This window comes from Edaphosphingomonas fennica, assembly GCF_003034225.1.
Lineage (GTDB): Bacteria > Pseudomonadota > Alphaproteobacteria > Sphingomonadales > Sphingomonadaceae > Sphingomonas_E > Sphingomonas_E fennica.
In genome coordinates this window covers 1-57,290 of sequence record NZ_PHHF01000035.1, presented here as the reverse complement: position 1 = coordinate 57,290, position 57,290 = coordinate 1, and the positions used below count along the sequence as shown (strand labels likewise).

At 66.4% G+C, this 57,290-nt stretch carries 49 protein-coding genes, 1 tRNA gene and 1 pseudogene (1 of these 51 running past the window's edge); 30 read left to right on the top strand and 21 right to left on the bottom strand.

Annotated elements, in window-relative coordinates; all coding sequences use genetic code 11:
- Positions 1-1,906 carry the 5' portion of a helicase-related protein gene (locus CV103_RS08065; RefSeq protein WP_107394588.1) on the bottom strand. Its footprint begins 638 nt before the window's first position, so only the first 1,906 of its 2,544 coding nucleotides appear in the window; the start codon lies at positions 1,904-1,906; the stop codon falls past the left edge of the window.
- A 233-nt stretch (positions 1,907-2,139) separates the two neighbouring features.
- Between CV103_RS08065 and CV103_RS08060 the strand changes: the two genes are divergently transcribed.
- The 7 genes from CV103_RS08060 to CV103_RS22380 all read left to right on the top strand — a co-directional run bounded on the left by CV103_RS08060 (position 2,140) and on the right by CV103_RS22380 (position 7,334).
- Positions 2,140-3,684: a M23 family metallopeptidase gene (locus CV103_RS08060; protein ID WP_107394587.1), complete on the top strand. Its 1,545-nt coding sequence runs from the start codon at positions 2,140-2,142 to the stop codon at positions 3,682-3,684.
- 54 nt (positions 3,685-3,738) lie between these two features.
- Positions 3,739-4,113, top strand: a complete 375-nt coding sequence (locus CV103_RS08055) for a hypothetical protein (protein ID WP_051128750.1) — start codon at positions 3,739-3,741, stop codon at positions 4,111-4,113.
- Between the two features lie 201 nt (positions 4,114-4,314).
- Complete coding sequence (ftsE, locus tag CV103_RS08050; RefSeq protein ID WP_015459607.1) at positions 4,315-5,019, top strand: cell division ATP-binding protein FtsE; 705 nt, start codon at positions 4,315-4,317, stop codon at positions 5,017-5,019.
- Positions 5,020-5,029: 10 nt separating this feature from the next.
- Complete coding sequence (locus tag CV103_RS08045) at positions 5,030-5,914, top strand: cell division protein FtsX (RefSeq protein WP_107394586.1); 885 nt, start codon at positions 5,030-5,032, stop codon at positions 5,912-5,914.
- Between the two features lie 13 nt (positions 5,915-5,927).
- On the top strand, positions 5,928-6,458 hold the full coding sequence (locus CV103_RS08040; protein WP_015459609.1) for a YdcF family protein: 531 nt from the start codon (positions 5,928-5,930) through the stop codon (positions 6,456-6,458).
- A 5-nt stretch (positions 6,459-6,463) separates the two neighbouring features.
- Positions 6,464-7,165, top strand: coding sequence for a lysophospholipid acyltransferase family protein (locus CV103_RS08035; protein ID WP_107394648.1), 702 nt, complete (start codon positions 6,464-6,466; stop codon positions 7,163-7,165).
- Positions 7,166-7,169: 4 nt separating this feature from the next.
- Positions 7,170-7,334, top strand: a complete 165-nt coding sequence (locus CV103_RS22380) for a hypothetical protein (RefSeq protein WP_170112588.1) — start codon at positions 7,170-7,172, stop codon at positions 7,332-7,334.
- A gap of 68 nt (positions 7,335-7,402) precedes the next feature.
- On the opposite strand, the gene CV103_RS08025 is transcribed toward CV103_RS22380, so the two are convergent.
- From CV103_RS08025 to CV103_RS07995, 7 genes are all read right to left on the bottom strand, one after another.
- Positions 7,403-9,538, bottom strand: a complete 2,136-nt coding sequence (locus CV103_RS08025; protein WP_015459612.1) for a sodium-translocating pyrophosphatase — start codon at positions 9,536-9,538, stop codon at positions 7,403-7,405.
- Between the two features lie 262 nt (positions 9,539-9,800).
- Positions 9,801-11,819, bottom strand: coding sequence for a glycoside hydrolase family 97 protein (locus CV103_RS08020; RefSeq protein WP_107394584.1), 2,019 nt, complete (start codon positions 11,817-11,819; stop codon positions 9,801-9,803).
- 50 nt (positions 11,820-11,869) lie between these two features.
- The gene (locus CV103_RS08015; protein ID WP_245896728.1) at positions 11,870-12,910 is read right to left on the bottom strand and encodes a cupin-like domain-containing protein; all 1,041 of its coding nucleotides are present in this window, start codon (positions 12,908-12,910) and stop codon (positions 11,870-11,872) included.
- Positions 12,903-14,405, bottom strand: coding sequence for a tryptophan 7-halogenase (locus CV103_RS08010; protein WP_107394583.1), 1,503 nt, complete (start codon positions 14,403-14,405; stop codon positions 12,903-12,905). The genes CV103_RS08015 and CV103_RS08010 overlap by 8 nt, the downstream gene beginning before the upstream one ends.
- Entirely contained in the window at positions 14,402-15,967 is a 1,566-nt protein-coding gene (locus CV103_RS08005; protein ID WP_170112587.1) for a tryptophan halogenase family protein, read from the bottom strand. Before CV103_RS08005 ends, CV103_RS08010 begins: the two co-directional genes overlap by 4 nt.
- A gap of 71 nt (positions 15,968-16,038) precedes the next feature.
- The gene (locus tag CV103_RS08000; RefSeq protein ID WP_107394581.1) at positions 16,039-19,500 is read right to left on the bottom strand and encodes a TonB-dependent receptor; all 3,462 of its coding nucleotides are present in this window, start codon (positions 19,498-19,500) and stop codon (positions 16,039-16,041) included.
- Between the two features lie 559 nt (positions 19,501-20,059).
- Entirely contained in the window at positions 20,060-21,580 is a 1,521-nt protein-coding gene (locus CV103_RS07995; RefSeq protein ID WP_245896725.1) for an MFS transporter, read from the bottom strand.
- Between the two features lie 67 nt (positions 21,581-21,647).
- Here CV103_RS07995 and CV103_RS07990 point away from each other — a divergent pair, with 67 nt between their 5' ends.
- On the top strand, positions 21,648-22,661 hold the full coding sequence (locus CV103_RS07990) for a LacI family DNA-binding transcriptional regulator (protein WP_070932899.1): 1,014 nt from the start codon (positions 21,648-21,650) through the stop codon (positions 22,659-22,661).
- A 9-nt stretch (positions 22,662-22,670) separates the two neighbouring features.
- Here CV103_RS07990 and CV103_RS07985 read toward each other — a convergent pair whose 3' ends face one another.
- Positions 22,671-23,516, bottom strand: coding sequence for a shikimate 5-dehydrogenase (locus CV103_RS07985; RefSeq protein ID WP_107394580.1), 846 nt, complete (start codon positions 23,514-23,516; stop codon positions 22,671-22,673).
- 106 nt (positions 23,517-23,622) lie between these two features.
- Between CV103_RS07985 and bla the strand changes: the two genes are divergently transcribed.
- Complete coding sequence (bla, locus tag CV103_RS07980) at positions 23,623-24,528, top strand: subclass B3 metallo-beta-lactamase (protein ID WP_107394579.1); 906 nt, start codon at positions 23,623-23,625, stop codon at positions 24,526-24,528.
- A 1-nt stretch (position 24,529) separates the two neighbouring features.
- On the opposite strand, the gene CV103_RS07975 is transcribed toward bla, so the two are convergent.
- The 3 genes from CV103_RS07975 to CV103_RS07965 form a co-directional block, all read right to left on the bottom strand.
- Positions 24,530-24,952: a DUF1489 domain-containing protein gene (locus CV103_RS07975; RefSeq protein ID WP_084652946.1), complete on the bottom strand. Its 423-nt coding sequence runs from the start codon at positions 24,950-24,952 to the stop codon at positions 24,530-24,532.
- A 39-nt stretch (positions 24,953-24,991) separates the two neighbouring features.
- A complete protein-coding gene (gene mgtE, locus CV103_RS07970) occupies positions 24,992-26,401 on the bottom strand; it encodes a magnesium transporter (RefSeq protein ID WP_107394578.1) in 1,410 nt (469 codons plus the stop codon).
- Positions 26,402-26,496: 95 nt separating this feature from the next.
- Positions 26,497-28,068 carry a DHA2 family efflux MFS transporter permease subunit gene (locus CV103_RS07965; protein WP_107394577.1) on the bottom strand — a complete coding sequence of 524 codons (1,572 nt, stop codon included), beginning with the start codon at positions 28,066-28,068 and terminating at the stop codon, positions 26,497-26,499.
- A gap of 64 nt (positions 28,069-28,132) precedes the next feature.
- Here CV103_RS07965 and CV103_RS07960 point away from each other — a divergent pair, with 64 nt between their 5' ends.
- Both CV103_RS07960 and CV103_RS07955 read left to right on the top strand, forming a co-directional pair.
- A complete protein-coding gene (locus CV103_RS07960; protein ID WP_015459624.1) occupies positions 28,133-29,161 on the top strand; it encodes an LLM class flavin-dependent oxidoreductase in 1,029 nt (342 codons plus the stop codon).
- Positions 29,162-29,191: 30 nt separating this feature from the next.
- Positions 29,192-29,659: a peptidylprolyl isomerase gene (locus tag CV103_RS07955; protein WP_107394576.1), complete on the top strand. Its 468-nt coding sequence runs from the start codon at positions 29,192-29,194 to the stop codon at positions 29,657-29,659.
- A 72-nt stretch (positions 29,660-29,731) separates the two neighbouring features.
- Here CV103_RS07955 and CV103_RS07950 read toward each other — a convergent pair whose 3' ends face one another.
- A complete protein-coding gene (locus tag CV103_RS07950) occupies positions 29,732-30,619 on the bottom strand; it encodes a LysR substrate-binding domain-containing protein (protein ID WP_211314373.1) in 888 nt (295 codons plus the stop codon).
- Between the two features lie 354 nt (positions 30,620-30,973).
- On the opposite strand from CV103_RS07950, the gene CV103_RS07945 reads away from it, so the two are divergent.
- Positions 30,974-33,295, top strand: a complete 2,322-nt coding sequence (locus tag CV103_RS07945) for a CDC48 family AAA ATPase (protein WP_107394574.1) — start codon at positions 30,974-30,976, stop codon at positions 33,293-33,295.
- Positions 33,296-33,392: 97 nt separating this feature from the next.
- On the opposite strand, the gene CV103_RS07940 is transcribed toward CV103_RS07945, so the two are convergent.
- Positions 33,393-33,728, bottom strand: coding sequence for an antibiotic biosynthesis monooxygenase family protein (locus tag CV103_RS07940; protein WP_107394573.1), 336 nt, complete (start codon positions 33,726-33,728; stop codon positions 33,393-33,395).
- Positions 33,729-33,834: 106 nt separating this feature from the next.
- On the opposite strand from CV103_RS07940, the gene CV103_RS07935 reads away from it, so the two are divergent.
- Entirely contained in the window at positions 33,835-34,461 is a 627-nt protein-coding gene (locus tag CV103_RS07935) for a class I SAM-dependent methyltransferase (protein ID WP_211314372.1), read from the top strand.
- Positions 34,462-34,553: 92 nt separating this feature from the next.
- A complete protein-coding gene (locus tag CV103_RS07930; RefSeq protein WP_107394644.1) occupies positions 34,554-35,183 on the top strand; it encodes a hypothetical protein in 630 nt (209 codons plus the stop codon).
- Between the two features lie 21 nt (positions 35,184-35,204).
- Here CV103_RS07930 and CV103_RS07925 read toward each other — a convergent pair whose 3' ends face one another.
- Complete coding sequence (locus tag CV103_RS07925; protein WP_107394572.1) at positions 35,205-36,107, bottom strand: peptidylprolyl isomerase; 903 nt, start codon at positions 36,105-36,107, stop codon at positions 35,205-35,207.
- 113 nt (positions 36,108-36,220) lie between these two features.
- Between CV103_RS07925 and CV103_RS07920 the strand changes: the two genes are divergently transcribed.
- Positions 36,221-36,311, top strand: a tRNA-Ser gene (locus tag CV103_RS07920).
- Between the two features lie 167 nt (positions 36,312-36,478).
- Positions 36,479-37,819: a tyrosine-type recombinase/integrase gene (locus tag CV103_RS07915; protein WP_107394571.1), complete on the top strand. Its 1,341-nt coding sequence runs from the start codon at positions 36,479-36,481 to the stop codon at positions 37,817-37,819.
- Positions 37,820-38,165: 346 nt separating this feature from the next.
- Here the strand turns inward: CV103_RS07915 and CV103_RS07910 are convergent, their stop codons facing one another.
- From CV103_RS07910 to CV103_RS07890, 5 genes are all read right to left on the bottom strand, one after another.
- Positions 38,166-39,239, bottom strand: coding sequence for a copper resistance protein B (locus CV103_RS07910; protein ID WP_107394570.1), 1,074 nt, complete (start codon positions 39,237-39,239; stop codon positions 38,166-38,168).
- Positions 39,236-41,152, bottom strand: a complete 1,917-nt coding sequence (locus CV103_RS07905) for a copper resistance system multicopper oxidase (protein WP_107394569.1) — start codon at positions 41,150-41,152, stop codon at positions 39,236-39,238. Before CV103_RS07905 ends, CV103_RS07910 begins: the two co-directional genes overlap by 4 nt.
- A gap of 63 nt (positions 41,153-41,215) precedes the next feature.
- Entirely contained in the window at positions 41,216-41,782 is a 567-nt protein-coding gene (locus CV103_RS07900) for an RNA polymerase sigma factor (protein WP_107394568.1), read from the bottom strand.
- Positions 41,779-42,219 carry a periplasmic heavy metal sensor gene (locus tag CV103_RS07895; protein WP_107394643.1) on the bottom strand — a complete coding sequence of 147 codons (441 nt, stop codon included), beginning with the start codon at positions 42,217-42,219 and terminating at the stop codon, positions 41,779-41,781. Before CV103_RS07895 ends, CV103_RS07900 begins: the two co-directional genes overlap by 4 nt.
- Positions 42,219-42,497 carry a hypothetical protein gene (locus CV103_RS07890; protein WP_245896724.1) on the bottom strand — a complete coding sequence of 93 codons (279 nt, stop codon included), beginning with the start codon at positions 42,495-42,497 and terminating at the stop codon, positions 42,219-42,221. The genes CV103_RS07895 and CV103_RS07890 overlap by 1 nt, the downstream gene beginning before the upstream one ends.
- Before the next feature lie 128 nt (positions 42,498-42,625).
- Between CV103_RS07890 and copC the strand changes: the two genes are divergently transcribed.
- The 12 genes from copC (at position 42,626) to CV103_RS07830 (ending at position 55,476) form a co-directional block, all read left to right on the top strand.
- Positions 42,626-43,009 carry a copper homeostasis periplasmic binding protein CopC gene (copC, locus tag CV103_RS07885; protein WP_107394567.1) on the top strand — a complete coding sequence of 128 codons (384 nt, stop codon included), beginning with the start codon at positions 42,626-42,628 and terminating at the stop codon, positions 43,007-43,009.
- A gap of 4 nt (positions 43,010-43,013) precedes the next feature.
- Positions 43,014-43,943 (top strand): copper homeostasis membrane protein CopD, encoded by a 930-nt coding sequence (copD, locus tag CV103_RS07880; protein WP_107394566.1) that lies wholly within the window; start codon positions 43,014-43,016, stop codon positions 43,941-43,943.
- 68 nt (positions 43,944-44,011) lie between these two features.
- Positions 44,012-46,372, top strand: coding sequence for a heavy metal translocating P-type ATPase (locus CV103_RS07875; protein WP_107394565.1), 2,361 nt, complete (start codon positions 44,012-44,014; stop codon positions 46,370-46,372).
- Positions 46,369-46,779 (top strand): Cu(I)-responsive transcriptional regulator, encoded by a 411-nt coding sequence (gene cueR / locus CV103_RS07870; protein WP_107394564.1) that lies wholly within the window; start codon positions 46,369-46,371, stop codon positions 46,777-46,779. The genes CV103_RS07875 and cueR overlap by 4 nt, the downstream gene beginning before the upstream one ends.
- Before the next feature lie 157 nt (positions 46,780-46,936).
- Positions 46,937-47,383: a DUF411 domain-containing protein gene (locus CV103_RS07865; RefSeq protein WP_424538717.1), complete on the top strand. Its 447-nt coding sequence runs from the start codon at positions 46,937-46,939 to the stop codon at positions 47,381-47,383.
- Positions 47,384-47,394: 11 nt separating this feature from the next.
- Entirely contained in the window at positions 47,395-48,351 is a 957-nt protein-coding gene (dmeF, locus tag CV103_RS07860) for a CDF family Co(II)/Ni(II) efflux transporter DmeF (protein WP_107394562.1), read from the top strand.
- Positions 48,352-48,415: 64 nt separating this feature from the next.
- Complete coding sequence (locus CV103_RS07855) at positions 48,416-48,775, top strand: hypothetical protein (protein ID WP_107394561.1); 360 nt, start codon at positions 48,416-48,418, stop codon at positions 48,773-48,775.
- A 94-nt stretch (positions 48,776-48,869) separates the two neighbouring features.
- Positions 48,870-49,145, top strand: a complete 276-nt coding sequence (locus tag CV103_RS07850; protein WP_107394560.1) for a hypothetical protein — start codon at positions 48,870-48,872, stop codon at positions 49,143-49,145.
- Positions 49,146-49,519: 374 nt separating this feature from the next.
- On the top strand, positions 49,520-50,494 hold the full coding sequence (locus CV103_RS07845) for a TolC family protein (protein WP_483863828.1): 975 nt from the start codon (positions 49,520-49,522) through the stop codon (positions 50,492-50,494).
- On the top strand, positions 50,494-51,963 hold the full coding sequence (locus tag CV103_RS07840) for an efflux RND transporter periplasmic adaptor subunit (protein WP_107394641.1): 1,470 nt from the start codon (positions 50,494-50,496) through the stop codon (positions 51,961-51,963). Before CV103_RS07845 ends, CV103_RS07840 begins: the two co-directional genes overlap by 1 nt.
- Positions 51,960-55,097 (top strand): efflux RND transporter permease subunit, encoded by a 3,138-nt coding sequence (locus CV103_RS07835; protein ID WP_107394558.1) that lies wholly within the window; start codon positions 51,960-51,962, stop codon positions 55,095-55,097. The genes CV103_RS07840 and CV103_RS07835 overlap by 4 nt, the downstream gene beginning before the upstream one ends.
- Position 55,098: 1 nt before the next feature.
- Positions 55,099-55,476, top strand: a complete 378-nt coding sequence (locus tag CV103_RS07830) for a copper-binding protein (protein ID WP_107394557.1) — start codon at positions 55,099-55,101, stop codon at positions 55,474-55,476.
- A gap of 100 nt (positions 55,477-55,576) precedes the next feature.
- On the opposite strand, the gene CV103_RS07825 is transcribed toward CV103_RS07830, so the two are convergent.
- Positions 55,577-55,996: a MerR family transcriptional regulator gene (locus CV103_RS07825; protein ID WP_107394556.1), complete on the bottom strand. Its 420-nt coding sequence runs from the start codon at positions 55,994-55,996 to the stop codon at positions 55,577-55,579.
- A gap of 37 nt (positions 55,997-56,033) precedes the next feature.
- On the opposite strand from CV103_RS07825, the gene CV103_RS07820 reads away from it, so the two are divergent.
- Positions 56,034-56,744, top strand: a complete 711-nt coding sequence (locus tag CV103_RS07820) for a class I SAM-dependent methyltransferase (protein ID WP_211314371.1) — start codon at positions 56,034-56,036, stop codon at positions 56,742-56,744.
- A 40-nt stretch (positions 56,745-56,784) separates the two neighbouring features.
- Positions 56,785-57,228 (top strand): annotated as a pseudogene (locus CV103_RS07815) (cation diffusion facilitator family transporter); the annotation flags it as partial.
- Positions 57,229-57,290: the final 62 nt, after the last annotated feature.

Genomic DNA, 57,290 nt, shown 5'->3' with positions numbered 1-57,290 from the left:
CTCGCGCGGCCGCGCTGATCGTGGCCAGCGGCTTCAGCACGCGATCGACCTCGAACCCGATCCAGCGGGCGAGCCTGTCGCTCACGGCCTTGCGCTCGTCGGGGGCGAGCGCGTCGAGCGCCTTGTAGAGGGTGATGCGCGGGGTGAGGAGGTCGCGGCCGCGCTCCAGCCGGGCGACGATATCGCCGCGCCAGAAGATGGCGACCGGCCGGCCCGCATCGGTATCGAGGCTGAAGGCGGGATCGCCATCGGCGACCAGCGCGCGCGCGCGCCGCGAAAGCTCGCCCCCCAGCCGCCGCTCCGCCGCCGCCATCAGCCGCTTCATGTCGTGATGGCGGGCGAGGTGATCGGCCTTGAAGCGGAATCCCTCCAGCCGGCCGATGGTTTCGCCGTCCACCGCGACCTGTCCGTCCTCGGCGACGGTGACGGGCAGGGCGTCCACGCCCCGCGCGCCGAGATCGCGCATCAGCACCGCCGTGCGCCGATCGACGAAGCGCTGGGTGAGCCTCTGGTGAAGCGCGTCCGACAGCTTCTCCTCCAGCGCGCGGGTGCGCTCCGCCCATTTGGCGGGATCGTCCAGCCAATCGGCGCGGTGGGCGATATAGGCCCAGGTCCGCGCCGCCGCGATCCGGTCCGACAGCGTTTCGACGTCGCCCTGCACGCTGTCCAGCCGGGCGATCTCCTCGGCGAACCATTGCGAGGGGATATGGCCCATGCCTTCGCTCAGGTGGCGATAGATGCGGGCGACGAGGCGGCTGTGCGGCTCCACACCGGTCTTGCGGAAATCGGGCAGGCCGCAGGCGGCCCACAGCCGCTGCACCAGCCGGGTTCCGCGCGTGCGATCGCGCACCCAGTCCTCGTCCGCCAGCCGCTTGAGCACGGCAAGGTCGATCGCCTGGGGGGCCATCCGCAGCACGGCCGCCTGGGGGCGCCTTTCCAGCGAGGCGATGAGGGCATCGACGCTGGAGAAATCGGGCGCGCCCTCCCGCCAGTAGAGATGGTCGAGCGGCGGGAAATGATGCTGCTCGATCGCCTCGACTTCCTCTTCCTCGAAGCCGCCGCGCCCGCCTTCCACCGCCAGCGTGCCGAAGGTGCCGTCGCGCTGGTGGCGGCCCGCCCGCCCGGCGATCTGCGCCATTTCCGAAACGGTGAGCCGCCGGCTGCGCTTGCCGTCGAACTTGCGCAGCGATGCGAAGGCGACATGGGCGACATCCATGTTGAGGCCCATGCCGATCGCGTCGGTGGCGACGAGATAATCGACCTCGCCCGCCTGGAACATCGCCACCTGGGCGTTGCGGGTGCGCGGGCTGAGCGCCCCCATCACCACCGCCGCGCCGCCGCGCAGGCGCCGCAGCATCTCCGCCACGGCATAGACCTCCTCGGCGGAGAAGGCGACGATCGCCGATCGCGGCGGCAGGCGCGAAAGCTTGGCCGGGCCGGCATAAGTGAGGGTGGAGAAGCGGGGGCGGTTGATGATCTCCGCATCGGGGATGAGCTGGCGGAGCATCGGCCGCAGCGTTTCCGATCCCAGGATCATCGTCTCGTCCCGGCCCCGCGCGCGCAGCAGCCGATCGGTGAAGACGTGGCCGCGCTCCGGGTCCGCGCCCAGCTGCGCCTCGTCCAGCGCGACGAAGGCGAATTCGCGGTCCATCGGCATGGATTCGGCGGTGCAGCAGAACCAGCGGGCATGGGGCGGCAGGATCTTCTCCTCACCGGTGATCAGCGCCACCCGTTCCGCGCCCTTGATCGCGACGACGCGCTCATAGACCTCGCGCGCCAGCAGCCGCAGCGGGAAGCCGATCATGCCGGACGAGTGGCCGCACATCCGCTCGATCGCGAGATGCGTCTTCCCCGTATTGGTCGGGCCGAGCACGGCGGCGATCGGCGAAGCGGCGAAGCGCGACATGCGCCCAAGATTGTCCGTGGCTTCGACAAACACAAGAGGCGGCCGAACGGGACCGTTTCGTTCCGGCCGTGCGATTCGGCTTGTCGTGGCCGGCCCCCGGCTCGTCGCAAGAAAATCCCCGGATTCCGCCCTTTAATTTGACTTTAACCCCTTTTCGCAAGAGTCCTATGCACCGGCCGCGCGACCATTGTGAACGCGGGCGGGGGTTTCAACAGGATCGGGGGCAGCCAGCCTTGTATCAGCGGGACGAAGCCGGATTCGGCCAGGGCGGAGGCGCCGTGGCGCTGGCGCTGGATGGCGGTCCGCGATCGTCGCTGGGCATTGCCGCTCCCGTCCTTCCCGAACTTACCGGCTGGCGCGCCGCGATCCACGATCTCGATCTGGTCGTCGATCTGGGCGCGCGCATCGGCAGCCTGCACTGGTTCCGCGGGCTTGCCACGTGCCTTGCGCTCTGCGCCGCGCCGATCGCCTTCTTCCCGAAATTCGCCGCGCTGCCGGCGCCCTCGCTGGCGCCGATGGCGGAGCCGCAATGGCAGGAGGCGCGCGCCATCGCCATCGCGCCGCTGGGCCTGGGCGCGGACACCGGCCGCCGCATGGCGCCGACCGACGCCGCCCAGCCGCTGGCCGACACGCCCGAGCGCCCGTCGATCGATCTGGTCGCCACCATCGGCCAGGGCGACGGTTTCGCCCGCGTGCTGGAACGCGCCGGCGTCGCCAAGGCGGAGGCGCAGGCAGTCGCGAAGATGGTGTCCGGCGCGGCTTCGCTCGCCGATATCAAGGCGGGCACGCGGATCGACCTCACCCTCGGCCGCCGCGCCCGCAAATCCGATCCGCGCCCGCTGGATCACCTGCTGTTCCGCGCCCGCTTCGATCTCAAGCTCGGCGTCGAACGGGTCAACGGCGCGCTGGCGCTGAAGCGCATCCCGATCGCGGTCGATGATACGCCGCTGCGCATCCAGGGCTTCGCCGGCTCCAGCCTCTATCGCGCGGCCCGGGCGGCGGGCGCGCCGGCCAAGGCGGTCGAAGCCTATATCCGCGCGATCGGCAGCCGCATGTCGGTGGGACGCGACGTCCGCTCCACCGACCGCTTCGACATCATCGTCGAGCATCGCCGCGCCGAAACGGGCGAGGTGGAGGTCGGCAAGCTGCTTTTCGCCGGGCTGGACCAGGGCAAGCGCCAGACGCGGCTGATGCAATGGACGGCCGCCGGCAGCACCCAATGGTATGAAGCGTCCGGCATCGGCGAGCGCAAGGGGCTGATGCGGATGCCCGTGGTCGGGCGGATGACGTCGAGCTTCGGCATGCGCCGGCACCCGCTGCTGGGCTATGGCCGGCTGCACAAGGGCATGGATATCGGCGCGGCCTATGGATCGCCGATCCTCGCCGCGATCGACGGCACCGTCGCCTTCGCCGGCTGGCATGGCGGCCACGGCAATTATGTGAAGCTGAACCACGGCAGCGGCATGGCCACCGGCTATGCGCATATGAGCCGCATCGTCGCCCGGCCGGGCCAGCGCGTGGCCCAGGGACAGGTGATCGGCTATGTCGGATCGACCGGCCTGTCGACCGGCCCGCACCTCCATTACGAGGTCTATAAGAACAACGTCGCGGTCAACCCGGCGACGATGAGCTTCACGACCACCTCGCAGCTCGCCGGCGGCGATCTCGCCCGCTTCAAGGCGCAGCTCGGCCGGCTGCTGGCGGTGCGCCCGGCGGGCGCGGCCGCGCCGGAGCCGCAGAAGTCGGCGGAAGCCCGGAAACCCGCGACACGCGGCTGAGCGCCCCTCCTTCGTCGAGCCGGCGCCCGGATGGGATCATAAGGGGAGGGGAAAATGAACATGCCGAAGATCATGACGGGCGCCATGCTGATCGGCTGCGCGCTGGCGGTCGCCATGCCCGCGGCGGCGCGGGACGACGGCAAGGATGGCGCCGGCCATTCGTCCAGGAAGGGCAAGGCGCAGGCGGGGCCGGCCAAGGCCGAGGACGTCACCGCCGGCAGCACCGTGCGCGACAAGGATGGCGAGGTGATCGGCACGATCGAAAGCGTGGAGGCGGCGGGCGCGGTGCTGGCGACGAGCGCGGGCAAGACGCGGGTGCCGCTGGCCGCCTTCGGCAAGAATGAAGACGGGCTGCTGCTGAACCTCGCCAAGGCGGATCTCGAAGCGCGGATCGCCAAGGCCGTCGCCGAGGCCAATCCGGGGGATTGAAGCCCCGCGGACGGTGCCGTCCGCCGCCCGGCATATCGTTTTCACGCGCGGCCGGCCGGCCTCCGGATCGAATGGCCGCAAGCCTTTGCGATGCCGTCCCATCGCGAAACGTCGCCACCGCCTTTACCTTCTCGCCCCGCCCGTGCCATGGGACGGAAGCGGGGGCGTATCCGCGCATAGTGGGGAGCAGGCGGGGCAGACATGGGCGGAATCGTCCAGTTCGATAATGTCGGTCTGCGCTATGGCACGGGCGCGGAAACCCTGTCGGACATCAGCTTCACCCTGGCGGCGGGCGCCTTCTACGTGCTGACCGGCCCGTCGGGGGCGGGCAAGACATCGCTGCTCAAGCTGCTCTACCTCGCCCAGCGGCCGAGCCGGGGGCTGATCCAGCTTTTCGGCGAGGATATTGTCACCATGCCGCGCAGCCGCCTGCCGGGCTTCCGCCGCCGCATCGGCGTGGTGTTCCAGGATTTCCGGCTGGTCCCCTATCTTTCCGCTTATGACAATGTGGCGCTGCCGCTGCGCGTGGCCGGCGTCTCCGAACGCGAGCTGGACGAGCCGGTGCGCGAGATGCTGGCCTGGGTGGGCCTCGCCAACCGCGCCGCCGCCCGGCCGGCGACGCTTTCGGGCGGCGAGCAGCAGCGCGTCGCCATCGCCCGCGCGGTGATCGGCCGGCCGGAGCTGCTGGTGGCGGACGAGCCCACCGGCAATGTCGATCCCGAAATGGCGGGGCGGCTGATCCATCTTTTCGATGCGCTCAACAAGCTGGGCACCACGATCGTCGTCGCGACGCACGACGCGCATCTCATCAACCGCATCGGCCATGCGCGGATGATGCGGCTCGATCGCGGGCGGCTGGAAGATCCCACCGGCGCGCTGCGCCATCCGCCGACGCGCCCGGCATGAGGAGGCGGCCGTGAAGCTACCCGCCTTCATCGCCGGCCAGGGGCGGCTGCTGCCCGATGCGCGGCTGGCGGGGCCGATGCCCTGGGTGATCGCGATCATGATGTTCCTGATGGTGCTGGCGGCGGCCGGCGGCCTCGCCATGGCGGGGGCCGCGCGGGCCATGGGCGGCGACCTGGTCGATCGCGTCACCGTGCAGATCGTGGAGGCGAACGCCGACCTGCGCGAAGCGCAGGCCGGCCGGGCGATGGCGGTGCTCGCCCGCCACCCCGCCATCGCGTCCGTCCACCGCGTGACCGATGCGGAGATGCAGGCGCTGCTGGCGCCGTGGCTGGGCAAGGAAACCTTATCTGGCGACCTGCCGGTGCCGGTGCTGATCGATGCCACGTTGAAGCCGGGCCGCCATGCCGGGGGGATCGCGGCCGCCATCGCCCCCGTCGCCCCGGCGGCGCGGGTGGACGATCATGCCCGCGCGCTGGCGCCGCTGGCCGGCGTGATCGGCACGCTCAAATGGCTGGCCGGGGTGCTGGTGCTGCTGATGGCCGGGGCCACCGCCGCCGTGGTGGTGCTGACGGCGCGCGGCGCGCTCAACAACCACCGCCCGACCATCGACGTGATGCACCTTCTGGGCGCGACGGACGTCCAGATCGCACGCCTTTTCCAGCGCCGCATCGCCATCGATGCGCTGGCGGGCGGGTTGCTTGGCCTGGCCGCCGCGGTCGCCGTGCTCGCCCTGCTGGGGACGCGACTGGCGGCGCTCGGTTCGGAACTGGTGGGGGTCTTCGCGCTTTCTCCGATGCATTGGGCTTTGCTGGCCGCGTTGCCGCTGGCGGGCATGGTGATGGCGATGCTCGCCGCCCGCTGGACGGTCGTGGCGGCATTGAGGCGGATGTTATGAAGGGGCGGCGGCCATGATCTCGCGCATCGTCGCCGGCGCGCTGCTCCTCTGGATGCTGGGCTTCGCCTGGTTCGCCATCGCGATGCCCGGCCCGGCGGACGATCGCACGACCGACGCGATCGTCGTGCTGACCGGCGGGCCGGGCCGCATCCAGCGCGGGCTGCACCTGCTCGAACGCAACAAGGCGAAACGGATGCTGGTATCGGGCGCCGACCGCCGCGTCCGCCCGGCCGAGTTCGCGGAGGCCTATGGCGCGCCGCTGAAGCTGGTCGATTGCTGCGTCGATCTGGGCAATGAGGCGGTTGATACCCGATCCAATGCCGACGAGACGGTGGAATGGGTGACGCGCCACCATTATCGCTCGGTCCGGCTCGTCACCACCGACTGGCATATGCGCCGCGCCCGTTTCGAGCTGTCGCGCGTGCTGGGCGGCAATGTGCTGCTGCTGGCCGATGCGGTGCCGAGCGAGCCGGGCCTCGGCGTCCTCTTCACCGAATATCACAAATATCTGCTGCGCCGGGTGGCGGCGCCGCTGGGAATATGAAGCCGATGGCGTTTCTCCGTTCGTTGCTGTTCGCACTGGTCTTCTATCCCGGATCGGTCGTGGCCGTGCTGGTCGCCTTTCCGGTGGCGCTAGCCGGCCCGGCGGCGTTGCGCCGCCATGCGGTGGGGTGGACGCGCTTCCACAGCTGGTGCGCGCGCAACCTGCTCGGCATCCGCAGCCGGATCGAGGGGCCGGTGCCCGAGGGCTGCGTGCTGATCGCCGCCAAGCACCAGTCGATGTATGAGACGCTGGAACTGCTCCGCATCCTTCACGAGCCCGCCGTGGTGCTGAAGCGCGAGCTGGCGGACATGCCCGGCTGGGGCACGATCGCGCGGCGTTACGGCGCCATCCCGGTGGATCGCACCGGATCGGCGGCGGCGCTCCGCCGGATGCTGGTCGCGGGCAGGGCGGCGATCGCCGAAGGGCGGTCGATCCTGATCTTCCCGGAAGGGACGCGCGTTCCGCCGGGCCAGCAGCCGCCGCTGCGGGCGGGATTCGCCGGCCTCTACAAGTCGCTGAGCCTGCCGGTCGCGGCGGTCGCGATCGACAGCGGCAGGCTCTATCCCCGGCACGGCTTCGTGCGCCATGCCGGCATCGTCACCTTCCGGTTCGCCGATCTGCTTCCGCCGGGGCTGCCCCGCACCGAGATAGAGGCGGCGGTGCACCAACGGATCAATGCGCTCGATACGCTCGCCGAAGGAGGATGATGCGGTGCTCTACCTTGTCGGCCTGCTGTTCCTGCTCATCGCCGTCATGCTCGGCTGGGAGGTCAACCGGCGCCTGAGCCAGCAGGAAAATCGCCACGACGCGACGCCCGAGGCGATCGAGGAATTTGACGAGGCGATGGACCGGATCGAGGAACGGGACGAGCGGTAGGCCCCGCGCCCGGCCGAAAGGAAAGCCCGCCCGGATCGCTCCGGACGGGCCAGCATTCTTCAGGAAATTCAGCCCGCGTGGGCGAGCGCCGCCAGCAGCAGCAGCGCCACGATGTTGGTGATCTTGATCATCGGGTTCACCGCCGGGCCGGCGGTATCCTTATAGGGATCGCCCACCGTGTCGCCGGTCACGGCCGCCTTGTGGGCATCGCTGCCCTTGCCGCCATGATGGCCGTCCTCGATATATTTCTTGGCATTGTCCCACGCGCCGCCGCCCGACGTCATCGAGATGGCGACGAACAGGCCGGACACGATCACGCCGAGCAGCAACGCGCCCAGCGCCGCGAAGCCGTTGGCCTCGCCCGCCACCGCGCGGATGGCGAAGAACACGACGATCGGCGCCAGCACCGGCAGCAGCGAGGGGATGATCATCTCCTTGATCGCGGCCTTGGTGACGAGGTCGACCGTGCGGGCATAATTCGGCCGGCTGGTGCCCGCCATGATCCCCGGATTGTCGCGGAACTGGGCGCGGACTTCCTCTACCACCGATCCGGCGGCGCGGCCCACGGCGGTCATGCCGAAGGCGCCGAACAGATAGGGCAGCAGCGCCCCCAGCAGCAGCCCGACGATGACGTAGGGATTGCCGAGCGAGAAGTTGACGTTCAGTTCCGGGAAGAAGATGCCGAGATCGGTGGTGTAGGCACCGAACAGCACCAGCGCCGCCAGCCCCGCCGAACCGATGGCATAGCCCTTGGTCACGGCCTTGGTCGTGTTGCCCACCGCGTCGAGCGCGTCGGTCTTGACCCGGACGCTATCGTCCAGCCCCGCCATTTCGGCGATGCCGCCGGCATTGTCCGTTACCGGGCCGTAGGCGTCGAGGGCCACGACCATGCCGGCCAGCGCCAGCATGGCGGTGGCGCCGAAGGCGAGGCCGACGATGCCGGCGAGCTGATAGGCCAGCACCACCGCGACGACGATCACCAGCGTCGGCAGCGCCGTCGCCTCCAGGCTGATCGCCAGGCCCTGGATCACGTTGGTGCCGTGGCCGGTTTCCGATGCGCGGGCGATCGATCGCACCGGGCGGAAGTTGGTGCCCGTATAATATTCGGTGATCCACACGATCGCGCCGGTCACGGCAAGGCCCGTCAGCATGCACCAGAACAGGTCCAGCGCCGTGAAGACGATCGGGCTGCCGCTGAAATCGTTGATCGTGAAGGTGGCCGCCATGCCACCATAGCCGGCGAGCGCCCAGTTGGTGACGAACCAGAAGGCCGGCACCGCCAGGATCGCCGACGTCCAGAAGCCCTTGTAGAGCGCGCCCATGATCGACTGGCTCTTGCCCAGCCGCACCATGTAGGTGCCGATGATCGAGGTGATGATGCACACGCCGCCGATCGCCAGCGGCAACGACATCAGCGCGCCCAGTTCGGCGGGCGCTGCGGTGATGAGCAGGGCGATCGAAACCATCGTCACGCCGAGCGTCACGACATAGGTTTCGAACAGGTCGGCCGCCATGCCGGCGCAGTCGCCGACATTGTCGCCGACATTGTCCGCGATCACGGCGGGGTTGCGGGGATCGTCCTCGGGGATGCCGGCCTCGACCTTGCCGACGAGGTCGGCGCCGACGTCCGCCGCCTTGGTGAAGATGCCGCCGCCGAGGCGCGCGAAGATGGAGATCAGCGAGGCGCCGAAGGCCAGCGCCACCAGCGCGTCGATCACCACGCGCTTCTGTTCGGGGATGTCGAGCGACATGCCGCCCGGCCCGGTCAGATACCAGAAGAAGATCGCAATCGCGAGCAGGCCCAGCCCTGCCACGAGCATGCCGGTGACGGCGCCCGCGCGGAAGGCGAGGGTGAGCCCGCCCTGCAGGCTGCCGCGCGCGGCTTCCGCGGTGCGGACATTGGCGCGAACCGAGATGTTCATGCCGATATAGCCGGTGACGCCGGAAAGCACGGCGCCGATGACGAAACCGACCGCCGATATGCGCCCCAGGAAATACAGGACCAGCGCCGCCACCACGACGCCGACGATGGCGATGGTGCGATATTGCCGCCCCAGATAGGCCTGCGCGCCTTCCTGGATGGCGGCAGCGATATCCTGCATCTTCTCATTGCCGGGCGATGCGGCGAGAACCTGTCGACTGGTAAGCAAACCGTATAATATGGCGATGACGCCGCAGGCTATGGCCAGATAGACGATAGGCATCCGATCTCCTTCCCCTGTTGGGGCGCGAAGGTTCGGGCCGGCGTTCTCGTGCGTTCGTGCCGCCCCTTCACGCTGGACGGGCAGAATAGGGGGGGAATCGACTTTGGCAATCCCGTGACGGACAAGGAAAAACGGCTGTCCGCATCATGTCGCCAATTCGAATTATTGGCTGTTCGGCAATGCTCGGAAGGTGCCGGCGCAACAGATCGATATGGCGGCTGGCGGGATGCGGCTCGATCGATGGCGCACCCCGCCTCCCCCTTCAGTTCAGCAGCTTGAAGCGGATCGCGGTGCCGCCGCCCGGCGCGAGGTTGAAGGTCAGCACGTCCTTGCTGGTCACGATCCTGCGTTCGGTGACGAGCGCGGTCGGATTGGTGCGGTAATCGGCATCCGGCCCGTCGCGATAGATCTGCGCCTCGTAACGCTTGCCGGGGGTTAGGAATGTGAGCGGCTGGCCGAGGGTGCGGGCTTCCTCGTCGGTCAGCGCGCCGAGGAACCAGTCCTTGCCGCCGCGCGGCTGGCGGGCGACGACGATATAGTCGCCGATCTCGCCCGCGAGCGTCCTGGACGTCTCCCAGTCGGTCGGCACGTCGCGGATGAACTGGAAGGCATCGGGCCGCGCCTCGTAATTCTCCGGCAGGTCGGCCGCCATCTGCACGGGGCTATATAGCACCACATAGAGGGCAAGCTGGGTGGCCAGCGTGGACTGGACCCGCTCGGTCACCTCCGTCTTGCCGTGGGTGATGTCGAAGATGCCGGGCGTATAATCCATCGGCCCCGCGAGCATGCGGGTGAAGGGCAGGATCACCGTATGCTCGGGCGGATTGGTCGGCGTGCCCCAGGCGTTGAATTCCTGCCCGCGCGCGCCTTCGCGGCTGATCATGTTGGGCCAGGTGCGGCGCAGCCCGGTATCTTTCACCGGCTCGTGCGCGTCGATGGCGATCCGGTGCGCGGCCGCGACCTCCACGGCATGCAGGTGATGGCGGACCATATATTGGCCGGCGAACCACTGCTTGCCGCCATTCTCGTCCAGGATGTCGCCGCTATGCTTCACATAGCCGGTCTTGACGACCGAGACGCCGACATCCTGATAGAGCTTCATCGCGTCCTCAAGCTGGGCCGCGTAATTCACCACCGCCCCGCCGGTTTCATGATGGCCGATCAGCTCGACCCCCTTGGCCTTGCCATAAGCGGTGATCGCCCGGATATCGAAATCGGGATAGGGCTCAGTGAAGCTGAACTGGTCGCCATGCTCGGTCCATTCGCCGTCCCAGCCCTTGTTCCAGCCTTCCACCAGCACCCCGCCGAAACCATATTTGGCGGCGAAATCCATGTAGCGTTCGACATTGACGGTGTTGGCGCCATGCGTGGGGCCGCTGCCCCATGTCGTCTTCTTGAGGTGCATCTCCCACCACACGCCGACATATTTGGTCGGCTTGAACCAGGATATGTCGGCGATGCGGCTGGGCTCGTTCAGGTTGAGCTCGATCCGGCTGTCCGCCAGCGCCCCGGCGCTCTCCCCGATCAGGACGGTGCGCCAGGGGGTGGTGAAGGGGCCGGTCTTGCGGGCCAGCACGCCATCCGGCCAGGGCATCGGCCGCGCGCTGAGCGTGCCCGCGCCATCGCCGGCCAGCAGCATGCTAGGGAAATCGACCAGGGCGGCTTCGTGGAAGGAAAGGTAAAGGCCGTTCTCGCCCTTCATCGTCAGCGGCGTTTCGGCCAGCGTGATGCGGCGGGCGTCGGTCTGCGTGTAGAGATATTCGTCGCGTTCCTGCCCCAGCGCCTCATACCACCATGCCTGATAGGCGCCGACCGTGCGGAACTGGCTATGGTCGGCGGTGACGGACACGGCCTGGCCAGCGGGTATCGCGCCATAATCGTAGCGGAAGCCGATGCCGTCATCGAACAGGCGGAAGGTGACGCCGACGCTGCTGTTGAGCGGGGTATCGCCGGTAAGCGTCACGGCCAGCTCGTTATGATTGTCGCGGATCAGCCGCTGTTCGCCCCAGGGCTGTTCCCACTGCGTGTCCACCGCGGCGCGGCGCGCATTGCCCAGCGCGGTGTAGCGCGCCCGCGGTTCGCCGGCGAAACCGAGGCCGAGCGTGGAAGGGGCCAGCACCGGCACGCCGCGCCGGCTGACTTGGTAGAAGGCCTGGCCCTGATCCACGAACACGCACAGCTCGATCACCTTGCCAGGCGACTGCGCGCATTCGCGGTTGGCCGCCTGTGCTGCGACAGGCAGGCCGAGCGCGGCGATAAGGGCAAGCGGACGGAGGATCATCAGGGCGGATCTCTTTCGTGGGGAGGAAAAGGGGAAGGTTTGGCCGGGCATCATGGCGATCGGGCGAGCGCGGCCAGCAACTGCTGCTTCAGGGCGGCGCGCTGGCCGGGGCGCATCGGGCCAAGGGGGCCGCGCAGATCGGGCGGGATGTGCGCGACGGCATCGTCCTCCGCGCGGAAGACATGGGCGTCGAACATCGCGCGCCAATAGGCCCGCTCGCTGTCGGGCAGCTCCTTGATGGCAAGCAGCGCCGCCTGGAAGATGTCGTTGGGATTCTCGATCCCGGCGGGTGCGCCGCCCCACCAATAGTTCACCATCGCATTATAGGGATCGAGCGAGGTGACGTGGTGCCACCAGTAACGGGGCAGGAACAGCGCGTCGCCGGGATCGAGCCGGGCGACGCGGGCGGCCGCCATCGCCGCGCGGAAACGCGGGAAGCGATCGAGGTCCGGCGCCTCGGGATCGACCAGCGACAAGGGCGGCGGCCGATCGGGCGGGCCGATATAGAGATTGCCGACCTGATCGGGCGGAAAGAGCAGGAAGCGCCGCCGCCCGGCGATGACGCAGGCCAGATTATGGTCGCGGTCATTATGGGTCTGCGACCGGACGGGGCCGCCGATCCACAGCAGGGGCATCACCCCCGGCAGCAGCGGCATCGGGTTGGCTGCCGCGAAAGCTGGCAGATGGCTGGCGAGCGGCAGCATCTGGATCGCCACGAACGGCGCATTGGGCTGGCCGATCAGGCGTTCCATCCGGTCCAGCGTCTCGCCGATCCGGGCCTGGCGCCTGGTGAAGCTGAATTCGCGCATGTCCGGCCCGTAGCCGAACCGTCCGCCGCCGCGCGCCGGGGCCTCCATCACCGGGCCGGGCGCGCCGCGATCCATGGCCTTGAGATAGGCGTTGAGCTGTTGCGGCGATCGCCGGCCGATCGCCGCCGCGGGCCAGGCATCGACGAGGCCCCTGATGACCACGGGCGTTTCCGCCGCGATCAGTGCCGCGATATCCGCCGGGGGCGCGATCGCCGCCACCTCGGGCAGGGCATCGATATCGAATATCGTCGCCATGGGATCGAGGCGCGCCGCTTCAGCCACGGGAGGCCCCGCCGATGCCGTCCAGATACTGGTCGTGCGTGGGCTGGCGCATCACCTGATCGCGCACGAAGCCCAGCATCCGCCGGAAATGTTCCTTCACCGCATCGGCCGCCACGGTATCGACCGCCGGGATATAGCTTTCCGGCACGGTGCCATGGCCGACGAACAGGGCGCGCCAGCTATCGGGGGAGAAGCTTTCATCCTCGCGCGGCGCGACGAGGCCGCGCGCGCGGAAGGTGGCGATATCCTGCGCGAGCTCCGCCGGCAGCGCCGCTTCGCGCGCTGCCGTCCAGAAAGGGGCGTCTCCATAGCGGTTGAGCGCATAATGAGCGGACTGGAAATCGCGCAGCCGGCAGAGGCTCGACCGCATGATCCGGTTATATTCCGCGCGCTCGGCCGCATGATCGGTTCCGGCGGGGAAAAAGGACAGCAGGTGCACCAGCCCGAGCTGGGCGGCGTGCAGATCGACGCCATGGACCGGATCGAAGGTGCAGGCGGCCGCCCCGATCGCCACGCAATTGCCGGCCCACGCGCTTTCGCGGCGTCCGGGCTCCGGCGATCGTATCGCGATGTCGGCGATCGGCATGCCCGCCGCGCGGGCGGCCGCCACCGCCGCTTCCTCGTCGCTGGCGGAAGCGCTGGCATAGGCATGGACGACATGGGTCGCGGCCTGGGTCGGATGGAGTGCCGTCCAGCCGCCTTCGGACACGCGCACCTCGGCATAGATGGGGATCGAGGCGAAGCGCGGGCCGGTGGCGGCGAGAACCCGGTCGACGGGGAAGTGATCGCGCCAGCTTTCCACGCGCACGCCGAGCGCGCGGCCGATCAGCCGGGCGTCGGCGGTGGCGTCGATGAACAATTGGCCTTCGATGCGCCGGCCGCCTTCCAGTTCCACCGCCTTGATCGTGCCTCTGTCGGGATCGAGGGCGATGCCGAGCGCGCTGGTCTCGTGCGCCCGCACGCCATCGCGGATCGCCAGCATCTTCAGGCTGCGGGCATAAGCGAGGGCGGGCAGGTGATAGCCATAGTCCGCGCGGCCATAGCGATCGGTCTCGTCATCCGGGATCATCAGCCGGCCGTGGCGGGCGGCCGATGCGGTGAGCGAGAAATCGTCCAGCGGCACCGCCAGGCCGTGGCGCCGGGCCTTCAGCCAGTAAGCGAAGAATTCGCGATCCTCGATCGGCGCGCCGCACGAGCCATAGGCATGCAGGAAGGCGGGCGCCGCGCCGCTGGTATCGGTGAAGTTCTGGCCGAGCGAGAAGGCGCCGCCCGTGCTCCGCAACAGCGCCTTCTCGTCGATGCGGAGCTGCGCGTGCAGCGCCTCCAGCGGCGGCAGGGTGGCGTGGACGTCGGCGGGGCGGAGCGTGGCCGGCAGCTCGACCGCCTCGACCGCCAGCCCCGCCGGTCGCAACGCATTGCGCAGCACGGCCGCCGCCAGCCACAGCGTGGTGTCGCTGCCGACGATGACGACCGTCTCGATCGGGTGCGCGCTCATGCCGCGCTCTCCATCGGCGGGGCAGGGGGCGACGCCGGGCAGTAGCCGGCGATGAAATCCTCCTGCGCCGTCATCAGCCCGGCATTGGCGGCGATGCGGCTCCTGAGGTCGCGCATCCGCCTTTCCAGTTCTTCCAGGGGAAGATGATCGGCCAGCCGGTTATAGGCGCGGGGCCGCAGCCCCTGGCCGAACAGCACGGAAAGCCAGCTGTCGCGGGAAAAGAGGCCGTAAGCGTAATCGGGCGCGGCGGCGCTGGCCTCGAACAGCTCGATCTTGTGGGTCAGGCTGTCGGGCAGCCGCATGGCGCGGACATGATCCCACAGCGGCTCGCCCTCGCGGCTGTTGGCGGCATAATGCAGCACCAGGAAATCGCGCACCCGATCATATTGGATCTCGAACAGGCGATTGAATTCGGCGATCAGCCGCGGGTCCATGCGATTGCCGAAGCCGGGCGTGGGCATCAGGCTGGCGAGATCGATCACCGCCGCCTGGATCAGGAAGATGCTGGTCGATTCCAGCGGTTCCAGGAAGCCGCTGGCCAGGCCGATGCCGATGCAGTTGCGTTCCCAGGCAAGCGCGCGGCGGCCGGCGGCGAAGCGGAGCAGGCGGGGCTCGGCCAGCGGCTCGCCCTCGATCGCGGCGAGCAGGGTTTCGCGGGCCTGGACCTCGTCGCAGTAACGGCTGGAGAAGACATAGCCGTTGCCCACCCGATGCTGGAGCGGGATGCGCCACGTCCAGCCCGCCCGTTGCGCGGTGGCGCGGGTATAGGGGGTGAGCGCGGTCGTCCGCCGGCACGGCACGGCGAGCGCGCGATCGCAGGGCAGCCACTCGCTCCAGTCCTGCCATGCGACGCCCATGACCCCGCCGAGCAGCAGCGACCGGAAGCCGCTGCAATCGACGAAGATGTCGCCCGCCAGCGTCGCGCCCGATTTCAGGCGCAGCGTCTCGACATGGCCGGATATGGCGTTGTGGCCGACATCGATCACCTGTCCCTCGATCCGGCGCACGCCCCGCGCCGTCGCCCAGCGGCGCAGGAAGGCCGCATAGAGGCCGGCGTCGAAATGATAGGCATAGGCATAAGTGGAGCGGATCGAGTTGCGATCGCCATCGGGGAATTCGAAGGCATCGGCGCGCGCGGCGGCGACGGCGAAGGAATAATCCTGGATCGGGCCGGGATCGAAGCCGGCTTGCGCCGCCCGCACCCAATGATGCTGGAAATCGACGCCCACCCAGGGCTCGCCGAAGGCGCCGAAGGGGTGGATGTAGCGATCGCCCGCCCGGTCCCAGCCGACGAATTCGATGCCGAGCTTGAAGGTGCCCTGGGTTTCGCGCAGGAACTCCGCCTCGTCGATCCCGAGCATGTCGTTGAAGGTCTTGATGTGGGGGAGCGTCGCTTCGCCCACGCCCACCGTCCCGATCTCGTCGGATTCGATCAGGGTGATGTCATAGTCGGTCGCGGGCAGGAGCCGGGCAAGGCCGGCCGCGCACATCCAGCCGGCGGAACCCCCGCCGACGATGACGATCCTCAATCGGGATCTTGCCACCGCTTCATCTGCCTGCATGTGCCGCCCCCGATGTTCGGACCGGAAAAATCGGCGTCGCCGCGGGAGACCTGCGGCGACGCCAGTGGGGATCAGAGCTTGAAGCGGGCGCCGAACTGGAAGCGCCGGTCGACGCGGTTCCAGCCGGCATCGCGATAGACCGCCTTCGCACCCGGCGTGACGATCGAGTCACCGAAGATCTGCTGCTGATAGACCGTCTTGGTATCGAGCAGGTTGGAGGCTTCGACCGAAAGCTCGATGAACTGGTTCACCGAGAAGCGGATGGATCCGTCGAGGAAACCGGCCGACTTCTGGAACACCGGCAGGCCGATGCAGCAATCGAGGTTGTTGGTCAGGAAGCGCGACCGCCAGTTATAGGCGAGACGGAAGCCGACCGGACCCTTTTCATACAGCCCCACCACGTTGAACGAGTGCGTGGAGATGCCCGCCAGGCGATGGGAGTCGATCACCGCGCCGCGGTTGCCGGTCACGTCCAGGCCCGCGCCGAACCCGCCAGTGCCGCCGGCATCGAGCGCGCCCTGGGTCACGAGGTTCGAGTTGTTGATGCCCGACTGGTGGACATAGGTGTAGTTGGCCTGCATGCCGAGGCCGCTCAGCAGGCCGGGCAGGAAATCGAAGAAGGTCTGGTAGGCCGCTTCGACGCCGTAAAGCTCGCCGCCGCCCTTCTGGTTGCGGGGACCGCGCATCAGCACGGTCTGCTTCGATCCGGCGTCGTTGGTGAATTCGCGGCCGAATTCGCCATAGGAGAAGCTGCCATGCAGCTTCTTGTAGAAGGCGCCGACGCTGAGCGCGCTGTTATTGCCCATATAGCGTTCATAGGTGAGGTCGAACTGGTCGGCCCGCACCGGCTTGAGCGCCGCATAGCCCGATTCCGCCCGGAACAGGAAGTTGTAGCCCTTCACATTCTCCGGCGTGTGCGGCGCGTCGGGCGAGGTGTAGACCACATAAGGCGAATCCGGCGCCGTATCGATCACCGGCGTCTGGATCGAAACATAGTTCCGAAGCAGGCCGAAATCGGGGCGCGATATCGCCCGCGACGCCGCGAAGCGGATGAACTGCTTGTCGTCCAGGCCGAAGCGCACGTTCAGGCTGGGCAAGGCGTGCGTATAGGAGGTCTTGAACGTGTTGGGCAGGTTAGACGCATCCGCGAAGGCCAGGATGTCGTCGGTCAGGTAGCAGGCCGGATTCACCACCGAGTTCGGCCCGAGCGGATCGCCGCACGGCGATTCCAGCAATCGGGTGAGATCGGTATTGGTGGGGAAGCCCACCGAACCGGTGCTGGTGATTTCCGTGTGGACCACGCGGACGCCGACATTGCCCTGGACGGTGACGTCGTTGAAGATCGTCTTATCGTCCCCGCCGAACCGCATCATGATGTAGCCGGCGGTGGTCTTTTCCTTCACGTGCATCACTTCCTGCGGCAGGAAGCAGCTATTCTCCGGCAGCCCCGGCCGGTCGCAGATCGGCACCCAGCCCGGCGGGAGGGGCGAATTCGTGGCCGGGCCGCTCACGGCCTCCGGCAGCCCTTGCCGATCCTGCAACGTCTTGCGGTTCATGAAGACGAGGTTGGTGTTGGGGAAGACGTTGCCGTTGTAGAAATCCTTGCCGAGGCCGACCGACTCCCAGATGCCCGATCCATAGCCCTGGAAATCCGGGCGGCCGTTGGCGCAGGCGGTGGGGTAGGGGGCGGGCGACGTGTTGTCGATGTTGAAGCCCGGGCCGTTGCAATTGTAATAAGGGGCCGCGATCGGCGTCCAGTTGAAGGTGGAATAGCGCACCGTCTGGCTGCGATCGGCATAGCGGACGCCGACCTTCAGCGAGTTGATCCAGCTATTGTCGTCGAATTCATATTCGACGTCGCCGCGCAGCGCGGTTTCCTTGGCGTTATTGTCCTCCAGATGGGCCTGGATGAACGGCATCCAGTAATTATGCGGGTTGGCGAGGCCGCCTTCGGCATAATTGACGTTGGAGCCGGGCAGCAGGTTGACCTGCGGCGTGCCGTCCTTGTTCACGCTATATTGCATGTTCGCCATCGATCCGGTGGCGACGAGGATGTCGTAATTGTCGGTCGAGGCGGTGATGCGCTGGACGTCGAAGCTGGCGTGCAGCCGGTCCGTCGGGTCCCATTTGACGTTGAAGGAGAAATCCTTGGTATTTTCCTTATGGTCGAAATTGCGCGCCTCATTTTCCAGATAGAGGCCCTGGCGCTGGGTTTCGCAGTTCGATCCGGCGCCGCAATAATTGACGAAGGGAAGGCCGGGAACCGCGGAGCCGCGATTGATATTGTCCTCGGTGCTGCCGCCCCAGTCGCCGGTGCCGCCGGTCAGCGTGCCGGAGGTGAGCATGCCGTCCGCGCCGAAGATCAGGCTGCCGGTGCCGGGCGCCGGACCCAGGTTGCTGCTCGCGCGCGGGCGGAAGGCGGACGATCCGTAATAGCCGCCTTCGAATTTCGTATGCGCGGCGCGTTCCAGCCAGGCGTTGTGATATTTCGACTGGGTATATTGCGCGGTGGCGCGGAAATTGCCGGTCGGATTCTCATATTGCGCCGCAAGCGCCACGCCGTGGCGGGTGCGATCATAATCGACCTGCGAGAAGCGGACGCCATCGGGAATGAAGGCCCAGTTGTTTCCGCCGAAGGGATTGGCCGTGCAGACGACGTTGCCGTCCGGCCCGATTATGCCGGTCTCGCCATCGGGGGCGAGCGCGCCGGCCGAGCAATAGGTGTCGATCTTGTCCATGATGACGCTTTCGGTGCGCGTCACCACGTGCGAGCGGGCGTAATTGGCCATCAGGCCGAAGCGGCCGGCGTCGGTTTCCTTCGAATAGCTGACGATGCCCGAATATTCGGTGGTCCATTTGTCGGACCGGTCGCCATAATTGCCCTTCAGGTTGCCCGAGACGAGCAGGCCGTCCTGATCGAAGGGCAGGCGGGTGCGGAGGTTGACCGTGCCGGCGATGCCGCCTTCGATCATCTCGGCCGTCTGGTTCTTGTAGACGTCGACGCCGGCCATCAGCTCGGGCGAGACGTCGTTGAAGTTCAGCCCGCGCGAGGCATCGGCGGAGAAGCTGTCGCGGCCGTTGAACTCGGTGCGGACCTGCGGCAGGCCGCGCACGAGGACGCTGGTCGGCTCGCCCGAGGGGTGCGTGCTGTCGTCGCTCGACTGCAGGCGGGAGACGGTGATGCCGGGAACGCGCTGGAGCGCCTCGGACACCGACTTATCCGGGAAGGCGCCGATGTCGGTCGCGGTGATCGAATCGACGACGGTGTCGGCGTTCTTCTTGATGTTCTGCGCGCTGGCGAGGGCGCCGCGCACGCCGACGACGACGATGTCGCTCGGATTTTCCCTGTCCGCGGCTTCCGCGGGCGCGGCATTGGCGGCCTCGGCGGCGGTGATCGCGACGTTGGCGGCGGTGATCTGATCCTCGGCGAATGCCTGCGTCGCTGTGCCGAAGCCGACCAGCGCAAGCACCGTCAGCGATGCGCCGCCTCTCAGAATGGCGCCGCAGGCGCGATTCGAACGCACGTCCCTCATGCTAAACTCCCCTTTTCCCCATCATGCCGTGTCCCCTCGCGGGGCGCGGCGTTGTTCACGCAATCGAAGCCGGGGCGCTGCCGCCCCGCTTTGTCATGCGGGATTCGCGTCGAAAGCCGGTTCCGGCCTGCTGGGCCGTCCCGGATGCTTCCCGATCAATTGGTGGTGGCCGGACCTGGCGCCCGGAGCGGCGATGCCTGACCCCGGCCCGCGTGAGGCGCATGTCATGCGCGATTCCATCGGTCCCCCTCCTCTCCGGCCGGGGCGATCCATGCCGCCGCCGTGCCATCTCCTCGAATCGAATCGGCGCGCAAAGCCGCGTCGATGCTTCGATTTGCGCAACTTTGCGTAAGTTTGCGGAGAGTGCAAGAACTATTTGACCGGTGGAAAATGACGATATGTAGCCATAGGATGATATTAAATTACGGAGTTTGACGGTAAAATGCCGGATATTGGGCTGCCAGCGCTGGATGGCGTTGTTTGTCGGGAGAGAAAAATTGCCGGGCTCTTGTCCTGTCTGTGCAAAATTTGCATAAACGGTTGCGCAGGATGAGGCGGTTCAGCCGTGCTGGCTCGCGGGGCGCGGTATGGCGAGTGCGCACAGGGCCGCCAGCATGAGGCAGCCGGCGGCCAGCGCGATCGCGAATATCGCCTGTCCGCCGAAGCCGTGGCCGACCAGCGGGCCGAGCACTGTGGCGGCGACCAATTGGGGCAGGACGAGGAACATGTTGTGAATGCCCATATAGACGCCGGTCTTGTGCACCGGAACCGCATCGGCAAGCAGCGCATAGGGGATGGAGAGGATCGACGCCCAGGCGCAGCCGATGCCGATGATGGGTATCCACAGCAGGCGCGGATCATCGATCAGCAGGAAGCCCGCCAGCCCGAGCGCGCCGAGGGCGAGGCAGGTCGCATGGGTGATCCGCTTGCCGATGCGCGCGCCGATGCGGGGCAGGGCCAGCGCCATGACGGCCGCGACGCCATTATACCCCGCGAACAGCACGCCCACCCAGTCGGCGCCGGCATTATAGGCGGCGGAGCCCGGATCGGTGGTGCCGTAGTGGCGCGCGGCCACGGCCGGGATGGTGTAGATCCACATGGCGAACAGGCCGAACCAGGTGAAGAATTGCACGATGGCGAGGCGCCGCAGCACATCGGGCATGTGGAGGATGTCCTCCACGATCTCCAGCATGCCGAGCGCGCTATGGCCGCGCCGCCGCCGCCAGACGGTGGCGAGCTGGGCGAGGCCGAACGCCACGGCGATGGCCGCCACGACATAGACTTCCCGTTCGTAGCGCACCCAGGCCGCGACCAGCGCGACGGCGGCGCCCCCCGTCATCCAGAATATGCCGCCCCGGATCAGCGAGGCGGCGCCCTCCGCGCTCGGCACGGTGTGCGGTGGCGGCCCCCACGCATCGGCGGCAAGGCTGGCCGGCGGGCGTTCCGGCGTGGTGAACACGGTCCACGCCACGGCGGCGAGAACAAAGGCGCCGCCGATATAGAAAGCCAGCCGCACCGATTGCGCCAGCATGTGCGGCTCGCCCCGGCTGCTCATGCCGAACCAGTGGGTGAGTATCCATGGCAGGGCGCAGGCGAAGACCGCCCCGGCGCCGATGAAGAACACCTGCATCGCGAAGCCCTGGGCGCGCTGCTCCTCCGGCAGGGTATCCGCCACGAGCGCGCGGAACGGCTCCATCGCGATGTTGACCGAGGCGGTCAGCACCCACAGCATCACGCTGGCCGTCCAGAGCGTCGGCGCGTTGGGCATGGCGAACAGCGCGATCGCTGTCAGGATCGCGCCGCCGAGCAGATAGGGCCGCCGCCGGCCGAGCGGGGTCCAGGTGCGGTCGCTCAGATAGCCGATGATCGGCTGCACCAGCAGCCCGGTGATCGGCGCCGCGATCCACAGGATCGCCAGCTCGTCCACGTCGGCGCCCAGCGTCTGGAAGATGCGGCTGGTGTTGGCGTTCTGGAGCCCCCACACGATCTGCACGCCGAACAGGCCGCAGCACATGTTCCATATCTGCATGAAGGAAAGGCGCGGCCGGATCACCGTGCAGCGGCCGGCATGTCTGTCCATCGCTTGCAAAGGCCCCCCTTTGATGCGCTAAGGTGCTCGCATTCGCCCCACGTTCAGCTTGAGCGCAATGACCAGCAGTAGCAACAGCAATACCACGCTGCAGGATCTGGCGCAGCTTGCCGGGGTATCGATATCCACGGTGTCGCGCGCGCTCAACGATCATCCGCTGATCAGCACGCGCACCAAGCAGCGCATCTGGGCGCTGGCGCGCGAGCATGATTATCCCTTCCGCCCCTATATGCCGGCCGGGCCGATCGGCGCGGAAGGATCGATCGCGATCGTGACGCCGCACATGCGCGGCCGGCCGCTGCCCTTGTCGCACCCCTTCTTCCTGGAACTTCTCGCCAGCATCGGCGAGGCGGCGCGCGCGCGGGATTGCGATTTCACCGTCAGCCACACCGCGCCCGCCAGCTATGAGGATCTCGTCTCCGCCGTCACCACCAGCCGGGCCAGCGGGGTGATCTTCCTCGGCCAGGCGATGCTGCACGATGCGCTCAATCGCCTGGTCGATACCAATGCGCGCTTCGTGGTCTGGGGCGCGCAGATGCCGGGGCAGCGTTATTGCTCGATCGGGTCGGACAATCTGCTGGGCGGCCGCCGGGCGACCGGCCATCTCGCCCGGCTGGGGCGCAAGCGGATCATGTTCCTGGGCGGTGCCGATCCCGAGGCGGTGCAGCGGCGGCGCGGCTATATGGAAGGATTGAAGGAAGCCGGGCTGGAGGCGGACCCCAAGCTGGACGTGCCGGTGGATTTCGAGCTGGAATCGGCGGAGGCGGCCGTCAGCCGGCTGCTCAGGCGCAACGTGGCCTTCGACGGCATCGTCGCGTCGAGCGACCTGATCGCGCTGGGGGCGATCCGCGCGCTGCGTCGCGCCGGTCTCGCCGTGCCGCGCGACGTTTCGGTCGTGGGCTATGACGATATGCTGCTCAGCCGGCTCAGCACGCCCGCGCTGACGACCATCCGCCAGGATACCTATGATGCCGGCCGTCAGCTGGTCTCGCGCATCCTCGATCCGGTTCCGGACAATCTTCCCGGCCGGTTGCAGACCGACCTTATCGTCCGCGAATCCTGCGGGGCGTAAAGGGGGGCGTCAGGCCGCGCGCGCCGCCTCGGCGGCGATGCGGATCTGCCCGGCATCGGGCGTGACGCCGGTATAGAGCACGAACTGCTCCAGCGCCTGGAGGACGGCCACTTCGGCGCCGGTGATGCGCCGCTTGCCCAGCCCTTGCGCCAGCGCGAGGAAGCGGGTTTCCACGGGGAAGGCGACGACATCGAAGGCGATATCGGCGGCGGCGACCATCGCTTCGGGAAAGGGCAGGGCATCCTCGTCGCCGCCGGCCATGCCGATCGGGGTGACGTTGATGAGGAGCGGCGGGGTATCCGCGATGTCGGGAAGGTCGGCCGCCCAGTCATAGCCATATGTGGCCGCCAGCGCCGGCCCGGCATCCGCGTTGCGGGCGACGATCAGGCCGCGTTCGACACCCTCGTCGCGCAGCGCGGCGGCGACCGCCTTGGCCATGCCGCCGCTGCCGCGCAGGATGAAGCGGGTGTCGCGGCCGATGCCGGTCTGGGCGAGGAGGGCGCGAACCGCGCTGTAATCGGTGTTGTAGCCGGTGAGCCGGCCGTCATCGTTCACGATCGTGTTCACGCTGTCGATCGCGCGGGCCGACCCCTCGAGCCCGTCGAGCAGCGGGATGACGGCTTCCTTGAAGGGCATGGAGATGGCGCAGCCGCGGATGCCGAGCGCCCTGATGCCGCCGATCGCGCCGGGAAGATCCTTCGTCGAGAAGGACTTGTAGACATAGTCCAGGCCGAGCTGATCGTAGAGGCTGTTGTGGAAGCGGGAGCCGAAATTGCTGGGCCGGGCGGAGAGCGACATGCACAGGCGCGTGTCGCGGCCGATGGGCGGGCGGGTGGGGTGGCGAAGGGCGGACATGGAGCGTTCCTAGACTGGCCGGGCCGAAATCGCCACGGTCCGGGGTGGCTTTTCGGGACGGGGCCGATATCCCTCTGCCGGAGAGCGGGACAGGCGGGAGGTGCGGGTGAAGGCATGGATGGGCTTGCTGGCGGCGCTGCCGGTGGTCGTGGCGCCTTCGGCATCCGCGGCGGACGATCCGCTGCTGCGGCCGATCGCATCCGATTATGCCGCGCGCTGGCTGCGGCCGCAGGCGCCGGCGCGCATCTTCGGCGACACCTATCTGGTGGGCTTCGCCGGCATGACCGTGGCGCTGGTCCGCACCGAAGCCGGGCTGATCCTGATCGACGGCGCGCTGCCGCAGGGCGTGCCGGCGATCGAGGAGAATATCCGCCGGCTGGGTTTCGACGTGAAGGATGTCAGGCTGATCCTGAGCACGGAGCCGCATTACGACCATGCCGGCGGCCTCGCGGCGCTGGCGCGCGACAGCGGCGCCACGGTGATCGCCAGCGTGCCGGCGGCGGCGCTGTTGCGGCGGGGCGAGAGCGGGCCAGACGATCCGCAGGCGGGCACGCTGGCGGCCTTCCCGCCGGTGGCGAAGCTGCGCGGGGTGCGCGATGGCGAGCGGATCAGGCTGGGCGGCACGACGATCACCGCGCGGGCGACGCCGGGCCACACCGCCGGCAGCATGAGCTGGGCCTGGCGGAGTTGCGAGGGCGCGCGATGCGCCGACATCCTGTTCGGATCGAGCCTGAACCCGGTTTCGGCCGACGGCTATCGCTTTTCCGATCCGGCCCACCGGGCGACGGTTGCCGCCTTCCGCCGCAGCTTCGCCACGGTGCGGGCGATGAAGTGCGACATATTGCTGACGGCGCATCCCGATCATTCGGGCGGTGATGGGAAGATCGCCCGGCTGGCGCAGGGAGCCGAACCCAATCCCTTCATCGATCCGGCGGCCTGCCGGGCCTATGCCGACAAATATGAGGCGGTGCTGGACGCCCGCCTCGCGAAGGAGACGGCGGGCGGGCGCTGATTCAGATCAGGGCCAGCGCCGAAAGCTCGTCCACCATCGCCTTGGGCATGGCGGAAAGATCGGCGTCGTCGCTGTCGAAATCCTCGGGCGCATCCTTGCCGTCGAGGTAGCGCCAGCCCTGATGCGCGCGCTTGGGCCGGGCGCGGACGGGGACGAGGCGGGCATCGACCCGGATGATGCAGCGGCCGCCCTCGGCTTCCTCGAAGCCCAATATCGCCTGCCGCGCGACCAGCCGGTGGGCGATGATCCAGTAGAGCGAGCCGCCGGCCATCTCGGCCGCGCGGGTGGGGCGGTAGCGCGTGCGTATCGCGGCGGTGCCGTCCACCGCGTTCGCGGCGATGCGGTCCTGCAGGATTTCGAGGCTGGAGCAGCCGACGGCAACCTTGGTGAGGTGGAGTGTCACGGGCCTCTTACCTGAACGCATGCCGCCATCCGGCGGCCGGCCTGATGTGGGGAGCGTGCCTCAGCCCGCAAGGCCGGTGGCGGTGGCGAGGCCGAGGAAGGCGAGGAATCCCATCGAATCGGTAATCATCGTGACGAAGATGGAGGAGGATACGGCGGGGTCGACGTCCATCCTGTCGAGCGTGACGGGGACGAGCACGCCGGCAAGGCCGGCGATGACGATGTTGGTCATCATGGCGGCCGCGATCACGGCACCGAGCCCGGCATTGCCGAACACCAGCGCCACGCCGGTGCCGATCACCGCCGCCACGGTGGCCCCGTTCAGCAGCGCGATGCGGATTTCGCGGACGATGGCGCGCACCGTGTTCGATTGGGTGAGCTGGTTCGTGGCCAGCGCGCGCACCGTGACGGCCATCGTCTGCGTGCCGGCATTGCCGCCGACGCCGGCGACGATCGGCATCAGCGTGGCCAGCGCCACCATCTTCGCGATCGTGCCTTCGAAAACCCCGATGATGGTGGATGCGACGAGCGCCGTCAGCAGATTGGCGAGCAGCCAGCGGACGCGGGCCTTGTAGCTGTCCTTCACCGGCTCGTTGATGTCGCCGTCGCCGGCGCCGGAGAGCTTGAGGATATCCTCGCCCGCCTCTTCCTGGATGATGTGGACGATGTCGTCGACCGTGATCATGCCGACCAGGCGCCCGGCCTGATCGACCACGGCGGCCGAGATCAGCGCATATTTCTGGAAGCGGAGCGCCACTTCTTCCTGATCCATGTCCACCGGGATCAGCGTCTGCTCGCGCTTCATCACATCGGCGATGGCGATCGCGCGCGGCGTGCGGAGGATCCAGCTCAGATTGCAGGTGCCGACCGGGTGATGGCGGCCGTCCACCACGAAGATTTCCCAGAAATCGGTGGTGAGATCCTCGTTCGAACGAAGATAGTCGAGGACGTCGCCCACCGTCCAATGTTCTGGCACCGCGATCAGATCGCGCTGCATCAGGCGGCCGGCGGATTCCTCCGGGTAGGACAGCGCTTCCTCGATCGCGGCGCGATCGTCCGGCTCCATCGCGCGCAGCACGGCGCGCTGCTCGTCGTCGTCCAGTTCCTCGATGATGGCGACGGCGTCGTCCGTATCGAGCTGGGTGGCGATTTCCGCCACCTCGTGCGGGGCGAGCGCCTCGATCAGCTCGTCGCGCACCCATTCGTTCATTTCCGACAGCACGTCGCCGTCGAGCCGATCGGCGATGGCGGCGGCGAGCGGGCGGCGCATCTCGCCGGGCACCAGCTCGAACAGGTCGGCGATGTCGGCGGGGTGGAGGGGGGCGACCAGCGCGCGCGCGCCTTCGTCGTCGCCCGCCTCGACATGGGCGATGACGCTGGCGACGAATTCGGGCTTCAGCCGATCGTCCTCGTCGAGATTGGTTTCGGCAACGGGTTCGCCGTGCGCGGGATCGAATTCGGTTTCGCTCATCGGTCCCCACCTTGGCGCGTGCTGGATTCGGGCCGCCTTCTAGGCCGGGGCGCCGCCGATGTCAGCCACCCCGGACGCGATTTTGGGATGGAGGGCTATTCCATCATCGGCGGAGGCGGATCGCCCGCCTTGCGGCCGACGCCGCGCATCAGCACGACGAAGGGCAGCAGCACCGCGACCGCCCAGCCCATCAGCCAGTAATCGTCGATATAGGCGATCATCAGCGCCTGCCGGTTCACCTCCGCATCGACCATGCGGAGAATGTCGTGGCCCTGCTGGCCGAACCGTTCCAGCGTGCCGGGCGTCAGGAAGGGGAGGCTGGAGGCGCTGACATGGGCGGCGAGATCCGAATGGCTGACCTGGGTGTTGCGGGCGAGCAGCGCGGACAGGATCGAGATGGCGATCGACGAGCCCATGTTGCGCGACAGGCTGTAGAGCGCGGCCCCTTCGGTGCGCAGATAGGGGGCGAGCGTGGCGAAGGCGAGCAGGTTCAGCGGCAGGACGAACATGCCGAGGCCGAGGCCCTGGATCAGCGCCGCGAAGATGATCGGCCGCGATCCCATCTCCAGATCGAAGCCGCTCATCATCATCTGCGATACGGCGACGAGGACGAGGCCGATGGCGATCACCACCCGGCCGTCGACATATTTGGTGACGAAGCTGGTGGCGAGCATCGACACCATCATCGCCAGCCCGCGCGGGGCGACGAGGATGCCGGCGCCATAGGCGTCGTAGCCGAGCAGCGTCTGCAGCATCGGCGCGGTGAGCGCGGAGCCGGCGATGCTGACGCCGCTGGCGACGAACATGAACAGGTTGGCGATCAGGAAGTTGCGATCGCGGAACAGGGCGAGCGGGATCAGCGGCCGCGCCGTCGTCGCGCTGTGGATCGCATACATCCACAGCGCCGCGACCGCGAGCGCCGCCTCAATCACGATCTCGCGGGAATCGAACCAGTCGAGATGGGTGCCGCGATCCAGCACGAGCTGGAGGCCGACCAGGAACAGCGAGATCAGGATGAAGCCGGTGATGTCGAGCCGGGTCTTTTCCAGCCGGCTGGAGGACAGCAGCAGCCAGCTTGCGATGGTGGTGACGATGCCGAAGGGCACGTTGATGAAGAACACCCAGCGCCAGTTCCACTGATCGGTGAGCCAGCCGCCCAGCACCGGCCCCATGATCGGCGCGATCATCACGCCCATGCCCCAGATGGTGAGCGCCTGGGCATGCTTTTCGCGGGGATAGCTGTCCAGCATGATCGCCTGGGTGAGCGGGCCGATGAAGGCGCCGAACACGCCCTGGAGCACGCGGGCCGCGACCATGGTTTCGAGCGTGGGGGCCAGCCCGCACGCGGCGGAGGCGAGGGTGAAGCCGACCACCGAGGCCACGAACAGTTCCCGCCGGCCGAAGCGCGATTCCATCCAGCCGGTGACCGGCGTCGCGATGGCGACCGCGATGATGTAGGAGGTGAGCACCCAGGCGATCGATTCCTGCGTGGCGCCCAGCGAAGCCTGCATGTGCGGCAACGCGACGTTGGCGATGGTGGAATCGAGCACCTGCATCAGCGTGCCGGCCATCACCGTGATGGTGATCGCCAGCCGCTTTGCCGGGGAAGGCAGGGCGGGCGAGGCCGGGGCAGGCGGTGCGGAGGCGGACGCGGCGGCCGTGGACATGGATTCGGGCTAGACCCGCCATCCAAGGGTTTCAACCCGCAACGCAATGCCCATATGCAAGGCCATGACCCGAAATTATCGCCTGTCCGTTCTCGACCAGTCCCCCGTCGCCGAAGGGACTACGTCCGCAGACGCGCTCGCCAACACGCTGGACCTGGCGCGAACCGCCGACAGGCTGGGCTATCACCGATATTGGCTGGCGGAGCATCACGCCTCCCCCGGCATTGCCGGCGTCGCGCCCGAGGCGCTGATCGGGCCGGTGGCGCTGGCGACGGCGCGCATCCGCGTGGGATCGGGCGGGATCATGCTGCCGCACTTCTCGCCCTTCAAGATCGCCGAGACCTTCCGCATGCTGGGCGCGCTGGCGCCGGGGCGGATCGACCTTGGCCTCGGCCGCGCGCCGGGGACGGACGGGCGCACGGCCTACGCCCTCCAGCGCGATCGTTCGCGGCGCATCCCCTCGGACGATTTCCCGCAGAACCTGGCGGAGCTGCTCGCCTATCTGGGCGATACCATGCCGGCCGACCATGCCTTCGCCCCGCTGGTGGCGACGCTGCCTTCGGGCACGCAGGGGTCGCCCGATCCGTGGCTTCTGGGATCGTCGATGGATTCGGCGATCTGGGCGGCGGAGACGGGCCTGCCTTATTGCTTCGCCGACTTCATCAACCCCGCGGGCGCCGAGATGGCGGAGCAGTATCGCCGGAACTTCCGGCCCTCGCGCTGGCTGGAACGGCCCTATGTGATGGCGGCGAGCTGGGCGATCGCGGCGCCCACGAGCGAGGAGGCGCAGGCGCTGGCGGCGCCGGCGGCGATGATGTTCGCCCATCTGTTCCGTGGCGAGCTGATCCCGGTGCCGCCAATGGAGAAGGCGCTCGCCTGGCTCGCCGGGAATCCCGATAGCCAGCGGCGCCAGCGGCGCACCCTGCTGGGCACGCCGGCCGAGGTGCGTGGCCTGATCGACGGCGTGGCCGCGGAATATGGCGCGGACGAGATCATGCTCGTCAACATCATGTCCGATCACCCCGCCCGGCGGCGCAGCTACGAGCTGATCGCCGCCGAATATGGGCTGGCGGATGTGGCCGACGCCGCCTAGTTAACCCGCACCTATTTCCAGGAGACCATCATGGCCGATCCCGAAAACACCCTGATCCTGTCCCTCGACAGCGGCGGCGACGTCGTCATCCAGCTCCGCCCCGATCTCGCGCCCGGCCATGTCGAGCGGATCAAGGAGCTGACCCGCGAGGGCTTCTATGACGGCGTGGTCTTCCACCGCGTGATCGACGGCTTCATGGCGCAGGGCGGCGATCCCACGGGCACCGGCATGGGCGGTTCCAAGAAGCCCGGCCTCAAGGCCGAATTCAGCCGCGAGCCGCACGTGCGCGGCGTCGCCTCCATGGCCCGCGCGCAGAACCCGAACAGCGCGAACAGCCAGTTCTTCATCTGCTTCGACGACGCCACCTTCCTCGATGGCCAATATACCGTGTGGGGCGTGGTGACCGAGGGCATGGAATATGTCGACGCGCTCCCCAAGGGCGAGCCGCCGCGCACCCCCGGCAAGATCCTGAAGGCGAAGATCGCGGCCGACGCCTGATCGCCTGACCTTTGACCAGAAGGCGCCCCGCCCGGCCGCTGGCCGGCGGGGCGCCTTTCGTTTCGGGCTGCCTCAATCCCGCGCGATGGCTTCGAACAGCCAGTCGTGGAAGATGCGCACCGGCCGGCGGGACAGGGCCGAGCGCCGGCAGGCGAACCAGTAGCTATACTGGCTGTCCACCACGACATCGCCGAAGATTTCCACCAGGCGCGGATCGTGCGCGTCGTGGAGATGGCTGTCGAGCATGAAGGCCACGCCCAGCCCCTGCGCTGCGGCATCGAGCATCAGGTGCCCGGAATCGAAATGGTCGACGGCGGCCGGCTCCAGATCCGGGCGGCCGATCGCCTCGCGCCAGCTATTGTAGGTTTCGGGCATGTCGCGGTGGAGGAAGATCGTCATCCGCCGCAGATCGTCCGGCGCGCGGATGGCGGAGCGGCCCTCCTGCATCCGCTGGGCGCCGATCGCCACCACCTTGTTGCGATCGAGCCGGCGCGAATAGAGGCCGGGATCGACATCGCGGGCCAGCACGATCGCCGCATCCACCCCCTCGCCGAGACGCGACAGGCCGTGCGCGCCGGTATCGATATCGATGTGCAGTTCCGGGTGGCGGGTGCGGAGTTCCGGCAGGCGCTGCATCAGCCGCTGCGAGGCGAAGAGCGGCAGCACGGCCAGGTGCAGGCGGAGCAGTTCGGCTTCGCCCGTCGTCATCTCGATCGCTTCGGCCAGCGATTCGAGCGCGGGGGCGAGCCGGGCGAGCAGGATTTCCCCATCGGTGTTGAGCAGCATAGCCTGGTGCCGCCGTTCGAAGAGGTTGCGCCCGACGAAGCGCTCCATCGCCTGCACCCGCCGGCTGAGCGCGGGCGACGACAAGGCCAGTTCCTCCGCCGCAGCCTTGACCGAGCCCAGGCGTGCGACCTGCACGAAGGCCTCGACAGCGGTGAGCGGTGGCAATCGGCGCAATCCTGCCTCCAGACAAGCCGGGTTATTGTGCACTGCAATCGGAACATGCACCAGCCGAAAGGCTCTGCATCCGCCAAAAGCACGATTCCTGATTGCACATTTTGCAAGCAGGGGCAATCTTTTCGCACTTGCACAAATTACCGCTGCAATGCACAAGGGACGGGCCTTTCAGGCATCCTCTCCTAAAAACTTTCAAGGCCGGTCCTTCGGGATCGGCCCTTTTTTTGTCCGCGCGAGGCGGGGCCTCCGCCGCGCGGCATCGCGACCTTCCGAATTTTTTGTTGCTGGACCGGATCGAAATCACGCGCCGAGGGCTTATCTGTTTCGTTCGAGCGGACACAGATAGGCAGATCCATGGCTGACGAGGACAATCCCGGCACCCCCGACAACAACCGCAAGCTCCAGGTCGCCAATGCCCGCCCCGACGACAGCGGACGCGGCCTTGCGCGGATGTCCCGCGCGACGCTGGGGGCGCTGGGGCTGGCCGAGGGCGACGTGGTGGAGATCGTGGGCAAGCGCAGCACCGCGGCCCGCGCCGTGCTGCCCTACCCGGAGGATGAGGGGCTGGAGATCCTGCGCCTCGATGGCCTGCAGCGCGTGAATGCGGGCGTCGGATCGGGCGATTTCGTGGAGGTGCGCAAGGCGGAATCGAAGCCGGCGCAGCGCGTGGTGTTCGCGCCCGCGCAGGAGAATCTGAGGTTGCAGGGATCGGGCGAGGCGCTGAAGCGCAGCTTCGGCATGCGGCCGCTGAGCGCGGGCGACATCGTCGCCACCGCCGGCCAGCAGCGGATCGACCAGTCCAACATGCCGCCGCAGCTTCGCCAGATGCTGAACGCGCCCGCCTTCGCGCTTCAGGAGATCCGGCTGGTGGTGGTTTCCACCGTGCCGGCCAAGGGCATCGTCCATATCGACGCCGAGACCGAGGTGGAGCTGCGCGCCGAACATCAGGCCGTGCTGGGCGAGAATCGCCGCGCCGACGTTACCTATGACGATATCGGCGGGCTGGGATCGACGATCGATCAGGTGCGCGAGATGGTGGAGCTGCCGCTGCGCTATCCCGAGCTGTTCCAGCGCCTCGGCGTCGATCCGCCCAAGGGCGTGCTGCTGCACGGCCCGCCCGGAACCGGCAAGACCCGGCTGGCCCGTGCGGTCGCGAACGAAAGCGACGCCAGCTTCTTCCTGATCAACGGGCCGGAGATCATGGGATCGGCCTATGGCGAGAGCGAGAAGCGCCTGCGCGAGATATTCGAGGAGGCGGCCAAATCCTCCCCCTCGATCATCTTCATCGACGAGATCGATTCGATCGCGCCCAAGCGCGGGCAGGTGCAGGGCGAGGCGGAGAAGCGCCTTGTCGCCCAGTTGCTGACGCTGATGGACGGGCTGGAGGCGCGCCAGAACACGGTCATCATCGCGGCCACCAACCGGCCCGAGGCGATCGACGAGGCGCTGCGCCGGCCGGGCCGGTTCGACCGCGAGATCGTGATCGGCGTGCCGGACGAGCGCGGCCGGCGCGAGATATTGGGCATCCACACCCGCGGCATGCCGCTGGGCGATCGCGTCGACCTCGACGAGCTGGCCCGCCAGACCTACGGCTTTGTCGGCGCCGACATGGCGGCGCTGGCGCGCGAGGCGGCGATCGAGGCGGTGCGCCGGATCATGCCGAAGCTCAACCTAGAGGAGCGGACGATCCCGCCCGAGGTGCTCGACACCCTTTCGGTGACGCGCGAGGATTTCCAGGAGGCGATCAAGCGCGTCCAGCCATCGGCCATGCGCGAGGTGATGGTGCAGAAGCCCAATGTCCGCTGGGACGATGTGGGCGGGCTGGACGACGCGCGCGAGCGGCTGCGCGAAGGCGTGGAGATGCCGCTCAAGAACCCGGACGCCTTCCGCCGCATGGGCATCCGCCCGGCCAAGGGCTTCCTGCTCTACGGCCCGCCGGGGACGGGCAAGACGCTGCTGGCCAAGGCGGTGGCGCGCGAGGCGGAGGCGAATTTCATCGCCACCAAATCCAGCGACCTGCTGTCCAAATGGTATGGCGAGAGCGAGCAGCAGATCGCCCGCCTGTTCGCCCGCGCGCGGCAGGTGGCGCCGACCGTGATCTTCATCGACGAGCTGGACAGCCTGGTGCCAGCACGCGGCGGCGGGCTGGGCGAGCCGCAGGTGACGGAGCGCGTGGTGAACACCATCCTTTCCGAGATGGACGGGCTGGAGGAGCTGCAATCCGTGGTGGTGATCGGTGCGACCAACCGGCCCAATCTGATCGATCCCGCCCTGCTGCGGCCGGGCCGGTTCGACGAACTGGTCTATGTCTCCGTGCCCGATGCCGGCGGGCGGCGGCGCATCCTGGACATTCACACCGCCCGGATGCCGCTGGCGGCGGACGTGGACCTCGACGATCTGGCGAAGCGCACCGATCGCTTCACCGGCGCGGACCTCGAGGATCTGGTGCGCCGCGCGGGCCTGTTCGCGCTGCGCGAATCCCTGGACAACAAGGCGGTGACCGCCGCGCATTTCGAGCAGGCGTTGAAGGAGACGCGGGCGACCGTGACGCCCGAGATCGAGCGCGAATATGAACAGATCGCCGCGAAGATCAAACAGGACGCGCTGGCGCTTCAGCCGATCGGCTTCGTCTCGCCGGGCATGCTGAAACCGCGCGGGGAGAAAGGTGACGGCTGAGGAGGCGGGGGAGCGTCCGTCTCCCCCTTCTTTTTGACCCCGCTCCGGTTTCGGCCGGGCGGGGCGCCGTCGTCCGGCCCGCGGTGGCTTTCGGGTGCTACCTGTCCTGCGCGCCGCGCTCCCATCGATGGTCGCGGATGATCCCGGCGACGATCAGATGGTAATGATCATACCAGTCGGCGCGGCCCTGTTCGCGGACCTTGCTGTGGCCGGCATGGGCGCGCCAGCGGGCGGCGGCTTCCTCGTGCGTCCAATAGCTTATGGTGATTCCCTCGCCATCGGCGGCGCGGACGCTGTGAATGCCCAGATAGCCGGGCTGGCGGACGGCTTCGGCCTCCATCGCGGCGGCGGCCGCCTGATATCCGGCCTCGTCCGCCCCGGTGCGGCGGTTGACGAAGATGACGGCGATGGCGCCGGGCGGGAACATGTTCATTATGGCGCTGTAGACCCGTTCCGTCGCAGCAGGGAAGGGCGGCGCTTGCCTTTCCGCCCGGCATTTGCGAACGGAACTCTTCCTGTGTCGGCCTGTTGGAGTCCGCATGACTGTCTCTCCCGGCGAAACCGCGCTGGCGCGTGCCCGCAAGCGCCGCCTGCACCCCGCCAATCTCGGCCCGCTGGGAATTTTCTTCCTCGGCTTCCTCAAGCATCCGGTGATGGTGGGATCGATCATCCCGTCGTCCAGGCGGCTGATCGACAAGATGCTGGCCCGGGTGGACTGGAAGAATACCAAGGTCTTCGTGGAATATGGGCCGGGCGTGGGCACCTTCTGCGGCCATATCCTGGAACGGATGGCGCCCGATGCGACGCTGATCGCGATCGACACCAACCCCGACTTCATCGATTATCTGGGCGCGCGGATCACCGATTCCCGCTTCGTGCCGGTCAACGGATCGGCGGCGGACGTGCGGGCGATCCTGGCCGAACGCGGCTTCGCGCATGCCGATTACGTGCTGTCGGGCCTGCCCTTCTCCACGCTGCCGGCCGGCATCGCGCCGCGCATCGCCGGGGAAACGGCGGCCGCGCTGCGGCCGGGCGGGGCCTTCCTCGTCTATCAGTTCAGCCCCAAGGTGCATGACTTCATCGCCCCGCATTTCGAGCGGATCGATCATGCAATGGAATGGGTGAATATTCCCCCGGCCCAGCTTTACTGGGCGTGGAAGGATTAACCGCGACCTTCGATCCGGTTCACGGGCCATTCAATCGCCTTGTGCGTTATTATCGGGCAGATAAGGATTATTCCGATCCCGGAGTGCGCATCATGAGCATTGTTCGCAAACGTCTGGCCATGATCGGCCTGGTCGCCACGGCCGGGCTGGCGCTCGGTGCGTGCGCCTATGACGATTACGGTTACGGCTATAATACCGGCTACGGCTATCCCGGCGGTTATTACGACGATTATCCCGGCGGCTATTATGGCGGCGTCGGCTATGGCTGGTATGACGGCTTCTATTATCCGGGCAACGGCTATTACGTGTATGACCGCGGCGGCAAGCGCCACCGCTGGAGCGACAGCCAGCGCCGTTACTGGGAACAGCGGCGCCAGCATGCCGGCCGGCCGGACAGGCCCGGCGGGCCCGGCCGTCCCGGTGGCGGCTGGCATGGACGGCCGGATCGCCCGGGCGATGGCGCGGGCAGGCCGGATCGGCCGGGTAATGGCGCGGGGCGTCCGGACAGGCCGGGGCGCCCCGGCGATGGCCGCCCTGGGCGTGGCGACTGGCGGGAACGCCGCGACGCGCAGCAGGGCAAGGGCGTGTGGGGCGCGGTGCCTCAGCAGCCCCGCCCGCAGGCTTCGCAGCCGCCCGCGCGCCCGCAAGCCTCGCAGCCTCGCGCGTCGGGCCGCGCGCCCAGCCTGAAGCCGCGTTCGGCGCCCCGGCCGCCGCAGCAATAACCGGGCGCCTGTCCGCCCGCCTCAGGGCTTGCGGCGGACGGGCGGCTGGAGGTTGCAGATGTCCGCCCCGCCGGCCGGCCGGATGAAGAAATCATCCTTGCGGTTGGCGCGGGCGTGAACCCAGGCGGCGAAGCTCGGCGATCCCTGCCGCAGCACCTGATAAGCGGGCCGATCGGCCGACGGCAGATCCGCCGCAAGGAGGACGGTGGCGATCGGCAGGCGCTGATCCGGCCGGGCGTAGAAGCCTAGCGCATCGGTGCCGCGCGGCAGGGCGGAAAGATGCTCGATCCCCTCCAGCACGCGACCGGCGACGGCGATGTTGCGATCGAGATGCCGGGGAGCATGGCCGATCACCGCATAAAGCTCGGCTCCCGTGCCGGTATCGGGGCTCATGTCCCGGCCGACGCCGACCATGCCGTAGCAATGGACCAGCCAGGCGTCCCGGCCCTCGCTCGCGGCCGGCCAGCCGTCGGCATGGCCCACCTTGGCGGCATAGGCATCGCGATAGGGAAGCGCGGCGAAGCCCGATCTCTCGGCGGGGCGCTCATATTCGGCCGGTGGCTGGGCGACGATGCCGGCGGGCAGCGCCTTGCGCTCCGTGGCGTCGCCCCATTGCGCCACATAATTGTCCTGCACGCGGTTGATCGAGGTGCCGTCGAACCAGCCGGCCCGAGCGAGCTTGCGGATATTGGCGACATGGATGGGGGCGAAATCGGGCGCAAGCTCGATCGCCACGCGGCCGCCGCCCGCGAGGTCGAGCAGCAGGAGGTTCTCGGCCGGAACATCCGTCCAGTCGGCGGCGGGCGCCGAGGCGACGATCTGGGACGGCGTGGGGGCAGGGGAGGCGGCAGCGGCCGGCGCGGGCGCGGCGGCGAGGCTGGCAACGGCCAGAGCGATGGCGGCGAGGGACGTGGACTGTTTCATCCCCGTATCGTGTCATGCCGGCGCATCGGTTGGAAGCCCGGGGTTGAAAGCCTGGACGACACATCTTGCGCACGCCGCCCCGACCCATTAGGGGCGACGCTTCCAGAGCATGCGGAGCGGTGGCCGAGTGGTCGAAGGCGCTCGCCTGGAAAGTGAGTATACGGCAAAACCGTATCGAGGGTTCGAATCCCTCCCGCTCCGCCAGGACCCCCTCCATAGGGGTCCACAGAAGTCCACCCGGATTGACGTTTTTCCTCTGAAATCTGACGTTTAGCGGATCAGGTCGGCCACAGTCGTCCGCACGCCTCCACTCATGGCGTGGTTCTGATTCGTGGTCCCGGCACCGGAAAAACGTGGTCTCGGAGATGACAATGTTGAGCGACGCAAAAATCCGCGCAGCCAAGGCGCGCGACAAGGCATACAAGCTGACTGATAGCCATCGGCTCTACCTTCTGGTGAAGCCCAACGGCTCGAAGCTCTGGAAATGGAACTACGCCTACGACGGTAAGCAAAAGACGATGGCCTTCGGCATCTACCCGATGGTCAGCCTTGTGAACGCTCGTGCCAAGCGTGATGATGCCCGTGCCTTGCTCGATGAGGGGAAAGACCCGTCCGTGGTCAAGAAGCTGCGGATCGAAGCCAATCTCGAAGCAGGTCGTAATACCTTCGAGCGCGTGGCGCGCGAGTGGCATGAGAACGCAAAAGCACAATGGGCAGCAATCCATGCCGACGATGTTCTGCGTAGCCTGGAACGGGACGTGTTTCCGCTGATCGGCGATCTGCCGATCTCGGAATTGACCGCTCCCAAAATCCTTGAGGCGCTGAAAAGCATTGAGGACCGGGGCGCGATTGAAACCGCCAAGCGGGTTCGGCAGCGTATCTCCGCCGTGTTCGTTCATGCCATCGCCAAGGGCATTGCCGAAAAAGACCCCGCCGAGAAGCTGGGCGCGGTATTGAAACCGCTCCGCAAAGGACGCCAACCGGCCATCACCGATCTTGGACGTTTGCGGCAGATGATAAACGATGCCGAAGAGGATTATGCTCGCCCAATCACCCGTCTTGCACTTCGGTTGCTGGCGTTGACGGCGGTGCGGCCTAACGAAATCCGGGGTGCGCGTTGGGAGGAGTTCGAGAACCTGAATGACGCAGAGCCGCTATGGCGTATCCCGGCCGCCCGGATGAAAGGCGACGTTGAGCGCAAGAACGAGATCGGCGGCGATCATCTTGTTCCTCTGGCTCGCCAAAGCGTCGAAGTGCTGCGCGCGCTATGGCCTTTAACCGGCAGCGGCGCCTTGCTGTTCCCCAGCAATCGCCACGGTCATCGGCCTATGAGCGAGAACGCGATCGGCTATCTGCTCAACCGGGCGGGCTATCATGGGCATCACGTTCCGCATGGATTTCGTGCGGCGTTCTCGACGATTATGAACGAGTGGGCGGAGCGGAACGGCAAGAAGCATGACCGGCAAATCATCGACCTGATGCTGGCGCATGTTCCCAAGGAAAAGGTCGAAGGAGCATACAACCGGGCTGCCTATCTGGAACGGCGTCGCGAACTGGCCGTGATTTGGGCAGACAAGCTGATAGCAACCCTGCCGCCGCCAACCGTCCTTGTTCACCGGCCGGCAAAGAAAACCGGCGAGTTTTCGCGGCGGCGAGTTCCTGCTGAACTGCCAGATGATTTTCGCTTTCCGCAGGTTACGTTGGCAGGATGAAATTGCCGAAGCCCGTCAAATGTGAAGAAAATCTGACAGGTTCTCGGTGATGCTGCTCACACTGTTCGTGCTGCCGACGCAACGCTCGCTGTGGCCGCCGCGAGACGACGGTGCCGGAAACCGGAGAGAAGGAGCTGCTAGCAAGGAACGATGCGGTCCAGCTGGGCTGACCGGCTGGATCGTCACCTTGCGGCAGGACGGAACGGCAGATGGGTAAAACGACGCCATCCAGGAGGGCGGCAACCACATCCTATGACTGATTGAGCCAGAAGACTTTAATTGCTGCGCATAGCGGACACGAAAGTGCTGGCGCCGGCGTTCGCAAGCAAGTTGCTCGACCCCGCATCTAGAACCAGAAGCGAACACCGGTCACGAAACTGGTCGCGTGAACATCTTCGCCTGCAAGGCGGGCAAGCCGTGCGGTGCCCCCAGTCTTTTGAAGATAGGAAATACCGACATAGGGCGCGAACTGGCGACTGATCTCGTAACGCAGCCTGCCGCCCAGCTCGAAGTTGACCAATCCCGAACCGATGTCGTTTTCCGGCACATTCTGCGCCGAGAAATTCAGTTCTACACTCGGTTGAAAGACGAGACGTTGTGTAATGCGCTGATCGTAATAGCCTTCGACCCGGCCGAGCAGATCGCCCTTTGTGGAGAGGAATAATGCGCCTTCCACCTCGAAGTATCCGGGAGCCAGCCCCTCGAAGCCGATGGTCGCATATGTGCGATCGGGACCGCGTCCAAAGTCCTGCCGGACACCGCCCTGAAGATTGAAATAAGGATCGATGGCATGGCTATAGAGCGCCTGGACCTCGGCCGTGTCGATGCCGCGCCCAAATTCGCCTTCGCCTTCGCTTTTGATCCACAGGCGATTGATGTCACCGCCATACCAGCCTTCGCCTTCCCAGCGGTATCCGTCGTGCCCCTTGTTGGCCTGGTATTCGAAGATGTTGAGCAGCAATTGGCTGAAGGTCGGCTCCTTCATCATGGCGGAACGGGCCTGCGCCATCTCCGCTGCCGGAAAATCGCGATCGGCATAATGGTCAGTCGGGGCCGGCGGCGGCGGTGTATTGCCGACCGGCAACGCGGTTCCGACCATCTGCATGCCGGATGCGCCGCTCATGTTATGCCCGGAATGGTCCATGCCTTCCATGTCAGACATGTCCTCCATGGTTCGCGTATCTGCGCTCTGGGGCGCCGGTGACGCGGCAGTATCATGACTGAAATGATCCATGCCCGGCATGTCGTCCCGTGCCGGCACTGGCTGGTCAGCTTGTGGCGCGTCCTGTTTGGGCTTCTCAGGCTGTGACGATTGCGCGCCCGGCGTCTGCATGCCGTGCATCGAATGATCCTGCGCGATGGCGGGCGTGGTCGCCATGAATGCCGTCATGCTGACGATCATCGGGAGATGCCGGATCATTGCACGCCTCCCCGCGGGCGGACGCTTACGATACGCATCATACCCGCGTGCATGTGGTAGAGCAGGTGACAGTGGAAGGCCCAATCGCCGACCGCATTGGCGGTGAAATCCCAACTCACCTTGCCGCCGGGCTGGACAATGACCGTATGTTTCCTGGGCGAGTGATCGCCATGGCCGGTGACCAACTCGAAAAAGTGGCCGTGAATGTGGATCGGATGACCCATCATCGTGTCGTTGATGAGATTGACGCGCACCCGCTCGCCCTCGGTAAAGGGGATCGGCTCATGCACATCGGACATCTTCTTTCCGTCGAACGACCACATGAAGCGCTCCATGTTGCCGGTGAGATGGATGTCGATGCTGCGGCTGGGTGCCCGGACGTCGGGGTTTCTCTCCAGCGCCATGAGATCGCGATAGACCAGCACCTTGTGGCCGACATCTTCCAGCCCCTGGCCCGGCTCACCTGTGCGATCGACAGGCATCGGGGATATGGTCTGAACGCCGGGGTTGCGATCGACTTGTGGCGCGGCCGAGAAGTCGCGCATATTCATTGCGCCCATCTCATGCCCGCCAGCGCCATGGTCCATGCCCGCCATGCCGCCGGCCATGCCAGAATGGTCCATTCCGGCCATGGACGAGTGATCCATCCCCGACATCGCACCGTGATCCATGGCGGAGGGCGCGGCGGCGATAACCGCAGCACTGAGGCGTCCCGAAGCGTTCTGCTCGGCGCTCGGGTCAACGCCACGCGCGCCGCCGCCAGTCATGTCCATGCTTTCCATGCCAGGCATGGAGGACATATCCATGCCCATATCCTTCATGGTTGCCACCGGCCGGGGGCGCAGCGGCGGCACTTCGGCGGTCATGCCAACGCGCGGAGCCAGCGTGGCGCGCGCCATGCCCGAGCGGTCGATCGCCTCGCCCACGATCGTAAACGCCTTGTCTTCGGCCGGCGTGACGATGACATCGTAGGTTTCGGCAACCCCAATCTGGAACTCGTCGACCTCCACGGGCATGACATTCTGCCCATCGGCCTGCACGATGGAGAGCTTCAGGCCGGGAATGCGGCAGTTAAAGGTGGTCATCGCCGAAGCGTTGATGAAACGCAGACGAACCCGCTCGCCCGGCGTGAACAGCGCGGTCCAGTTGTCGAAGGGGCCATGGCCGTTGACGAGATAGGTATAGGTCGATCCAGTCACATCAGAGATGTCGGTGGGGTCCATCCGCATCTGGCCCCAATCGAGGCGTTCATTGAGCGCCTGATCGCGTCCCGAAAACAGCCCCGCCAGGGTCTGCCGCTGAAAGTTGAAATGGCCGGGGTCGACCTTGAGACGACGAAAAATCGCTTCGGGGCTGAGCGGGCTATGATCGGCCAGCACGATCACATGCTCGCGGTTATAGGCAATCGGATCGGTCCCGGCCGGGTCGATGATGATGGGCCCGTAATGCCCTTCCTGTTCCTGAAGACCCGAATGGCTGTGATACCAATAGGTGCCGCTCTGCATGACAGGGAAGTCATAGAGATAGTTCGATCCCGGCTTGATGCCGGGGAATGAAACGCCCGGCACGCCGTCGTCCTTCGCTGGCACGAGCAATCCGTGCCAGTGGATTGAGCTGTCCTGTTCGAGCTGGTTGACGACGTTGAGCCGAACCCGCTGCCCTTCGCGGAGACGCAGCAGTGGCGCTGGCACCGTTCCGTTGATCCCGATGGCGCGGAACGGGCGACCATCGATCGTCATCGACTGACGAGCTATAGTGAGCGTGATGTCTTCGCCGGAGAGCGTGGGAAGCGTTGGGCGCAGCCCCTCGGAGGCAGTCTGTGCCCAAGCAGGAAACCATTGCGCCAGTGCCAGGCTGCCGCTGGCGACTGCGGCGCCACGCATGAACTGACGGCGGTCCAGAATTGTATTCATTGATGGCGGCTCTACTTAAATTCGAGGGGGTTATTTCGAATACGCAGCGAGACCGCCGCCCCCTCAGATTTCTTTCAAAATTTCCGCGAGGCGCGTCCTGGCGCGGTAAAGCCGGGTCTCGATGGCCTTTTGACTGATGCCCAGGATTTCGGCCGTCTCCGCTTCCGATCGCTCTTCTATCGTCCGCAGGATCAAGACCTCCTTGAGCGTGGCCGGCAACGTAGCAATCGCTTCCATTGTGCGCGCAAGTTCTGCTTTCGCACCGATTGCGTGATCGGGCCACGGCGTTTCATCCGCGACATCGTGCGCTTCCCCGATCGGCAGCGCGAAAGCAAACATCCTTCTAACGGCGCGACGCCGGTGCCAGTCACGGCATTTGTTTATCACAATGCGCGAAAGCCAGGCACGGAAGGAGCGCGCGGTGTCGTAACGGCGCAATGCTGCAAAGGCGGCAACGAAGCTCGCTTGAGCGAGATCTACAGCCTCGTCCGCGTCCCGCACATGACTATATGCGAGGCGATAAACCCAGGACTGATGCCGTCGCACCAACTCGGCAAACGCTGCTTGCCGGCCCGCCAACGCCAGAGCTGCAAGCTCCCCGTCCGAGCAGCCGGGGAATGCAAGGGTCACTGCTTCTTTGCCGTGAGCGCTTTCACGACTGCGGCGTCGAACCTCGACGTCTGATCGGGCCTGAGAACGGCGCGCATCGCAAAGATGTGCTGCAACGTCTCTTTCTGCAATTCGCCCATAGACTGGTGCGAACGATCGACGGCGGCGGCGACCTTCGGGCCATAGCCATGCTCGGCCTCGATCGCCTCGGCCAACCGCGCATTATCCGCGCGCAACTGGGACTCCAGCGCCTGTCGGCGAATGGCATAGTTATTCTCAATGACGTCGAGACGGGCGCGTTGCGCGTCATCGAGCTTCAGATCGCGATGCAACAGCTCATGGAGTTCCGTCTCAACGGGACGGTCAGGCACCACGAAAACACGGCCGATCACCACCCCCGCGATTGCCACAGCGAAAGTCAGCAGGACCAGCAGAACGAGGCGGCGGCGGTTGTGCATCATTGCGCTCCGAGCAAGGTCGAAGGCGCGAGCGCCTGATTGGCATCGAACGGCGAGATCGGAGTGGCATCAGCCGGTGATGCAGGAACGGCAGCGCCGGCAATCCCGACGACCAACGCCATTACCGAAGCAAGGCCAAAAGCCGTCGCGCCGAGACTTGGCGCCGTTTGGATACCGGCGATCTCCGCCATCACCCTCGCGTCGAGACCATCAAGCCGGGAATCGAGCGGCGCATCGCGCAATCGGGCGAGCAATGTTTCGACGTCAGTCACTTTCATTCTCCGTCTTCATCTCAAGACTACGCAGCGCCATGGAATAGCCCTCATCCACTGACGTGTGAAAATTTTTGAGGGGGCAGCTCTTCGACTGCGTATCCCATCATACCTACCGTAAAGGAGTCCGTTTCATGCCTTCTCTTCGTGGTCTTTCCATCGCCGCGATCGCCGCGGGCGCGCTGTTCGCCTCGCCAGCGCTCGCTCACCCCAAGCTCGTGTCTACAACGCCTGCGGCCGACGCCAGCGTCGAAACTCCCTCCCGGATCACGCTGACCTTTAGCGAGCAGTTGATGCCGAGGTTGTCTGGCGTCGAGGTCATCATGACCGGAATGCCGGGTATGCCCAATCACCGCATGGCGGTCACCGGGTTTCAGACATCAACCGGCGCGGACGGGAAAACGCTGATCGTCGCACTCCCGCGGCCGCTTACGACGGGCAGCTATCAGGTTACCTGGCACGCGGTGTCGGCCGACACACACCGCATCGAAGGCAATTTCGCTTTTGCGGTGAAGTGAAGCCGTGACGGACATTGCGATCATCGCGATCCGCTGGGCGCTCTACATCGATCTGGGCCTGCTTTTCGGGCTGCCCTTGTTTGCCCTCTACACCTTAGGGGGAGACCGGATTGAGCGTGGATATCTGCCCATCGCCGCGATGATCGCTATCCTTGCGCTGATCGGCGCGGTCCTGTCCGTTGTCGGTTTTGCGATTCAGGCTGCTTCGATGGCGGGTCTGCCGCTCCTGCACCCTGACTTTGCGCTATTGCGCGATCTTCTTGGAGGGACGGCGCTCGGCACGGCCTTGCAGGTCCGGCTCGCTGCGTTGCTGGTCCTGCTGCTGTGTGCAGCACTATATGACCGGGCACCAAGGGCGGTCACGATCACGGCCGGAGTGGCCGGCGCGCTGGCGTTGGGCACTCTGGCATGGTCGGGCCATGGAGCAGCGGGCGAGGGAAACGCTGGCTGGGTGCAGCTTGCCGCCGACCTTGTGCATTTGTTGGCTGCTGGAGCCTGGTTAAGTGCGATCGCCGCGTTTTTCACGCTTGTCGCCGGCAAGGCCGTGACGGCGGATATACAGCGCGTGCGGATCGCGGCCCTATGCCTGCGCGGCTTCGCGATCACCGGCACGGTGCTCGTCGGCTTGCTCCTCGTAACGGGAATTGGCAACGGCATCTTCCTGATCGGGCCTGCTCATATCGCCTCGCTTTGGCAGTCGACCTATGGTCTGCTTCTCCTTCTAAAACTGGCGTTGTTCGCGGCGATGCTCGGGCTTGCCGCGCTGAATCGGTATCGTCTGACGCCGGCCCTCAGCCTCGCGATCGAACAGCGCGATACCAGGCTCGCGCTCCAGGTTCTTCGTCGAAGTCTGCTGATTGAGGGAGGCCTCGCAGTGATCATCTTCGGTCTCGTGGCATGGCTGGGCACGCTGGCGCCGCCGATATCGAGCTGAGGAGATTAGCTATTGACCCTGACATGATGTCAACCCTTACATCGGGAGGCGTCGAAAGGAATTAAGCGATGGACAAGGCAACACCTGCGGCGCACGGACACGGCTGCTGCGGCAACCACGGCGCCGGAAAACCTGCCTCGGGCGTAAAGGACCCGGTGTGCGGTATGACCGTCGATCCTGCGACTGCCGCGCATCGTGCTGACCACGATGGCGAGACATATTATTTTTGCAGCGCTGGCTGCCGTGAGAAATTTGTCGCTGATCCGGCGTGCTATCTGAATCCTGCTTCCGCGCCCAACGACGACGCGGCGGCGGGCACGATCTGGACTTGCCCGATGCACCCCGAGGTCCGCCAGGATCATCCGGGCGCCTGTCCGATCTGCGGCATGGCGCTGGAGCCGGCACAAGTAACGGCGGATGCCGGGCCGAGTCCTGAGCTTATCGACATGACGCGGCGTTTCTGGATCGGCCTTGCGCTGGCCATTCCGGTTTTCGCGCTGGAAATGGGCGGGCATCTTTTTCCGATACTGCACCATCTCATTCCCATGCAGGTTTCGATATGGGTGCAGTTCGTGCTGGCAACCCCGGTCGTGCTCTGGGCCGGGTGGCCCTTCTTCGAGCGCGGTTGGGCATCGCTCAAGACGCGCAACCTCAATATGTTCACGTTGATCGCGATGGGGACCGGCGTCGCCTGGGCTTACAGCGTCGTCGCAACGCTGGCGCCGCAGATATTCCCCCCTGCCTTTCGCGGGAACGATGGCATGGTCGCCGTTTATTTCGAGGCGGCGGCGGTCATCACGGTTCTTGTCCTGCTGGGGCAAGTGCTTGAGCTGCGCGCCCGCGAACGCACGTCCGGCGCGATCAAGGCGCTGCTCAATCTCGCTCCACGGACGGCGCGGCGTATTGCCGCCGATGGCAGCGAGGAGGAGGTCAGCCTCGATCTCGTGGCAGTCGGCGACCGCTTGCGTGTGCGTCCGGGGGAGAAAGTGCCCGTTGACGGGATCGTCGAAGATGGCCGCTCTTCGCTCGATGAATCCATGGTGACGGGGGAATCGATGCCCGTCACCAAGGCGAAGGACGACAAGGTCATCGGCGGCACGCTGAACCAGACCGGCGCGCTCATCATCACTGCCGACAAGGTGGGCCGTGACACGATGCTGGCCCGGATCGTCCAGATGGTCGCTGAAGCGCAGCGCTCTCGCGCGCCGATCCAGCGCATGGCGGACCAGGTTTCAGGCTGGTTCGTCCCCGCTGTCATTCTCGTCGCGATCCTCGCTTTCGCGGGCTGGAGCATCTGGGGACCGGAGCCGCGCTTCGCCTATGGTCTTGTCGCCGCCGTCGCCGTGCTCATCATTGCCTGCCCCTGTGCGCTCGGCCTTGCCACGCCCATGTCGATCATGGTCGGCGTCGGTCGCGGCGCGAGCATGGGTGTCCTCATCAAGAATGCCGAAGCGCTGGAGCATATGGAGAAAGTCGACACGCTTGTTGTCGACAAGACCGGCACGCTCACCGAAGGACGCCCCGCCGTCACCGAAATCCTGTCAGCTTCTGGATTTGAGGATGCGGAAATCCTGCGGCTCGCCGCATCGGTCGAGCGCGCCTCAGAGCATCCGCTCGCACTGGCGATCGTCGAAGCCGCGAAAGAGCGCGACATCGCGCCGGCCGAGGTCAGCGATTTTGATTCCCCAACCGGACGCGGCGCCCTCGGCGTCGTGGATGGTCGCCGGATCATACTCGGCAATGCCCGCTTCCTTGCGGACGAAGGGATCGCAGCTGAAGCACTTGCCGCACAGGCCGATACGCTGCGGCGTGACGGTGCGACGGCGATCTTCATCGGTGTCGATGGCAAGGTGGCTGGCGTCTTCGCGATTGCCGATCCGGTCAAACAGACAACACCGGAAGCTTTAGCCGCTTTGAAAGCAGAGGGCATCCGGGTGGTGATGCTGACGGGCGACAACCGCAGGACAGCGGAAGCTGTCGCCAAACGCCTGGGTATCGATGATGTCGAAGCCGAGGTTCTGCCGGACCAGAAAAGCGGCGTAGTCGCCCGTCTCAGGGACGAAGGACGTGTAGTCGCCATGGCTGGCGATGGCGTCAACGATGCGCCGGCGCTGGCTGTGGCCGACGTGGGCATCGCCATGGGTTCGGGCACTGACGTGGCCATCGAGAGCGCAGGCGTGACGCTGCTGAAAGGCGATCTCACCGGAATCGTGAAGGCGCGGCGGTTGTCCGAGGCAACCATGTCCAACATCCGCCAGAACCTTGTCTTCGCGTTCATCTATAATGCGGCTGGCGTGCCGGTGGCAGCCGGTGTGCTCTATCCGGTGTTCGGCATCCTGTTGTCGCCGATTATCGCGGCGGCGGCGATGGCGCTCTCATCGGTGAGCGTGGTTACGAACGCCTTGCGGCTGAACCGGCAGGTCATATGAACATCGGCCATGCCTCGGAAGCGAGCGGGGTCTCCCAGCGGATGATCCGCCATTACGAGAAGATCGGGCTGGTGCCGGCGCCGGCGCGGCGCGACAGCGGTTATCGCGATTATTCGCCATCGGATGTGCATCGCCTGCGCTTCATCGCCAATGCGCGTGATCTGGGCTTCCCCATTGAGGAAATCCGCACATTGCTGGCGCTATGGAGCGATCGCAGCCGGTCGAGCGCGGAGGTCAAGGCGCTGGCCAGCGCGCGTGCCGCAGAACTGCACGGCAAGGTCAAAGCGCTCGAAGCGATGCGTCGCACCTTGCTCGATCTTGCCGAGCGATGTCACGGCGATGCGCGCCCCGACTGCCCGATCATCGACAGGCTAGCCGATGCCGACAAGGGACAGGTGGACAGATGAGCATCCACTAGCATCGTCGAGGTGCAGGAGATCGATCCGATAAATGCGGTCCTCGCACGCAAATAAAATACGCGGAGGAACTTTGAGCACATAAAGCTCGCCATGATGCCGCCCATTTGTGCAGGGAGCGGGCGTGGTGGGGACAAGGAGAATGCAAATGAGACCCATCAAGGCATTTCTGACGGCAGTTGCGCTCGCCGTGCCGGCAAGCGCGCTGGCAGCGCAGCAGATCGCTGTCCACCGCGATCCTGGATGTGGATGCTGCGAGCAGTGGGCGGTGCAGGTGCGCGCGCAGTTCGGCCGGCAGGTTCAGATGACGGATGATACGAACCGAGCCGCGCTCCACCGGCGCTACGGCCTGTCGCCGGACCTTGCCTCTTGTCATACCGCGATTATCGACGGCATCGTGTTCGAAGGACATGTGCCGATCGCCGACATGAAGCGCGCACTCGCGCAGCGCCCGCGCGGAGTGACCGGTCTGGCCGTCCCCGGCATGCCGCTCGGTTCGCCGGGCATGGAAGTCCCCGGTCAGCGGCCGCAGTCCTTCACCGTCGTCGCCTTCGGGCCGGGCGGCAAGAAGGTTTTTGCCCGCCACAACGGATAGAGAGCACTGCGATGCACAGCGAAACCCTCTCAAACCACCGGCACGACCACATCTTCCTCGGCGACGCCCACGACGAGCATGAACGCCGAACGCGTTGGGTGGTAGCGCTGACCGCGGCGATGATGGTGATCGAGATCGCCGCCGGATGGATCACCGGTTCGATGGCGTTGCTGGCCGACGGACTGCACATGGCGACGCATGCCGGAGCGCTCGGTGTAGCGGCGCTCGCTTATGCTTTCGCGCGGCGCCATGCCGATAATCCGCGCTTCACCTTTGGAACCGGTAAGGTCGGCGATCTCGCGGGCTTCGCGAGCGCTCTCATTCTGGCGCTGATTGCGCTCGGCATCGGCGTCGAGTCTGTCGGCCGCCTGTTTGCGCCCGCCAAGGTTGACTATGCACCAGCGTTGTGGATCGCGGGTCTCGGGCTCGCGATCAACCTCGCGAGCGCCTGGCTGCTTGGTGGCGGACATCATCACGGTCAGTCGCACGATCATGTCCATGGTGACCACCATGCGCATGCCGACAACAATCTGCGTTCCGCTTATGCGCATGTGCTCACCGATGCGCTGACATCGGTGCTCGCGATCGTCGCACTGCTCGCGGGTCGCTTCCTTGGTTGGGTGTGGATGGACGCGGCGATGGGAATCGTCGGTGCGCTGGTCATTGCCCGCTGGTCCTGGGGACTGCTGCGCGATACCGCCGCGATTCTGCTCGACGTCTCCACCAATCCGGCGCTGGAGTCGGAGATCCGCGAGGCGCTTGCCGATGGTGATGCGCAGATCGCCGATCTCCATGTCTGGCGCGTCGGTCCGGGCCGCTACGCGGCGATCATTTCGCTGGTGGTCGCCGACCCGCTCGCCCCGGCCGATTATGCTGACCGCCTGAAAATTCACGAGGAACTCGTCCATGTGACCGTAGAGGTGCATCGCTGCCACGGCACCCATCGCCGATTGCGCAAAGTGGCATGACCGCCGGCGGAAATCCCTCCTTTTCGTTGCCGCTCCCGCGCCGATCGGCTAAACGTAGCACGTCGTGAAACGCGCGCTTCCCCTCCTGCTCCTCCTTGGAGCGCTGTTCGGCTTGCTGGGAGAACAGACCGTAGCCACTGCTGCGCCCGTCTCAGTGGCCGCAGCCGCGCCGGCTGCCGCAATGAGCGCCGACTGCATGGAGATGATGGGCCAGCATCCCGCCAAACAGGAGAAGAAGCCCTGCAATGGCCTGACGCTCGATTGCATATTTGCGATGGGCTGCGCGCTGCCGCTCCTGAAAGACCCAGCTAAGCTGGTCGGCTCCACGCCCATGGTGAGCAAACAAGACTATTGGTCTATCTCGTCCGCGCTCCTCGGGCACGATCTCACTCCCGAGCCCGAACCCCCCATCATCCTCGGCTGATCGCCGCCGGGCGCGCCGCGAACGCGGCGCCCGCATGGTCGCGGGCCATTCGCCTCGCGTCCGGCCAGTTCCAGATCACCTAAGGATATTCGTCATGAAGACGTTCACGATTGCCGCCGCGCTCGGCGCAGCCTTGCTTGCCCCCGCAACCGCCTTTGCCGCTGACAGCCCGCAGGAGCGAGGCTCCGGCCACTATGAATGGCGTGACGCGCCACAACCCGGCCCGCGCAGCACCGGCCCGACGCACAAGCGGGTCTGGGTGCCCGATCATCCGCAGATGGCGAACTGCGACTGCGACATGATGAAGATGAGCGCCGATGACTGCATGAAACCCATGCAGCCTGGGAGCGCCGCACCGTCGGCCAGCTGAAGGCTGGCTCTCTGGCCGATTGTGCCGGGCCGGATATCGGCGCCGGCGGAGCCGCGATGCTCCGCCGGTGCAGCGGTTGACCGCTCTCTCGCGCATCGGTCGCTTCCGAGCAGGAAATTTCCATGCGACTGCTGTTTTTCGCGCCGCTCCTGGCGGCGATACCTGCGGCGGCTTTCGCCGATCCGCTAACCTTTGATGAGGCGCTGGCGCGCGCGGCGGATGAAGCGCCATCGCTCCAGGCGCGTGCGCTGGCCGTCGACGCCCGCCGCTCCGCTGCGACGGCCGCCGGCCAGCTTCCCGACCCCAGACTTGGAGTTGCGCTCGACAATTTTCCGGTCTCGGGGCCGCCTGCCTTCACCTACGCCGGCGAGAGCATGACGATGGCGCGGGTCGGCATTAGTCAGGACGTGCCCAATCTCGCCAAGCGCCACGCGCGCACCGGCCGCGCTGAGGCCGATATCGACGTCGCCGAGGCTGACCGTGTCGTTGAAGCGCGCGAAATCCGGGTCGCAACCGCACTTGCCTGGATCGATCTCGCCTATGCCGGGCAACGGCTGACAGCGATCAACGACGTGCTCGGCCGCCTGAGCGAACTGGCGCCGGCCGCAGTGGCCGGCATGGCGTCCGGCACGTCCCGCCCGGCGCAGGCTCTCGAAATCCGCCAGGCGATCGCGGACCTCAAAGACCGCCGAAGCCAGGTTGTCGCGGATGTCGCGCGGGCCACGACAGTCCTCGCGCGCTGGACCGGCGATCCCCATCCCGAGACTGAAGGCATGATCCCCGATTTCGCTGTCGATCCCGACAGGCTGCGCGGCGCGATCGAGCACAATCCGACTCTCCTTGCCGCCATAGCCCGCACAAGTCAGGCTGAGGCAGGCGTGACCGTCGCACGCGCCGAGAAGCGTCCTGATTGGAGTTTCGATCTTTCTTATGGGCGGCGCGCCGAGCGCTACGGCGACATGGTCTCGATCGGCGCGACCGTCACACTGCCGTTGTTCACCAGCAAGCGTCAGAATCCCATGATCGATGCGAGCATCGCCGATGCGGGCGCCGCGCGTGCCGATGAGGAAAATGTCCGCCGTGGCCTTATGGCCGATCTCGACGCGGGGATCGCCGATCATCTGATGCATCATGAACAATGGCAGCGCGCCCGCGATACGCTGCTGCCGCTCGCCCGCCAGCGCGCCGATCTGGAAATCGCCAGCTATGCCGCCGGGCGGGCCAGCCTGACCGACATGATTGCTGCCCAGGCGATGCTCGCCGACGCTTCTCTGTCCACCCTCGACCGCGAAGCGGCAGTGGCGCGCGATGCCGCCCGGCTCGTGCTGACCTATGGAGATGACCGATGATGACGATTGAACTTTCCCGCCGAGCGCGGCTTGGCCTCGCGGCGGCCACGCTCGCACTCGTCGCGGGCGCGACCGGTTACGGCATCGCAACATTGATCCATCCGGGCGACATGCCGGCTGCTGCCGAGGGCGGCCGCAAGGTGCTCTACTGGTATGATCCGATGGTGCCGTCGCAACACTTCGACAAGCCCGGCAAGTCGCCCTTCATGGATATGCAGCTCGTTCCCAAATATGCTGACGAGGCAGGCGGGGAAGCCGGCATCCGCATCGATCCGGCGCGCGCGCAGAATCTTGGGATCAGGGTGGTTGCAGCCGAACGGGGGACGCTTTCAAGCGCGCTCACGGCGACCGGCACGATCGATTTCAACCAGCGGGACGTCGCAATTGTTCAGGCGCGTAGCGGCGGTTTCGTGAGCCGCGTCTATGCCCGCGCACCCGGAGATGTAATCGGCGCGGGCGCGCCACTCGCCGACCTGCTCGTTCCCGAATGGGCGGGGGCGCAGAGCGAGTATCTGGCGGTCAGGCGCACCGGCGATGCGGCAATGATAAGCGCTGCGCGGCAACGCCTGACACTGCTCGGCATGCCGGCGGGCACTATCGCCGCAGTCGAACGCGGCGGACGCCCGCACAACATTGTGACGCTCTCCGCGCCATCCGGCGGCGTAATCAAGACGCTCGGTGTGCGCGCTGGCATGACCGTCGCTGCGGGCCAGACTCTTGCCGAGGTGAATGGGCTCGGCACCGTCTGGCTCAACGCCGCGGTGCCCGAGAGGATGGCGGGCCAGCTTCGTCCCGGCCAGACGGCCAGCGCGACGTTGACCGCTTACCCCGGCGAGCGCTTCGCGGGGAGGATTGCCGCGATCCTGCCGAGCGTTGAAGCTGAGAGCCGCACACTCACCGTTCGGATCGAACTGGCCAACCGGGGCGGGCGTCTCCGTCCCGGCATGTTCGCCAATGTCGATTTTGGCGGCAGCGAACGCACAGGGCTGCTCGTTCCCACCGAGGCGGTGATCCGCACCGGCCGCCGGACTCTGGTCATGCTCGCGCTGAGCAATGGCCGCTACCAGCCTGCCGAAGTGCGGATCGGCAATGAGAGCGACGGACAGTCCGAAGTCCTCGCGGGGCTGTCCGAAGGCGAGAAGGTGGTGGCATCGGGCCAGTTCCTGCTCGATTCCGAAGCGAGCCTGTCGGGCATGGAGGCCCGGCCGATCGGCGGCATGGCTCCGGCCTCCGCGCTGACCAGGCTCTACGAGACTAGCGGCCGGATCGAAAAGATCGACGCCAATGGTGTCACGCTGGCCCACGGCCCGGTGCCGGCGCTCCAATGGCCGGCGATGACGATGACCTTCCGGCTCGGCGATCCGGCGCTCGCCCGCGGGTTCAAGGCCGGGGACCGGGTGCGCTTCGGTTTCGATCAGCCGCCGCAAGGGCCGACGCTCCGGAGCATGACGCGCGAGGCAGGCCAATGATCGGCGCGCTCATCCGCTGGTCGGCGGCCAACCGGCTGTTCGTCGTGCTTGGCGCGCTGGCACTGGTCGTCGCCGGCTTCGCAGCGCTGCGTGCGACCCCGATCGACGCGCTGCCCGATCTGTCCGACACGCAGGTCATCATCCGCACGTCATGGCCAGGCCAGGCACCGCAGATCGTCGAAAACCAGGTCACCTATCCGCTCACAACTACCATGTTGTCGGTGCCGGGGGCAAAGACTGTCCGGGGCTACAGCTTCTTCGGCGACAGCTTCGTCTATGTCATCTTCGAGGATGGCACCGATCTCTATTGGGCGCGAAGCCGCGTGCTCGAATATCTCAATCAGGCACAGGGACGCCTGCCAGAAACCGCGCGAAGCGCGCTTGGCCCCGACGCGACCGGCGTCGGCTGGGTCTATGAATATGCGCTGGTCGATCGCACCGGCGGGCATGATCTGTCGCAGCTCCGCAGCCTGCAAGACTGGTTCCTGCGCTACGAACTGAAGAGCCTGCCCGGCGTCGCCGAGGTCGCCAGCATCGGCGGCATGGTCAGGCAGTATCAGGTCGTGCTCGATCCCGTGAAGTTGGCCGCTTTCGGCGTGACGCATCAAGAGGCGGTTTCCGCCATCCAGAGAGCCAATCAGGAAGCTGGCGGCGCGGTGGTCGAACTGGCCGAGGCCGAATATATGGTCCGCGCTTCGGGCTATCTGAAGACGCTCGATGATTTCCGCGCGATCCCGCTCCGCACCGCTGCGGGCGGCGTGCCGGTGACGCTGGGCGATGTTGCAACGATCCAGATCGGCCCGGAGATGCGGCGCGGCATTGCCGATCTCGATGGAGATGGCGAGGTTGCGGGCGGCGTCGTCATCCTGCGCTCGGGCGCGGACGCACGTGCTACCATTGCGGCGGTGCAGGCCAAGCTTGAGGAATTGAAGAAAAGCCTGCCCGCTGGGGTCGCGATCGTGCCCACCTATGATCGCTCGCAGCTGATCGATACGGCGATCGAGAACCTCTCCCACAAGCTCGTCGAGGAGTTCATTGTCGTTGCGCTCGTCTGCGCGCTGTTCCTCTGGCACGTCCGCTCGGCGCTGGTCGCGATCGTAACATTGCCGCTGGGCGTGCTTGCAGCCTTCATTGTCATGCACGCGCAGGGGGTGAGCGCGAACATCATGTCGCTGGGCGGGATCGCGATCGCGATCGGTGCGATGGTCGACGCCGCAATCGTGATGATCGAGAACGCGCACAAGGCGATCGAGCGATGGGAGCACGAGCATCCTGGCGAAACGCTCGAAGGCTCTGCGCGCTGGCGCGTCATCACCGATGCTGCGATCGAGGTCGGCCCGGCGCTGTTCTTCTCGCTCCTGATTATCACACTGTCGTTCGTCCCGGTGTTCACGCTCCAGGCGCAGGAGGGCCGGCTGTTCGCGCCGCTTGCCTTCACCAAGACTTACACGATGGCTGCGGCCGCCATCCTGTCGGTAACGCTCGTTCCCGTGCTGATGGGCTGGCTGATCCGGGGCAAAATTCCATCCGAACAGGCCAACCCGGTCAACCGTGCCCTCACTGCGGCCTACCGTCCGGCGATCGACTGGGTGCTGAAGCGCCCCAAGACAACGCTCATAATCGCCGCACTGGTGTTCGCGACCACCGCCTGGCCGGCGTCACGACTCGGCGGCGAGTTCCTGCCGGCGATGAACGAAGGCGACCTGCTCTATATGCCTTCGGCGCTGCCCGGACTGTCGGCCGCCAAGGCGTCCGAGCTGCTCCAGCAGACTGACCGCATGATTAAAACCGTGCCCGAGGTGCAGAGCGTGTTCGGCAAGGCCGGCCGCGCCGAAAGCGCGACAGATCCGGCGCCGCTGGAAATGTTCGAGACGACGATCCGGTTCAAGCCCCGCGACCAGTGGCGTCCGGGCATGACGCCGGAAAAGCTGATCGACGAACTCGACCGGGCGGTGAAGGTGCCCGGCCTCTCCAACATCTGGGTGCCGCCGATCCGCAACCGGATAGATATGCTGGCGACCGGGATCAAAAGCCCGATCGGGGTCAAAGTGTCGGGCAGCAATCTCGCCGAGATTGATCGCATCGCGCGGGATATCGAAGGGGCCGCCAAGACGGTGCCGGGAGTCAGCTCGGCGCTTGCCGAGCGGTTGACTGGCGGGCGTTATATCGATGTCGATATCAACCGTGCGGCAGCGGCACGCTATGGGCTCAACATCGCCGACGTGCAGGCGATCGTCTCGGGCGCGATCGGCGGCGAGATTGTCGGCCAGACCGTCGAAGGACTGGCGCGCTATCCGATCAGTGTGCGCTATCCGCGCGAGCTGCGCGACAGCCCGGAGGCGCTGCGCGCCTTGCCGGTGCTGACGCCCTCGGGCCAGCAAATCACGCTCGGCACCGTTGCGCGGATCGGGGTTGCCGATGGGCCGCCGATGCTCAAGACCGAGAACGGTCGTCCCTCGACCTGGGTCTATGTCGACGTGCGCGGGCGTGATCTTGCCTCAGTCGTGTCCGACCTTCGGACTGCGGTCGGCCGCGACGTGCGGCTCTCGCCCGGCGTCTCGATCGCCTATTCGGGCCAGTTCGAATATCTCCAACGCGCGCTCGACCGGCTCAAGCTGGTGGTGCCAGCGACGCTCGCGATCATCTTCCTGCTGCTCTACCTGATCTTTCGGCGCGTTGGAGAAGCGGCGCTCATCATGGGCACGCTGCCCTTTGCGCTGACCGGCGGCTTCTGGATTCTCTATCTGCTCGGCTACCACCAGTCCGTCGCAACCGGGGTCGGGTTCATCGCGCTGGCGGGCGTATCGGCCGAGTTCGGTGTGGTGATGCTGATCTACCTCAAGCAAGCCCTCGACGAGCGCGGTGCCGCGCCGCAGTCCGATCAGGTAGAGACGGCAATCCGCGCGGGAGCGCTGCTGCGTGTCCGGCCCAAGGCAATGACGGTCGCGGTGATTATCGCCGGCCTGCTGCCGATCCTGATTGGTAGCGGCGCGGGCTCGGAGATCATGAGCCGGATCGCCGCACCGATGATCGGCGGCATGCTCACCGCCCCCTTGCTCTCGATGTTCGTCATTCCTGCCGCCTATCTGCTGATGCGGCAGCGCTCGTGTTCAACCCAAGAAAAGGAGATCTGAAATGAAATCGCTATCCATTCTCGCGCTCGGTAGCGCCGTGCTGCTCGCTGCCTGCGGCCAGAATGCCGATAAGCCGGACAATACCGCTGAAGCGTCCGCCACGATGGGCGATATGTCGGGAGACATGGGCAACATGGCGATGCCGGCCGAGACGGCGAAGGTCGCCAAGGGCACCGGCACGGTGAAGGCGATCGACGAGACCGCCGGCACCATCACACTTGAGCATGGACCGATCGCTGAGGCGAACTGGCCGGCAATGACCATGGCGTTCAAAGCCGCGCCGGCGCTGATCGACAGCGTGGCGGTTGGGGACAAGGTTGCGTTCGATCTCGCGCTTAAGGATGGCATCGGCGAGGTAACAGCCATACAGAAACAGTAAGCTGCCGTTGTCGCATTGGATCAGAAAAAGCTCTTGCGAATATCGCCCGCTGGATGATTTTGCGCTGCTCAGCTTCGAGATCGACCGCGCGCTTCACCGCTCAGACCGTGACAGGCAGGTCGGTGCCAGCGATCGCCTCGATCACCCTGCAGTCGCGGGCGCGGCCGCCCTCGCAGGAGACGGCGACCTCCGAGAGCGCGTCGCGCAGTGTCTCGAGCCGGGTGATGCGCGTCTCGATGTCCTGCAAATGCCGACGAGCGATGGCGGCTGCTTCGGCGCAGTCACGTTCGGGCTCATCGGACAATGCGAGGAGCGAACGTATCTCCTCGACCGAGAAGCCGAGTGCGCGACTGTGCCGAACGAACGCGAGGCGGCGGACGTCCGGGATACCATAGGACCGTCGGCCCGAGGCGGTGCGAACCGCGCGCGGAAGCAGGCCGATATCCTCGTAGAAGCGGATGGTGTTGACCTTGGTACCCGTCTGCCGGGCCAGATCGCCGATCGCCAGTCGCTTCGTCATATGCCTTGATCCTCCAGTCACTGGAGATTGTATAGTGATGATGGCTCAAACCAAAGGACTTGCGTTGGCCGAAAAGACCTTCACACCTGCCCTCGGACGCTCTGGCCTTACCGGCGCCTATGATCTCGCCATAAGGTTGTTGACGCGCGAGCGTGCGTGGCGGACGGCACTGCTCGAACAGGTCGCGCCGCGCGACGGCGAGGCGATCATCGATGTCGGCTGCGGCACCGGCAGCTTTGCGATCCTAATGAAACAATGGGCTCCAGGCTCGCGGATTGTCGGACTCGATCCCGATCCAGACGTTCTTGCCCGGGCGGAGGCCAAGGCGAAGAGAGAAGGCGTCGTCATCGAGTGGCGGCAGGGTTACGCAAGCGATGCAGCCGCGTCGGGCAAGCGATTTGATAAGACGGTATCCAGTCTCGTCTTCCATCAGATACCAATGCCCGGCAAGCGAAGCGGGATAGCGGCAATGTTGGCGGCCCTCAAGCCGGGTGGTCAGCTAAATATCGCCGATTATGCACTGCAAGAATCGCTGGTGATGCGATCGCTCTTCCGGCTGACGGTCCAGTGCCTCGGCGGAGTGGCCGATACACAGCCCAACGCCGATGGTGCGATCGAAGCTATTCTGACTGAGATTTCGGGTTCGTCGGTGATCCCGCAACGTGTGGTTCCGACACTCACCGGCGCCATCAGCCCTGTTCATGGTGGAGGCTCCAAAGGGCTTATAACGCGAACCAATTGCAGATAGCCTTGCTTCTACAGTTACTGGAGGTTGTAGAAGCGAACGCATGGCAGATTCAGATGAAGCAGGCGGCTGCGGCTGCACCGGTGACAGCAAGCGGGCCGAGAAAGACCCGGCCTATCGTCGTGCGCTTTGGATCGTCGTGCTGCTCAATTTGGGCTTCGGCGCATGCGAGATCATCGGTGGGTTCATCGCCGATAGTCAGGCGCTCAAGGCTGACTCGCTTGATTTCGTCGGCGATGGAACGATCACGCTTGTCGGCTTGATTGCGCTTGGCTGGGCCGCGGCGGCGCGCGCGCGGATCGCGCTCGTGCAGGGCATCTTCCTGCTGACGCTGGGTCTTGGCGTGATCGGCGTGGCGTTCTGGCGCGCATTGACGGCGGTCGCCCCCGAGGCCGAACTGATGGGCGGCATCGGCGTGGTCGCGCTCCTTGTAAATGTCGTATCGGCGCTTGTCCTCTCGCGATTCCGCGAGTGTAGCGCGACGATTACGGAGTCCGGTCGGCGTCAATTTTGATGGCCGATAGGTGGCCGCGCCGGTTGGTGAATTCT

What these genes read in the sequence shown, in the direction of transcription:
- CV103_RS08055 (WP_051128750.1), top strand. Translation starts at nt 3,739, where the DNA reads ATGAACATGCCGAAGATCATGACGGGCGCCATGCTGATCGGCTGCGCG.
- ftsE (WP_015459607.1), top strand. Translation starts at nt 4,315, where the DNA reads ATGGGCGGAATCGTCCAGTTCGATAATGTCGGTCTGCGCTATGGCACG.
- CV103_RS08040 (WP_015459609.1), top strand. Translation starts at nt 5,928, where the DNA reads ATGATCTCGCGCATCGTCGCCGGCGCGCTGCTCCTCTGGATGCTGGGC.
- CV103_RS08035 (WP_107394648.1), top strand. Translation starts at nt 6,464, where the DNA reads ATGGCGTTTCTCCGTTCGTTGCTGTTCGCACTGGTCTTCTATCCCGGA.
- CV103_RS08025 (WP_015459612.1), bottom strand. Translation starts at nt 9,538, where the DNA reads ATGCCTATCGTCTATCTGGCCATAGCCTGCGGCGTCATCGCCATATTA.
- CV103_RS08020 (WP_107394584.1), bottom strand. Translation starts at nt 11,819, where the DNA reads ATGATCCTCCGTCCGCTTGCCCTTATCGCCGCGCTCGGCCTGCCTGTC.
- CV103_RS08010 (WP_107394583.1), bottom strand. Translation starts at nt 14,405, where the DNA reads ATGAGCGCGCACCCGATCGAGACGGTCGTCATCGTCGGCAGCGACACC.
- CV103_RS08005 (WP_170112587.1), bottom strand. Translation starts at nt 15,967, where the DNA reads ATGCAGGCAGATGAAGCGGTGGCAAGATCCCGATTGAGGATCGTCATC.
- CV103_RS08000 (WP_107394581.1), bottom strand. Translation starts at nt 19,500, where the DNA reads ATGAGGGACGTGCGTTCGAATCGCGCCTGCGGCGCCATTCTGAGAGGC.
- CV103_RS07995 (WP_245896725.1), bottom strand. Translation starts at nt 21,580, where the DNA reads ATGGACAGACATGCCGGCCGCTGCACGGTGATCCGGCCGCGCCTTTCC.
- CV103_RS07990 (WP_070932899.1), top strand. Translation starts at nt 21,648, where the DNA reads ATGACCAGCAGTAGCAACAGCAATACCACGCTGCAGGATCTGGCGCAG.
- CV103_RS07985 (WP_107394580.1), bottom strand. Translation starts at nt 23,516, where the DNA reads ATGTCCGCCCTTCGCCACCCCACCCGCCCGCCCATCGGCCGCGACACG.
- CV103_RS07975 (WP_084652946.1), bottom strand. Translation starts at nt 24,952, where the DNA reads ATGCGTTCAGGTAAGAGGCCCGTGACACTCCACCTCACCAAGGTTGCC.
- mgtE (WP_107394578.1), bottom strand. Translation starts at nt 26,401, where the DNA reads ATGAGCGAAACCGAATTCGATCCCGCGCACGGCGAACCCGTTGCCGAA.
- CV103_RS07965 (WP_107394577.1), bottom strand. Translation starts at nt 28,068, where the DNA reads ATGTCCACGGCCGCCGCGTCCGCCTCCGCACCGCCTGCCCCGGCCTCG.
- CV103_RS07960 (WP_015459624.1), top strand. Translation starts at nt 28,133, where the DNA reads ATGACCCGAAATTATCGCCTGTCCGTTCTCGACCAGTCCCCCGTCGCC.
- CV103_RS07955 (WP_107394576.1), top strand. Translation starts at nt 29,192, where the DNA reads ATGGCCGATCCCGAAAACACCCTGATCCTGTCCCTCGACAGCGGCGGC.
- CV103_RS07945 (WP_107394574.1), top strand. Translation starts at nt 30,974, where the DNA reads ATGGCTGACGAGGACAATCCCGGCACCCCCGACAACAACCGCAAGCTC.
- CV103_RS07940 (WP_107394573.1), bottom strand. Translation starts at nt 33,728, where the DNA reads ATGAACATGTTCCCGCCCGGCGCCATCGCCGTCATCTTCGTCAACCGC.
- CV103_RS07935 (WP_211314372.1), top strand. Translation starts at nt 33,835, where the DNA reads ATGACTGTCTCTCCCGGCGAAACCGCGCTGGCGCGTGCCCGCAAGCGC.
- CV103_RS07930 (WP_107394644.1), top strand. Translation starts at nt 34,554, where the DNA reads ATGAGCATTGTTCGCAAACGTCTGGCCATGATCGGCCTGGTCGCCACG.
- CV103_RS07925 (WP_107394572.1), bottom strand. Translation starts at nt 36,107, where the DNA reads ATGAAACAGTCCACGTCCCTCGCCGCCATCGCTCTGGCCGTTGCCAGC.
- CV103_RS07915 (WP_107394571.1), top strand. Translation starts at nt 36,479, where the DNA reads ATGTTGAGCGACGCAAAAATCCGCGCAGCCAAGGCGCGCGACAAGGCA.
- CV103_RS07910 (WP_107394570.1), bottom strand. Translation starts at nt 39,239, where the DNA reads ATGATCCGGCATCTCCCGATGATCGTCAGCATGACGGCATTCATGGCG.
- CV103_RS07905 (WP_107394569.1), bottom strand. Translation starts at nt 41,152, where the DNA reads ATGAATACAATTCTGGACCGCCGTCAGTTCATGCGTGGCGCCGCAGTC.
- CV103_RS07895 (WP_107394643.1), bottom strand. Translation starts at nt 42,219, where the DNA reads ATGCACAACCGCCGCCGCCTCGTTCTGCTGGTCCTGCTGACTTTCGCT.
- CV103_RS07890 (WP_245896724.1), bottom strand. Translation starts at nt 42,497, where the DNA reads ATGAAAGTGACTGACGTCGAAACATTGCTCGCCCGATTGCGCGATGCG.
- copC (WP_107394567.1), top strand. Translation starts at nt 42,626, where the DNA reads ATGCCTTCTCTTCGTGGTCTTTCCATCGCCGCGATCGCCGCGGGCGCG.
- CV103_RS07875 (WP_107394565.1), top strand. Translation starts at nt 44,012, where the DNA reads ATGGACAAGGCAACACCTGCGGCGCACGGACACGGCTGCTGCGGCAAC.
- cueR (WP_107394564.1), top strand. Translation starts at nt 46,369, where the DNA reads ATGAACATCGGCCATGCCTCGGAAGCGAGCGGGGTCTCCCAGCGGATG.
- CV103_RS07865 (WP_424538717.1), top strand. Translation starts at nt 46,937, where the DNA reads ATGAGACCCATCAAGGCATTTCTGACGGCAGTTGCGCTCGCCGTGCCG.
- dmeF (WP_107394562.1), top strand. Translation starts at nt 47,395, where the DNA reads ATGCACAGCGAAACCCTCTCAAACCACCGGCACGACCACATCTTCCTC.
- CV103_RS07850 (WP_107394560.1), top strand. Translation starts at nt 48,870, where the DNA reads ATGAAGACGTTCACGATTGCCGCCGCGCTCGGCGCAGCCTTGCTTGCC.
- CV103_RS07845 (WP_483863828.1), top strand. Translation starts at nt 49,520, where the DNA reads ATGACGATGGCGCGGGTCGGCATTAGTCAGGACGTGCCCAATCTCGCC.
- CV103_RS07840 (WP_107394641.1), top strand. Translation starts at nt 50,494, where the DNA reads ATGACGATTGAACTTTCCCGCCGAGCGCGGCTTGGCCTCGCGGCGGCC.
- CV103_RS07835 (WP_107394558.1), top strand. Translation starts at nt 51,960, where the DNA reads ATGATCGGCGCGCTCATCCGCTGGTCGGCGGCCAACCGGCTGTTCGTC.
- CV103_RS07830 (WP_107394557.1), top strand. Translation starts at nt 55,099, where the DNA reads ATGAAATCGCTATCCATTCTCGCGCTCGGTAGCGCCGTGCTGCTCGCT.
- CV103_RS07825 (WP_107394556.1), bottom strand. Translation starts at nt 55,996, where the DNA reads ATGACGAAGCGACTGGCGATCGGCGATCTGGCCCGGCAGACGGGTACC.
- CV103_RS07820 (WP_211314371.1), top strand. Translation starts at nt 56,034, where the DNA reads ATGATGGCTCAAACCAAAGGACTTGCGTTGGCCGAAAAGACCTTCACA.